Here is a 55,687-nt window from a genome sequence, read left to right on the forward strand (position 1 = left end):
GCCGGGGCCTGGGCGGCGGGGGCTGCCGGAGCGGCGGCAGGTGCCGCAGCGGCCGGAGCCGGAGCTTCAGCCTTGGGTACTGCAGCCGCCGGCGCTGTGGGCGCAGCGGGGCCAGGCGCAGGCGCCGGACGGGTCGCTGCCGGGCTGGCAGATGCCTGGGGGGCGGACGCCGGAGCTTCTGACTTCGAAGCTGCGGGGGCGTCGGGGTAAGCGTTGCGCAGTTTCCGCACAACGGGAGCCTCGATTGTTGACGAGGCGGAGCGAACGAATTCGCCCAGTTCCTGCAGTTTGGTTACTGCATCTTTGGAAGTAATACCGAGCTCTTTAGCAAGCTCATGTACGCGGACCTTGGCCACATTTCTCCTGTCTCGGTCCGCACCGAGCCAGGCACGAACCGTCTACTTCTTACTGCGGGCCTCCGCCGCGAATGCAGCTGAAAGGCCCATTGCAGAGCGCAACAAAGTTGTCATCGTTGCGCACTCATCGCTGGGAACTCATCGGGTTTCCATCAGTTTTCTGACCCGCTTTCAGGTTGGACGGTTGTTGCTGCGGCCACCGGGGTGCCCACGGCTTCCGTGCCGGCAGTGATCCGGCGTTCAACATCGGCTGTACCGGCTGCGCCGTTGAGGGCGCGGCCGAACGCTCGACGTTTGACCGCCAGTGCCAGGCACTTTTCGCTGGGGTGCAGCCATGCTCCCCGGCCAGCCATCCGGCGTCGTTCATCCACCACGACGGCGGACGAACCACCGGCGCCGGCGACGAGCCGGAGTAACTCCGACCGCGATCCTTTTTGTCGGCATCCGATACAGGTGCGCTGCGGCTGATTCCCGAGGTGTTGCACATGTGCCACGTACGAGTATCTTCCTGCCAGTACAACTGCTTGGTGAATCACCGCGTCCCGGGAATCCGGGAAAAACCCAGACGCGCCAAAGACACACGGATACCGGCCGTTAGGCGCGGTCATGTCTATTCTAGCCCCTCCGGCGCCCGGGTCCCGAACCCAGGCCTGCCGGTCAGCTTGGAAATCACGGCTAACCCGTGAGAGCGCACACAGGCTGCGGGCCGCGATCCGGAACGACCACCCGGGCCGAACGCGTGGCTTCGTCGGTGATTGTGACCGAATTCACGCGCGAGGGCGAGAGGGCGCTGGCGATGAAGGTCGCCGGATCGTCGTTGTAGTCAACGATGTCGATCTTCTCGTCGTTCAGTTCAGTCATGACCGCCCGGACACGCGACCCCATTTCACCGATGCAGGCACCCTTGGCGTTCACGCCGGGGGTGTTTGCCTTGACGGCGATCTTGGTGCGGTGACCGGCTTCGCGGGCAAGCGCCACGATTTCGACCGAACGGTCCGCGATCTCGGGAACTTCGAGTTCGAAGAGCTTCCGGACGAGCCCGGGGTGGGAGCGGGACAGCGTGATGGACGGGCCCTTGGTGCCGCGGTGGACGTCGATCACGAAAGCGCGCAGCCGGTTGCCGTGGATGTACTTCTCGCCGGGAACCTGCTCGGGCGGCGGCAGCAGTGCCTCCACCGTGCCCAGGTTCACCTGGATCATGTGCGGGTTGTTGCCCTGCTGGATGGTGCCGGCGACAAGCTCACCTTCACGGCCCTTGAACTGGCCCAGCACGTTGTCGTCCTCAGCGTCCCGGAGGCGCTGCAGGATGATCTGCCGTGCGGTGCTCGCCGCGATGCGTCCGAAGCCCGCGGGGGTGTCCTCGAACTCGCCGATCGGGGCGCCGTCGTCGTCGATCTCGGTGGCCCAGATGGTCACGTGGCCGCTCTTGCGGTCGAGCTCGGCCCGGGCCTTTTCGAAGGCGCCGGGGGTCTTGTGATAGGCCACGAGCAGTGCCTGCTCGATTGTTGGAATCAGGAGATCCAGCGGGATTTCACGCTCACGCTCCAGGAGTCTCAGTGCGCTCATGTCAATATCCATCAGGCCTCCTCAGAAGGTCCATTGTTTGCTTTTTCCAAGCCGGCCTCTTCGAGGTGGCTGAACTCTATCTCGACTTTTCCGCTGCGGATCCTGTCGAAAGGAAGCTTGACGGGTTCACCTTGTTTGGGCTTCATGCCCTTCTTGACGGCGATTTCCGGAACGAGGGTGACTCCCCCATCGTCCACGGACTGGACCCTGCCGGTGACGTTGTCGCCTTGGATCACGTTCACGTTGACCATCCGCCCGCGGGCACGGTGCCAGTGCCGCTCCTCTGTCAGTGGACGGCCGACGCCGGGTGAAGAGACTTCGAGCTCATAGGGGCGCGCGTCCATGCTGGGGTCGTTGTCCAGGGTGTCCGAAAGGGTCTTGGAGATCTCGGCGATGACGTCGAGCCCGACGCCCCCGGTCTCCTCCTGCGGCAGGTCCACCACTACGTGGACCACCCGGTTGGCGCCGGCGACATGGATGGATACGTCCTCCAGGTACAGCCGGTTCGCCAGCACTGCGGGTTCCAGGAGTGCGTGAAGGCGCTCGGCCTCGACATTTTGAACGGTTGCGGCTTCAGCCTTTCCCGTCCCGGTCCGGTCTGTTGAAGTCGTGGCTTCTGCGTTGGTCATGATGCCGGCCGCCTCCCGCTAGATGATGTTGTGTGTACTAGCCTAGCGATTTTCCGGGCGGCGTGGTGCACGCAGTTCCGGGCCGGCATGACAACATGGTCTGTTGTGAAAGACGACACCAGGGAAAAGCGATGGCAGGATCACTTTCCCCGGTCACTCCCCCGCTATGTGCTTTTGGTGTGCCTCGCCCTGGTGGTGGTGAGCCTGGGCGTGGTCCTGACGCCGGCCAGGCCGCCGGAGCCTGCGATCGCACCCTTTTCTGAGCAGGCGCGCGCCGCCGCACTGGCCGAAACCCGGCAACTGCTGGACGCCGGCAGCCAGCTTGGCACCGCGGCCAGGGCGGATTCAAAAGACGGCCCGGCCGAGGGCGCGGATGGCCGTCCGGCCGATGCCGGCAATCCCGCCATCGACCGGACTGTGACCTTGCTGACACTCCAGGCGCAAGCTCTGCTGGCGCCGGGAGAAAGTCCTGCGGACCCGGCCGGCGCGGCTTCCGCCTCCGGCCGGGCAACGCCCCCGGCAGCGTCCTCCGCCGCATCGACTCCGTCCGCTTCCGGAGGACCCGGCGCCCGGGCGTCCGCCGCACCTCTTCCGGCGACCGCCGCCGGGCTGGTGGCGGCCTTGGCAGGCAGCGGCCGCCGGCGCCTCGCGGACGCTGCCAAGGCCGACGGCGGCATGGCACGGCTGTTGGCCGCCGTCGGCACCGCTCAGCTGCTGCAGGCATCCGCGCTCGCCACCGGCACCGGAACGGCGGCGCCGGCAGCCGACGTAACCTCCGCACAGGTGTCCGGCACCTGCCCGTCGCAGTCAGCGACGGCGCCAACCACAGAGGATCAGGCCGCAGCAGAACCGTCGACAGCAGCGCAGCCCGAAGGAGAGCCATCCGCGGCCGCGTCCAACCTCGGCGGCGCCCTGGCGTCGGCTGCGCGGGCCGAGGCGCAGACCATCTACGGCTACCAGGTGGCGCTGACCCGGCTCGGCGGCGACGCGGCGAAATCCGCGACCGAGGAACTGGCCCATCATGACGCGCTCCTTGGCGCCGTGGAATCCCTGAGCCGGCTGCACTGTTCCGCGGTGCCACCACGCGAGGCGGGCTACGCGCTGGCGCCGTCCTTCCTGGCCTCCCCCGCCGCCGGCCTCGGCGACCTGGAAGCCGCCGCCCTGCCGGTCTATGGCGACCTCGTGGCGCTGAGTGAGGGCGGGACCCGGCAGTGGGCCATCGCTGCACTGTTCGGGTCTGCGAAGCGGGCGGTGCAGTGGGGTGCGGATTCCGGCGCCCTGCCGGGCCTGGACAGAGCGTCGATGCCGACGCGGCCGGCGGGCGAAACGCCGTCGCAGCCCGCAGGCTGAACGCCGGAGCAAGCCTCGGCTTATTTTGGTAAGCCTTGGAATACTGGCATGCCCCGGCCCCGGGTGATTTGCTGTAGGCATGGAAACGACCGGCGCCGCAACCCAGCACGAGAACGAGCCGCACCACAATGACATCGCACACCGCCTCAATTGGCTCCGCGCGGGCGTCCTGGGGGCCAATGACGGCATCGTCTCCGTCGCAGCGATCGTCGTCGGCGTCGCCGGCGCCACCACCGATACCGGAGCAATCCTGCTCGCGGGCGCCGCGGGCGTGGTGGGTGGCGCTATCTCGATGGCGCTCGGGGAATATGTCTCCGTCAGCAGCCAGAAGGACAGCCAGCACGCCTTGATCGAAAAGGAGCGCCGGGAGCTGGAGGAACAGCCGGAGGAAGAGCTTGAGGAGCTCGCGGCGATCTACCAGGGCAAGGGCCTCAGCCCCGCGACCGCACGGACGGTGGCCAAGGAACTGACGGCGCACGATGCGCTCGGCGCGCACCTCTCAGCCGAACTCCATATTGACGAGACCGACATCGTGAGCCCGTGGCACGCGGCGTTCGCTTCTGCCATCGCGTTCCTCGCCGGTGCAATCCTGCCCATGATGGCCATCCTGCTGCCGCCGGAAAGCATCAGGATTCCGCTGACCTTCGTGGCCGTGCTCGTGGCGTTGGCCGCCACCGGCGCCGTGGGCGCGTGGATTGGCGGTGGCTCAAAGCTCAAAGCAGCGATCCGCGTGGTGATTGGCGGCGCCGTTGCGCTGGTGGCAACGTTCGCGATCGGCAACGCGCTCGGCGCGAGCGGCATCGTCTAAAGGCCCCCGGTCCCAGAGGAACCATCCGAGGTCCGCCTGGGGCAGGCCGACGCGGCGGCGACCCCTCCGGCCCTACGATAGGTCCCGTGAACGCGATCCCAGATGTCCCCATCCCGCCTGATCTTTCCCGCCGGTACGCCCGTACCCCTGCGGGACGCACCTGGCTGGCGACACTTCCTGACCTGATCGGGCGATTCCTCGACCAGTGGGACCTGGAGCCGGATCTGGAACCGGGGGCCCTTCCCTGGAACGGGCACGGCGGCGTCGTCATTCCTGTGCGGCGCCGGGACGGGCAGGGGTCCCAAGGCAAGGGCGAGGCAGCCGTGCTGAAGCTGGCTTTTCCGCACGAGGAGGCCACTCGCGAACACCACGCCCTCGCCCTGTGGGGAGGCCACGGCGCCGTCAGGCTGCTGGCCGCCGACGCCGGTTCCTGCGCCCTGCTCCTGGAGCGCCTGGATGCCTGCCGGTCCCTCCTGGATGTCCCGTTGGACACAGCGGTGACGGTGTGGGGCGGCGTGGTCCGCCAGCTCAGCGTGGTCCCGGACAGCCGGCCGGAGTGGCTGGAAATCGACCACGTGGCGGCACGGGCCGAGCAGTGGAGCGATGAATTCCCGGAGGCGTGGGGACACCTCGGGCGGCCATTCCCACGCTGGCTGCTCGAGGCGGCGCTGGAGGTCTGCCAGACCCGCGGCGCCGTCGGCCGGCGGTCCGGCAAGGACGTCCTGGTCCACGCGGACCTTCACTACCTGAACATCCTGGCGCGGCCCGGCGTCCCGGAGCCGGCAACCCGGAACCAACCGGCGGGGCCGGAACAGTACGCTGCGATTGATCCCCAGCCCATGATCGGGGAGGCGGAGTTCGCGGTGGCCCCGGTGCTGTGGAACAGGATCCGGGAGTTGCCCCAGCAGGATCCCGGGCGGGCGCTGCTCGCGCGGTGCGCGGATTTCAGTGCGGCCGCCGGTCTGGACGCCGAGGCCGCCCGGCAGTGGAGCCTGGCGCGCGAGGTGGAGAACGCCCTCTGGTATGCCTCGCAGCGCCATCACGAAGGCGATCTGGCCCGATCGCTGTGGGTGGCGAGCACGCTGGCCGGCCGGACGCTTCCCGGCCTGCCCGCCCCGCAGTCACTCCCGACGCCCGGGGAAGCCGGCGGGATAGCTGGCGGCTAGCCCCGCACGGCCGCCAGCGCGTCGCGGACGGCGTCGACGGCGACTCTGACATCGGCGTCGTCCGTGCTCCAGTTGCTCACCGAAATCCGCAGGATATCGCGGTCCTGCCAGCGTGACCCGGACATCCAGACCCGGCCATCAGCCATGACCCCTTCCGTCACTGCCCGGGTCACGGCGTCGTCGCCAAACGCCAGGGACACCTGGGTGTAGTCGACGTCGTTGAGCACCTCCACGCCGTCCAACGCCCCGAGCTGTTCGGCCAGCTGCGCGGCCCGGTGCACGAGCGTGCGGACCTGGCTGGCGACACCGTCACGGCCCAGGGATTTGAGCGCTGCCCACACCGGCACGCCGCGCGCCCGGCGGGAGAGCTCGGGCACTCTTTGGGACGGGTCTCCGGCCCCGTCGGCGGCCTGGATCAGGTAGCTGGCGTGCAGACCCATCGCAGACCGCAGCGCCTGGGCGTCGCGCACGATCACGATCCCGCAGTCGTAGGGGACATTGAGGGTCTTGTGCGCATCTGTGCCCCACGAATCGGCCAGGTCGAGTCCCGCGGTCAGGGCGGACAGTTCGGGCACGGCGGCCGCCCAGAGCCCGAACGCCCCGTCCACGTGGACCCAGGCGCCGTGCGCCTTCGCGACGGCGATGGCCTCGACGAAGGGGTCGAAGGCACCCGAATGCAGGTTGCCGGCCTGCAGGCACACGAGGGCCGGGCCGGGGCGGCCGCCCTCCCCGGTGCTGAGCGCAAGGTCCAGGGCGCAGTCCAGCTCGGCCGGGATGATGCGCCCCTGATGGTCGGAGGGCACCACGGTGGGGTGCCCGAGGCCCAGATAGCGCAGGCCGAGGTCGATCGTTTCGTGGCGCTCCTGGCCCGCGAAGCAGCGGATCCGGGGCGCACCGGCGAGGCCGTCGCCGTCAAGGTCCCAGCCGGCATCGGCCATGAGCCGCCAGCGGGCGGCGGCGAGCCCGGTGAAGTTGGCCATGGTGGCACCGGTGGCAAAGCCGACGTCGGACTCCTCGGGAAGACCCAGCAGCTCAAGGATCCATTTGCCGGCGGCTTCCTCGATCGCGGCGGTGGCGGGCGTGGCGAAACGCAGCCCCGTATTTTGGTCCCAGGCGCTGAGCAGCCAGTCCGCGGCCAGGGCGGCCGGCAGTGTGCCGCCGATGACCCAGCCGAAGAACCGCCCGGACGGCATGGCCATCAGCCCGGGTTCGGCCTTGGCCGCGAGATAGTCCACCACCTCCGCGGCCGGCATCCCCTGTGGGGGCAGCGGGCCGCCGAAGTCGGCCGCGAGCTCCGCCGCCGTCGCCTGCGGTCCGATCCGGCGTGTCTCCTGGCTCTCAAGCCACCGGCGTGCGTGCCCGGCCGCGGCGTCGAGGGCATCCCGGTAGCGTTCCTCACTTGCCGACATAGCTGCATGCTACGCCCGGCGCCAACGGACCGGGAGTCCCATGCGGGTGCCGCGGACCTAGCGGGTGTGTACACCGGTGCGGCCCTGGGCTTCTTGAAGGGATGCTGGAACGAGTGATGAAAGAGAATGCAGCCCGGGCGCCACCCGCGATGGAGGCCGCCATTTCCTCAATGTACCTTGACGGGTACGTAACCGGACGGGTACCTTCAAGGCGTGGAAGCCGTTATGCACGCCCTGTCAGACGAGAATCGCCGCATAATTCTCGAGCACCTGCGCCGACAGCCAGCGTCGGTCTCCGAACTCGCGGCCGCACTGCCGATCGCTCGCCCGGGGGTCTCACGCCACCTCCGCGTGTTGCGCGAGGCCGGGCTCGTTGAAGTGCACTCACAGGCACAGCAGCGCATCTACAGCCTTCGGCCGGAGCCACTCGCAGAGTTGGATACTTGGCTCGGCCCGTACCGCACATTGTGGGAAGGCCGCTTAAACGCTTTGCATACCGAGATCTCGCGGGGTCACCGCGAGGAGAGGAGCACGACACAATGGCACAGCCAAACAGCGTGATAGGAAGCATTCGCTCGCTCGGTGACGGGAAGGGCGCTGTACGGATGGACTCGCTTTTCGGGACGCCGGCCACAGATCTGTGGACGGCGCTGACCGACCCGACGCGCCTCGCCCGGTGGGTCGCCCGGGTCGATGGCGACCTGCATCCCGGTGGGGCGTTCACGGCAGTCTTTACGAGCGGATGGGAAGGCGCCGGACGGGTCGAGTTGTGCGAGGCACCGCGCCGGCTGACCGTGACGATGTCGCCCGGCAGCGAGGAGGAAACGGTCATTGAGGCGGTACTGACTCCCGAGGGACCTGGCACGCGGCTGATTGTTGAGGAACGCGGTCTCCCGCTCGGCGAAATCGCGGGCTTTGGAGCGGGCTGGCAGGTGCACATCGAGGATCTGATCAGCTACGAGGCGGGCCTGGAATCCAGCGAGTGGCGCAGCCGATGGATCGAGCTGAACCCGGTGTACGAAGCGCGCTACCGCCTCGATGCCTAATAGGGTCGCGGTTTACCAGAGGCCGCTTCGGTTGTCCGTGAAGGGCCATGTTTGGGCCGCGCCATTCTAGGACAGGTTGTCCTGCCAGACGTCGGAACCGAGCTTGATGATCAGCGCGCCCACCACCACCAGGAACACGATCCGGATGAACTTGCTCCCCTGCCGGACCGCAGTCCGGGCACCGAGGTAGCCGCCGGCCATGTTCGCCATGCCCAGCAGCAGCCCGAGCCCCCACAGCACGGCGCCGTGCGGAACAAAGAACAGCAGGGCGCCGGCGTTGGTGGCCACGTTCACGATCTTGGCCTTGGCGCTGGCCTCCAGGAAGGCATAGCCCATGGCCGAGACGAGGGCGATGATCAGGAACGATCCGGTGCCGGGACCGATCAGGCCGTCGTAGAAGCCGATCACGCCGCCGATCAGGCAGGCCACCACGTAGTGCCGGTGCCCCTCGTGGCGCAGCTTGGTCAGCTCACCGATGCCGGGCTGGAAGGCAGTGAAGAGCGCGACGGCGATCAGCGCCAGCACGATGATCGGCTTGAACACGCTGGCCGGCAGGTTGGCAGCAAGCGCCGCACCGCCGTAACTGCCTGCCAGCGCGATCGCTGCCATGGGCAGGGCGGTGCGCAGGTCGGGCCGGACGCGGCGGTAGTACGTGGCCGCGCTGGTGCTGGTGCCGAAGATGGAGCCCATCTTGTTGGTCGCCAGCGCCTGGACCGGGCTGATGCCCGGCACCAGGAGCATCGCCGGGAGCTGGATCAGCCCGCCGCCGCCGACGACGGCGTCGACCCATCCGGCCGCCAGGCCGGCCACGACGATCAGGATGACAGTTCCGAGCTGGATCGATTCGAGTCCGGAGACCATTGCCTAGTGCGGCCCGGGACGGCGCGGCATCAGCTGTTGCGCACGGCGTTGACCACGTAGTCAACAGCCTTGTCAACGGCTACATTCTCGGCATTGCCGCTGCGGCGGTCCTTGATCTCCACGACGCCGTCCACGAGTCCGCGCCCGACGGCGAGGATGGTGGGGACGCCGACGAGTTCGGCGTCGCCGAACTTCACGCCGGGGGAAACCTTGGGGCGGTCGTCATAGATGACGTCCAGGCCGGCAGCCTCGAGCTCCAGGGACAGTTTTTCGGCGGCGGCGAATATTTCCTCGCCGCGGCCCACGGCCACAACGTGGACGTCGGCGGGGGCGACGGCACGCGGCCAGACCAGGCCCCGGTCGTCGTGGTTGGACTCTGCCAGGGCCGCCACGGCGCGGGTGACTCCGACGCCGTAGGAGCCCATGGTCACCACCACCTGCTTGCCGTTCTGGTCCAGGACTTTCAGGTCCAGGGCGGCGGCGTACTTCCGGCCGAGTTGGAAGATGTGGCCCATTTCGATGCCGCGGGCGGTTTCGAGGGGACCGGAACCGTCGGGAGCCTCGTCGCCGGCGCGCACCTCGGTGCATTCGATGACTCCGTCCCAGCCGAAGTCGCGTCCGGCGACGAGGCCAAAGACGTGCTTGCCGGCCTCGTTGGCGCCGGTGACCCAGGCAGAGCCGCTGACGACGCGGGGATCCACGAGGTAGAGCAGCTTTGCGGCGCCCTCGCTGCCCAGCAGCGGCGCATCCAGGGACATGCCGGGGCCGAGGTAGCCCTTGACGATCAGGGGCTGCTTCTTGAGGTCGTCTTCATTGGCGGCTTCGAGCGTGATCTCGCCGGCAATCGGCAGGAAGGACCCGATGTTCGCCTCGACGCGCTTGAGGTCCACGCCGCGGTCTCCGGGGAGGCCGATGACGACGATCTGGCGTTCGCTGGTGGGCAGCGTCACGGCGAGGACGACGTTCTTGAGCGTGTCGGCGGCGGTCCAGGGACCGCCGTCGGCCTCTGTGCGCGGAACCAGGACGTTGGCGGCGTCGACGAGGGTGTCGATGGTGGGGGTGTCCGGGGTGTCGCGGACTTCGGCGGCCGGGGCGTTGCTGAAGTCGATGTCCGCGGGGACCACGGTGGTGACGGCCTCGACGTTGGCCGCGTAGCCGCCGGCCGACCGCACGAAGGTGTCCTCACCGATCTCGGTGGGGTGCAGGAATTCCTCGCTCTTGGACCCGCCCATGGCACCGGCAGTGGCAGCAACCGGAATCACTTCGAGGCCGAGGCGCTCGAAGATCTTCAGGTACGCGCCGCGGTGGGCGGCGTAGCTGTCGTCCAGGCCGGCGTCGTCGACGTCGAAGGAGTAGGAGTCCTTCATGATGAATTCGCGGCCGCGCAGCAGGCCTGCGCGGGGACGCGCCTCGTCGCGGTACTTGTTCTGGATCTGGTAGATGCTCAGCGGCAGGTCCTTGTACGAGGAGTACAGGTCCTTGACCAGCAGGGTGAACATTTCCTCGTGCGTGGGGGCCAGAAGGTAGTCGTTGCCCTTGCGGTCCTTGAGCCGGAAGATGCCCTCGCCGTATTCGGTCCAGCGGTTCGTGGCCTCGTAGGGTTCCTTGGGCAGCAGCGCCGGGAAGTGGACTTCCTGGGCTCCGATGGCGGTCATTTCCTCGCGGATGACCTGCTCCACCTTGCGCAGCACACTCAGCCCCAGCGGGAGCCAGGTGTAAATGCCGGGCGCGGCCCGCCGGATGTAGCCGGCGCGGACCAGGAGCCGGTGGCTGGCCACCTCGGCGTCGGCGGGATCTTCGCGCAGGGTGCGCAGGAACAGCTTGGAGAGTCGAAGGACCACAGGTGGGGTATCCGTTTCTGGGGAAGTGCGGGCAAAGCCTAAGAAAAGCATCTAGGTACTAATCTACCGTCCAGAGCGCACCGCTTTGCCGCGCCGGCCCCGCTGCGTCCCCGCTACTGCCCCGCTTCTCGCCCGCTTCTGCGGAGCGCGGCGCATGGAAGAGCCACGCCATAACTGGTGGAAGCCCCTGGCCGTTTCCGGCTGGTCATCCCGTCATGGCGTGGCTCCGTGGCCCCAGCACCCCCAGATCTCAGGCGGCGAGCTACTTGGTGTCGTCTCCAGGCGTTGTCTTCCCCGGAAAATGCGTTGGGGAGTGTGGGCGCCTACGCGACACGGCTAGGTAGAACCTATGTGACATGCGGCCGGGAAGCAATAGTCTGCAACCGGATATTTTCGGCAGGTCGTTGCGGGTCCATGCGGGGCGCCCGCGGCTGGCCTCCCGGCAGCCCGGCCGGCCAGAAAAGCGGACAGCTAGAAGAGAACTGTAGCGAACGTACCCACCTGGCGAAAGCCCACCCGATCGTAAGTGGCGCGCGCCTTGGCGTTGAACCCGTTGACGTACAGGCTGGTCACCGGCGCGAGGGTCTGGGCGAGGACGACGACGGCGGCCATGTAGCCCGCGCTCAGTCCCAGTCCGCGGAAGTCGGGGTTCATCCAGACACCCTGGACCTGGGTCACTTCCGGCGTGACGGCGCCGAGTTCGGCCTTGAAGACCACATCGCCGGCGGCGTTCACGTGCACGAGGGAATGGCCCTGGCGGATGAGGCTCTTGACGCGCCGGCTGTAATACTCCCTGCCGCCGAGGTAGGGCGAATAGCCCACTTCTTCCTCAAACATTGCGGCGCATGCGGGCAGGATCTTGTCGAAGTCAGCCAGCTGGCCAAAGCCGAGTGCGGGCTCGGGCCGGACGGCGGGCGGCCCCGCGATCGTCAGCAGGGGCTGGTGGTCCCGGACTTCGTGGGCGGTCTGGCCGAGCGGCTCCAGCGCCGCGTAGAGAGCCAGCACAGTTTCGGCGGGGCCAAAGATCGAGGCGTAGCGGCGCCCGGAGCGGTGCGCGGCCATCGCAATGAGGCCGGCGAGCTCGGGCGCCAGTTCGATCGGCACCAGGTTGGCGCCGGCCCAGCAGGCGCCGAGGAGGGTGCCGCCGTCGAACACGCCAAGAATGCTGGCGCCCCCGGCCGTGGGAGACGCCGTACCGGCGGTCTCCAGGTGCGAGAGGATGAAGACATTGGCGACGGCGTCCCGGTGCGCCAGCGCCAGCAGTTGTCCGGTGTCCGCGCCGCCAAGGACCCGGACGACGACGCCGGGAGCGGCGTCGTCCTTACGAGACGCTAACCACGGGGCTACCCTTGACAGCATCTTCGCCATCGGCGTCCCCCATCTCTTCTGCGATACGCATGGCTTCTTCGATCAGTGTCTCAACAATCTGATCCTCCGGGACAGTCTTGATGACCTCGCCCCTGACAAAGATCTGGCCCTTGCCGTTGCCGGAGGCAACGCCGAGATCAGCCTCGCGGGCCTCGCCGGGACCATTGACCACGCAGCCCATGACTGCCACGCGCAGCGGGACTTCCATGCCTTCCAGGCCAGCGGTGACCTGCTCGGCGAGCGTGTAGACGTCCACCTGGGCGCGGCCGCAGGACGGGCAGGAGACGATTTCCAGCTTGCGGGGGCGCAGGTTGAGCGACTGCAGGATCTGGTTGCCCACCTTGATTTCCTCGACCGGCGGGGCCGAGAGGGAGACGCGGATGGTGTCGCCGATCCCGCGGGAGAGCAGGGCGCCAAACGCCGTGGCGGACTTGATGGTGCCCTGGAAGGCCGGTCCTGCCTCGGTGACGCCGAGGTGCAGGGGCCAGTCGCCCTTCTCGGCCAGCATCTCGTAGGCGGCAACCATGATGACCGGGTCGTTGTGCTTCACGGAGATCTTGAAGTCGTGGAAACCGTGCTCCTCGAAGAGCGAGGCCTCCCAGACGGCGGATTCCACGAGGGCTTCCGGGGTGGCCTTGCCGTATTTCTTCATGATGCCCGGTTCCAGGGATCCGGCGTTGACGCCGATCCGGATGGAGGTGCCGTGGTCCTTGGCGGCGCGGGCGATCTCCTTGACCTGGTCATCGAACTTGCGGATGTTGCCCGGGTTCACGCGCACGGCGGCACAGCCGGCCTCGATCGCGGCGAAGACGTACTTCGGCTGGAAGTGGATGTCCGCGATCACCGGGATCTGGGACTTCTTGGCGATGATCGGCAGCGCCTCGGCGTCATCGGCGGACGGGCAGGCGACGCGCACGATGTCGCAGCCGGAGGCCGTGAGTTCCGCGATCTGCTGCAAGGTGGCGTTGATGTCGGTCGTCGGCGTCGTGGTCATGGACTGGACGCTGATGGGCGAATCGGAGCCGACGCCGACTGATCCCACCTTGATCTGGCGCGTCTTGCGGCGGGGGGCAAGAACGGGGGGCGGTGCTGACGGCATTCCCAGGCTGACCGAGGTCACATGGACTCCCTTTTAGAATTCGAAGTTGCGAAGGTGCGGGCGGGACGGGCTAGGCGTGCTCGGCCAGAAGACCGGTCAGCGGCGCCCACACGGTGGTGCGGGTGCCCGAGATGGCACCGGCGGCTGCGAAGGGGTCCTGCCGCAGAAGGTCATTCAAGGCCGCCTCATCGGCGGCCTTGAAGATGAGCAGCGCGCCTGCACCGTCGCCGTAGGGGCCGCTGGCCAGCAGGGCGCCTTCACGGGCAAGATCCGCGGTCCATTCGCGGTGCGCCGGGCGGCTGGCATCGCGGACCTCGGATGATTCGGCGTCGTACACGTACTCCACAGCAAAAACAGTCATATGGATACACTATCGCCCTGTTTGCCCGGTTCCCATCCGGAGCCTCCGGGGCACGCGGTCAGCCGAGGAAGAGGACCTTGGCCAAGGCGGCGACACCGGCTGCCCAGAGCATGGAGGTGAGGGTTCCGATGATGAACCGCTCGGCGGCCACCGGGGTGGCTTTCAACTCGGCAAACCGGCCGAGGCCCTTGATGGCCACGACGTAGGCGATGGCGACGGGCTGGCCGGCCAGGATCGCCAGGCAGACGGCGAACCTTTCCAGGATGCCGATAATGGCACCGCCGCGCAGGATGCGCACGCTGCTGACGGTCTCGGCGGGCGGCGCGGCGGACGCCGCTGCCGGGGTAGGCGCTGCGGCGTCCGGCCCGGCCGGCTCCGGAGCCGACTGGAGGTCGGGGTCCGTGGTGGAGTCGGCGGCGGGGTCCTCGGCCGCGTCCCCGCCGGCGCCGGCGCCGCTTCCGGCGTCGGCCCGGTCATCAATGGTGCGGGCGAGGCGGAACACCCAGGCAGTAACCGGCCAGCCGACGAATCCTGCGGTGAGCAAGGCCAGCGTGATCCAGAGGGCGTTCACTTCTCTCCTTCGGTGCTGTCGTGGGCGAGGGTCAGCAGCAGTTCTGCGGCCGGCCTCGCGGCCCATTCTTCCTGCCAGCCCGAGCGGAGGACTGCGCGGCTCACCGACTGCTCCGTGATTCCGAGTTTCTGTGCCGCTATTTTTTGGCTGCCGTGGGTTCCGTGGGTATCTTGCCGCACGGAGCGCAGCACGTCCACGACCTTCCATTGCGCCGCGGTCCGGTCCTGGACCAGGCGGCCAATCAGTCGGAGCACCGCCTCCGCATTGGCGCAGGCCTTGGCCCCCTGGGACCCGCTGGCGCCGTCCGCGGCCGTGGTTGCTGCATTTGCATTTGCCCGACGGCGGTCGCGGCCGGCAACCACGGCGAGGGGAACATGGGCGGCCGCCCCCTTGGCCCGGTCGACGGCGGACCGGGCCGCCACGAAGGCGGGACCGGAGCCTTCGCGCGGGCTGGCGGGCAGCGGCAGGTCCACCTCCCCCACCCCGATCCCGACATACCAGCGGCCGCTGCGGAGGGCGTGCAAGGCGATCTCCACCACCTCGTCGGCCCGTTCCACGACGCCCTGGACCTCGTCGCCCACCGAACGCTCAAAGCGCCCGGCGGTGGAGAGTGCGCTGAGCCCCTTCAGGAGGCCGGGGACCCGGTCGATGTCGCCCGTGCTGCCGCGCTGGTCGATTGTCATGACGTACATGACACAAGCCTAGGGAGGTGATCGGAAATAATCAACCCATTTCAGCTGATTACTTAAAATCAGTCTAAATAGGCTTATGAACAGTAGTCAGCGGAATTTGGCTGAAAGGCCGGGCCTATCCGAAGAGGTTGACCGGCTTGACGATGTCGGCGTAGATCAGCAGCGCGCCCATGCCCATCAGCAGCACCGCCACCACATACGTCACCGGGAGCAGCTTGGCGATATCGAAGGCGCCGGGATCCGGGCGGCCGAACAGCTTGGCGATCTGGCGCCGGGCCCCCTCGTACAGCGCGCCCGCAATGTGGCCGCCGTCGAGCGGCAGCAGCGGAATGAGGTTGAAGACGGCCAATGCGAAGTTGAGTCCGGCCAGCAAACCCACCAGGGCGGCGAAGCGGGACTGCAGCGGGACCTCCTCCATCGCGGCGACCTCGCCGGCCACGCGGCCCACGCCCACCACGCTGATGGGGCCGTTGGGGTCCCGGGGTTCCTCGCTGAAGGCTGCCTTGGCCACGCCGGCCACGCGCTCCGGCAGGTTCACCACCACACCGGCGACCTGCTTGATGTTTTCCCCCGCCATGGGCAGCACTGCCGACGCCGGCTGCTGCACGAGTGCCGTCTGGGCGCCGATGCCCAGGAAGCCGACGTCCTGGTATTGGAGGCTTCCGTCAGCGGCCTTGGCCTGACGGCCGTCGGGACCGAGAACCGGGCGGGCGGAGAGCACGGGCGTGACGGTTGTCGAGACGGTGGCGCCGCCGCGCTCCACGGTGATGTTCACCTGCCGGCCCGCCGAGGCGCGGATCCAGCCGGTGAGTTCGTCCCACTTGGTGACGGCCTTGCCGTCGAAGGAGGTGATCGTGTCGTTCGGCAACAGGCCCGCGGCCGCGGCCGGGGTGGGCTTGCAGTCGGCGGAGTCCGGGTCCACGCTCTCGCCGGCCTTGACCTGGCATTTGGAGACGTCCGCGATCGTGGTGGTCTGGCTGGCGGTGCCGAAGCCCATCAGCAGCACCGCGGTCAGCACGACGCCGATCAGCAGGTTCATCGCGGGCCCGCCGAGCATGATGATGATCTTTTTCCAGACCGGCAGCCGGTAGAAGACCCGGGTTTCGTCGCCTGCGCCGATTTCCTCGTGGGCCAGGGAGCGGGCATCGGATGCCAGTGACTGGAACATTCCGGTGCTGGAGGTGCGGACGGTGCCGTCTTCCTTGTTCGGCGGGTACATCCCGATCATGGACACGTAGCCGCCCAGCGGGATGGCTTTGAGGCCGTACTCGGTTTCGCCCCTCCTCTTCGACCAGACAGTGGGTCCGAAACCGATCATGTACTTGGTCACGCGGACCTTGAAGAGCTTGGCCGGGAGCAGGTGCCCGACTTCATGCAGGGCAATGGACACGGCGATGCCGATCGCCACGAAGACGACACCGAGGACAAAGAGGAGGACGGGGCTCATGCTGTGATCTGCTGCTTCCTGAAAACTGGCAATCTAGACGCTTCTTACGGCTAAACGTTCGTGGGTGCGGGCGCGTGCCCATCTTTCAGCATCCAGTACGGACTCCACCGTCAGCCCGGAGGAGCCTGAGTGTTCGCTGAGGACGGCATCGATGGTGTCCACAATGTCGGTGAACCGGATCTGCCCGGCGTGGAAGGCCATCACCGCTTCCTCGTTCGCGGCATTGAACACGGCCGGGAAGGTGCTGCCCTGCGTGGCGGCCGCCTTCGCGAGGTCGACGGCGGGGAACGCCACGGTGTCCAGCGGCTCGAACGTCCAGCTGGTGGCTTTGCTCCAGTCGCAGGCTCTGGCGGATCCGGGCACCCGGTCCGGCCAGCCGAGGCCGAGGGCAATGGGCAGGCGCATGTCCGGCGGCGAGGCTTGCGCGATCGTGGAGCCGTCGACGAACTGGACCATGGAATGCACCACGGACTGCGGGTGGACGACGACGTCGATCTTCTCCAGGGGGATGTCGAAGAGCAGGTGCGCCTCGATCACCTCCAGGCCCTTGTTGACCAGGCTGGCGGAGTTGGTGGTGACCATCAGGCCCATGTCCCACGTGGGGTGGGCGAGGGCGTCCTGCGGTGAGACGTCGTGCAGCTCGTCCCGGGTCTTGCCGCGGAACGGGCCGCCCGATGCCGTCAGGATCAGCCGGTCCACTTCCGCGGCGGAGCCGGAGCGCAGGCACTGGGCAATGGCCGAGTGCTCCGAATCCACAGGCACGATCTGCCCTTCGCGGGCCGCGGCCTTGACCAGGGCGCCGCCGACAATCAGGGACTCCTTGTTGGCCAGTGCCAGCGTGGCCCCGGAGGCGAGGGCGGCCAGGGTGGGGGCAAGTCCGATGGAGCCGGTGATGCCGTTGAGGACGACGTCGGCAGTGATTTCCGCGACCCGGGTGGAGGCGTCGGGGCCGGTGATGAGTTCGGGGCTGTACCCGATGAGTCCTGCCGCGCGGGCGGCGTCGTCGATCATCCCCCGGAGGGCGGAGGCATCCCCGGAGGCGACACCGACAGCCTGGGCGCGGGTGTGGACGGCCTGCCGGGCCAGGAGTTCGAGGTTGCCGCCGCCGGCGCTAAGCGCGACAACCTCAAAGAGGTGCGGGGCGCCGTCGACGACGTCAATCGCCTGTGTGCCGATGGAACCGGTGGACCCGAGGAGGACGATTTTGCGCGGCTGCATGATTCAAGTATCCCGCACCGCGCCGGTGCGCCGCGTTCCCCTCGAGGTGGCACTTCACGGCAGTCGCGGCGTGCAGCAGTGCCGTGAAGCGCCACCTCGACGCCGCCGGGTTGAGTCTTCCGCCGCTCGTTGACGCAGCAGGGCGGAGGCGTAACGTGGAAAACGTGGAGTGGACCGCGTGGTTCGACGCGCCGGAGTACGAGTTCGCCCGGCAGGTGCTGCAGCGCAGCACCGCCACCCTCTACTTCGTGGCCTTTCTCTCCTCGCTGAACCAGTTCCCGGCCCTCCTCGGCGAGCGCGGCCTGTTGCCGGTGCCGGCGTATCTCGAGGGCTTCAACCGTTTGGGCCGGCCCAGCCTGTTCCGCTGGCGCTACTCGGACCGGCTGCTGCGGACGGTGTGCTGGAGCGGTATGGCCATTGCCGCCACGCTCATCGCCGGGCTGCCGCAGCTCGGGCCGCCGTGGGTTCCGCTCATCGCGTTCCTGGCCCTGTGGCTGTTGTACATGTCGATCGTGAACGTGGGGCAGACGTTCTACGGCTTCGGCTGGGAGATGCTGCTGCTGGAGGCCGGGTTCACGGTGGCCTTCCTCGGCTCCGACCAGACTCCCCCGCCCCGGACCATCCTGATCCTGCTGGTCTGGCTGGTGTTCCGGCTGGAGTTCGGGGCGGGCCTGATCAAGATCCGGGGCGGCCGGGAATGGCGGGACCTGACGGCCCTGTACTACCACCACGAGACCCAGCCGATGCCGGGGCCGCTGAGCCGGCAGGCCCACCTGCTCCCCAAGGCCTGGCACCGGGTGGAGGTCCTGGGCAACCACTTCGCCCAGCTGGTGGTGCCCTTCTTCCTCTTTGCCCCGCAGCCCCTGGCCAGCGCCGCCGCCGGAATCATCATCTTCACCCAGCTGTGGCTGGTGGCGAGCGGAAATTTCGCCTGGCTGAACTGGATGGCGATCATCCTGGCCTTCGCCGCGGTCAGCGATCCCGTGGCGCACGCCGTGATTCCGGCGATCCCGCTGGACTGGCATGCCGCGTCCGCGCCCGCAGAAACAGGAGCAGGAGCGGCGGTGGGCGCAGCCGGGTTGGGCAGCCAGGCGCCGGTTCCTTGGCTGGTGGTGGTCCTGGTGGCCACCGTGCTGCTGGTGGTGCTCAGCTACCGGCCCATCGAGAACCTCTTCTCCCACCACCAGTTGATGAACGCATCCTTCAACCGCTGGCAGCTGGTCAACACCTACGGCGCGTTCGGCACCGTCACCAAGCGGCGGATCGAGATCGTGGTGGAGGGGACCCTCGACGAGGACCCCGGGGACGACGCGGACTGGCGGGAGTACGGGTTCAAGGGCAAGCCCGGCGACGTCCGGCGCATCCCGCGCCAGTACGCCCCGTACCACCTGCGGCTGGACTGGCTGATGTGGTTCCTGCCGCTGCGTACCGTGCACGAGGAGTGGTTCTACGCGTTCCTGGCCAAACTGCTGGCGGCGGACCGGCCCACGCTGCGGCTGCTGCGCCACGACCCGTTCGACGGCGGACGGCCGCACTGGATACGTGCCACCAGCTACCTCTACCATTTCTCCACCCGGGCCGAGTTCCGCGCGACGGGCCAGCGCTGGATCCGGACCCAGCTGTATGTCGTGATCCCGCCGTCGCGGCTCCCCGCGCCGCGCCCGACGTCGGAGGCGTGAGGCCCGGCGCGATGCGGCCCTGGGCGGTGAGGCCGGCGCGGTGCGTTCCGGGGCGGTTTACCGCAAATGGCCGGAATGAGTGTCGTCATTCCGGCCATTTGCGGCAAATTCAGTTCAACGCCCGCGCTTTGACGGAGACCTCTTCCTTCGCCGGCGCAGCCTCCAACGTTGCCTGGCGGCGGCGCAGCCACCACGAGGCGGCGAAGATCAGTGCCATGGAGACGTACACCACCAGGGCGAACGGCGAGGAGAACAGGGCCGTGGGGTCGTTTTGCGAGAGCTGCAGCGAACGCCGCAACTGCACCTCGAACATCGGCCCCAGGATCATCGCCACCACCATGGGCGCCACGGGATAGCCGTAGCGGCGCATGAAGTAGCCCAGGATGCCCACCACCAGCAGGATGCCGACGTCGCTCGGCGAGAAGTTCACCGAGAAGGCGCCGAGGGCGGCGAAGACCAGGATGCCGGCGTAGAGGTAGGGCCGCGGGATCTGCAGGATCTTCACCCACAGGCCCACCAGGGGCAGGTTCAGCACCAGCAGCATGAGGTTGCCGACGTACAGCGACGCGATCAGGGTCCAGACAAGCGCGCCCTGGTTTTCGAACAGGAGCGGACCGGGCTGGATCTGGTAGCGCTGGAACGCCGTGAGCATCATGGCCGCCGTCGCCGTCGTCGGGATTCCGAGGGTCAGCAACGGCACCAGGACACCGGCGGCCGCGGCGTTGTTGGCCGCTTCCGGTCCGGCGACGCCTTCGATCGCGCCTTTGCCGAACTGGGCCTTGTTGGCGCCCTTGGCCAGCTTCCGCTCGGCAGCGTAGGACAGGAACGTGGAGACGTCCGCGCCGCCGGCCGGGACGGTGCCGATCGGGAACCCGATGAAGGTTCCGCGCAGCCACGGCTTCCAGGACCGCTTCCAGTCCTCCTTGGACAGCCAGGCGTTCTTGCCCTTGCTGACCGGGATCAGCTCCACCGGGCCGTGCCGCAGCTTCGAAGCGACATAAAGCGCCTCGCCGAGGGCAAAGAGGCCCACGGCCACGAGGACCATGTCGACGCCGTCCACCAGGGTGGGGTTGTCGAACGTGAAGCGCTGCTGGGCCGTGCTGTCATCGATGCCGATCAGGCCGATGAACAGCCCGAGCGCCAGGGATGCCAGCCCGCGCAGGACGGAGGCGCCCAGCAGCGCACCGACGGTCAGGAAGGCCACCACCATGAGGGCCACGTAATCCACGGGGCCGAGGCCGACGGCGAAATCGGCCACGACGGGTGCCAGGAAGGTCAGCAGGACCGTGGCGATGGTGCCCGCGATGAAGGATCCGATCGCCGCCGTCGCCAGGGCTGCCGCTCCCCTGCCGGCCTTGGCCATCTTGTTTCCTTCAAGCGCCGTGACGATCGAGGAGGACTCGCCCGGCGTGTTCAGCAGGATGGAGGTGGTGGAGCCGCCGTACATGCCGCCGTAGTAGATCCCGGCGAACACGATCAACGCGGCCGCGGGGTCCAGGGCATAGGTGATGGGCATGAGCAGGGCCACGGTCATGGCGGGGCCAATGCCGGGCAGCACTCCGACGGCGGTGCCGACGAAGACTCCGCCCAGCGCGTAGAGCAGGTAGACGGGCTGCAGCGCGGTGCTGAATCCCTCGAGCAGGAGCATGAAGCTATCCATGGAAGAACGGCACCCCCTCGAGCAGCGGCCCTGGCGGCAGGGACACGCCGAGCAGGCCGCCGAAGACGTACTGCAGCACCAGCGCCAGGATCACGGAGACGCCGATCGCCTTCCAGAGTGGTTTGGCGTCCAGGGACCAGGCGGCACCGCTGAACAGCACGGCGGCGGCCACCGGCCAGCCGGCCGGCTCGATCAGGAAGATGTGCAGCACCACGAAACCCACGAGTTTGGCCAGGGCCACCCAGTCGGTCTTGGCGGTCACGTCCAGGTCTTCGCTGTCTTCGGCCTGCCCGACTTTGCCGCGGAGGACCTGCAGGACCACCCCGGCGCCGCACAGCACCAGCAAGCCGCACACGATGTAGGGGAAGGCCCGCGGGCCGATGCCGGTCTCCGACGGCGGGATCGGAATGGATCCCGCCGTCGCCAGGCCCGCGACGCCCACGCTGACGAATACGAGGGCGAACAGGATCTCCCCGGTCGGCCGTTTGGCGGGCGCCGCGGCGGATGCCGACGTTGATGCGAGGTCAGACACTGTTACTTGACCAGGCCGATCTGGGTCAGGGTGGTCTTGACCTTGGCGATGTCCTCGGTCAGGAAGGTCTTGAAGCCGTCACCGGCCAGGAACGCGTCGTCCCAGTTGTTCTTGCTCAGGGTGGACTTCCAGGCCTCGGACGCGTGCAGCTTGGTGACGACGTCGGTCAGCTTCGCGCGCTGGGCGTCGTCGATGGACCCGGGGGCCACCACTCCGCGCCAGTTGGTCAGCACGACGTCGATCCCCTGGTCCTTGAGCGGCTTGATCCCGGGAAGCGCCGGGGCCTCGGCCTTTCCGGAGACGGCGAGTGCCCGGACCTTGCCGGCCTTGACCTGTTCGGCATACTCGCCCACGCCGGAGATGCCGGCCTGGACCTTGTTGCCCAGCAGCGCCGCGATGGACTCGCCGCCGCCGGAGTAGCCGATGTAGTTCAGCTTGTCCGCCTCCACGCCCTGGGATTTCAGGATCTGCCCGGCCAGGATGTGGTCCGCGCCCCCGGCGGAGCCACCCGTGATGGCCACGCCCTTGCCGTTGGCCTTGATGTCCGCGACGAGGTCGGCGACCGACTGGTACTTCGACGACGCCGGCACCACGAGAACCAGCGGCTCTTCGGTGAGCCGCGCGATCGGGGTGGTGTCTTCGAGCCGGGTCTTGGCGCCATTGGTCTCGACCGCCCCCACCATGACGTAGCCCATCACCATGAGGGTGTTGACGTCCTTCTCGGTGGCGAGCTTGGCGAGGCCGTTGGTCCCGCCGCCGCCGCCAATGTTGGTGACCTGGGCGGAGGAGACGAGCTTGTTGGTCTGCAGGTCCTGCTGCATGGCACGTCCGGTCTGGTCCCAGCCGCCGCCGGGGTTGGCCGGGACGATGATGCTGAGCTTCTTGATCGGATCGGCGCCCGCGGAGCCGCCGGCAGCCGTGCCGGTTCCGCTTCCCGCGCAGGCGGACATGGCCAGGACGACTCCGGCGGCGCCGGCAATGAGGGCGGCGCGACGTGTGTGGGTGGGACGCGTGAAAGCGGGCCGCGTGAAAAAGTTCTGGGCAGTCATGGTTTCTCCTTGGGCGAATGTGATGCACATCATTGGAATCACGTCACTGACCCTAGGAGCGCCCGCCGAACCGCAACAGCATTTGGCCGTAGAGGTAGTAGTGGTCATATTGGTCACGGCCCCGGCCGTCTTTTTGGCGGGCGGACTGCGCCCCCAATGGGAAACTTGTGACATGTTCCACAGGATTCCCCTTCGGTTCCAGCTGGTCGCATTGCAACTGGGCATCGTGCTGGCTGTCCTCACGGTGGTGGGGGCCGTGACCATCCGGATGCAGGAACAACAGCTCCGTGACGCCTACAAGGGCCGGCTGATCGGCGTCGCCGAGAGTGTTGCCCAGCTGCCCTCGGTCATCAACGCGTTCGGCACATGGTCGCCGGCGCAGACCATCCAGCCGATCGCGGAAGTCATCCGGCAGGCATCCAACGTCACCTATGTGGTGGTGACGGACCGGCACGGGGTCCGGCAGTCGCACCCCAATCCGGCGGAAATCGGCCGGCCGGTCTCCACCGATCCGTCCGTGCCGCTGTCCGGGGAGATCTATGTGGGTACCCAGACGGGCACGCTCGGTGAGTCCTGGCGGGTGAAGGTTCCCATCTTCGATGCGGCCGGCGCCGTGATCGGCTCCGCATCCGTGGGAGTGCTGGAGAGCACCCTGGCCGCCGACCTCCATGAGGACATGCCGCAGCTGTTCGGCTGGCTGCTCGGGGCGGCGCTGCTGAGTTCGCTGGGCGCGATGTATGTCTCGAAACTGGTGTGGCGGCGGATCTACAAACTCGAGCCCGAGGACATCGCTGCCCTGCTGGAAACGCGCGACGCCATGCTCCACGGCCTGGGTGAAGGACTGGTGGCGGTGGACGCCGACGGCAGGGTCGCGCTGGTCAACGATGAGGCACGCCGCCTGCTCGCCCTGGCAGGGGACATCACCGGGACCCCTGCAGCGGCAAGCCTGGAACCGGCGGTCCTCCGATTGCTCTCGGCCGGGTCCGCCACGGAGGAACTGGTGCTCTCGGGTGAACGGATCCTGCTGGGCAAGGTCAATGCGGCCACCGTCGACGGCCGCGAAGTCGGCAAGGTGCTGATCCTGCGCGACCGAACCGAGCTCCACACCGTCCTGCGTGACCGCGACGGCGCCGTGGACGTGACGCAGGCACTCCGCGCCCAGGCGCACGAATTTGCCAACAAACTGCACGTCATCTCCGGGCTGCTGGAGCTCGGAAAGCAGGACAAAGCCATCGAATACCTGGGCCGCAGCCACAACGACGCCGTCTTCGCGAACCGGCCGCTGGCGGCCGGAATCACCGACCACGGGGTCCAGGCTCTGCTGATCGCCAAGTCCACGGTCTGCGCCGAGCGCGGCATCGAGATCATCGTCAGCCCGGATTCGCTGTGCTCGGTTGATGACTCGGGCGACGTCATCACGGTGCTGGGCAACCTGATCGACAACGCTGTGGACGCTGCGGGTTACGACAGCACTGTTGCCATCCGGCTGGGCGAGAGCGCCGACGGCGGGCGGACCATCGTGGTGGAGGACGACGGACCCGGCGTCCCGGTTCCTGAACGCGCTAAAGTGTTCGAGCCCGGCGTGACCAGCAAGGAGTCCGAGGGAATCAACAGCCGCGGGTTTGGGCTGGCCCTGGTCCAGCGGGTTGCCCTCCGGCGCGGAGGCCGGGCGGCAGTATCCTCATCGGCGTTGGGCGGAGCCTGCTTCTCGGTAGTGCTCAGGACAAAAGAGGCGGAACTACAAAACCAATGAGCGCCATACGCACCCTCATCATTGACGATGACGTAGCAGTGGCCGGGATCCATCACGGGTTCCTGCTGGCACGCGGCGGATTCGACGTCGTGGCCATGGCCCACACCGGGCAGCAGGGCATCGATCTGGCCGCGGAGCTGGGCCCGGAGCTGGTGTTGCTGGACATCCATCTGCCGGACATGTCCGGCCTGGACGTCCTGCAGCGGCTGCGCGCGCGCCGGCGGCCCGTGGATGTCCTCGTGATCACCGCGTCCAGGGAGCTTGACACGGTCCGCGGCGCGATGGCCGGCGGGGTGCTGCACTACCTGGTCAAGCCCTTCTCCTCACAGGCATTGAACGAACGGCTCGACGAGTACGTCATGCTGCGGGACGATCTGGCCTCCGGCGCTTCCGGACCGCTTGACCAGGCGAGCATCGACCGTCTGGTGGCTCCCTCCCGCCGGTCCGCGGTGGCGGAAACCCCGGCGGGTCAGTCCGCCCAGCCAGACCAGGCCGCCGTACGGCTGCCCAAGGGACTGTCGCGCCCCACCCTGGACGCGGTCATCGAGGCACTGAAGGCCAGTCCGGAGGACGTCTCCGCGGCCGGCCTGGCGCTGCAACTGGGCCTGTCCCGGGTCAGCGCCCGCCGCTACCTCGAGTACCTCGTAGTTCACGGCCATGCCCGGCTGACGCCCCGCTACGGAGCCGCGGGCCGGCCGGAGAACCGCTACCTCTGGCGCCGCTGAGCATGTCTCGTTCTTGGGGCAGCATTGAGCATGTCCAGTTCATGAAGGCCACACTGAGCATGTCCAGTTCTTGGGGCAGCCCGGGACACGTGGCACAAATGCGGGGCACGGTCGGCGGCGACTGGCCGAGGATTCAGAGCCACACCCATTCGACGCAGATGGCCGCAATAGGCCCAGTCAATCCGGCCATCTGAGGCTAGTCGGCGAGTTTCACCCAGGCGCACGTTGGTGGGCACGTGTCGGTGGGTAGCCGGCCCTCGGTCAGGACCCGACGCGGCCAGCGCGGCGCAGTGTGGACGCGGCGTGCTTGAGGATGGGCCCGTCGACCATCTTGCCCTTGAACTGGAAGACGCCCGAGCCGGCTGCGGAGGCGGCATCGAGCAGCTCCGCGGCTGCCGAGACGTCTGCCTCGGAGGGTGCGTAGGCTTCGCGGACGACGGCCACCTGGTCCGGATGGATGCAGGCCTTGGACGAGAATCCGGACGCCACCGCGTCACGGGATTCGAGGGCCAGACCGGCCAGATCCGGGATGTTGACGTAGACGGCGTCGATCGCGTCCTTGCCGAAGGCGCCGGCGGCCAGCAGCACGCTGGAACGGGCGTGCAGCGCGACGGCCCGGTAGCTGCCGTCCTCCGCCCGGCTCGAGGTTCCGCCAAGCGATGCCAGCAGGTCCTCCGCACCCCACATCAGGGCCACCACATTGGGCTCGGCGGCGATGGCGGCGGCGTTGAGGACGCCGGCGGCCGTCTCGCAGAGGGCAATTACGCTGTAGCCCTCGAGTTCCCTCAGCTGGGCAGCGCTCTCCGCCTTGGCCAGCATGATGTGCCGGTAAGGCGTGTGCTTGAGGCAGTGCAGGTCCTTCTCGAACTCGTCCGTGCCGGCCGGGTTGACCCGGACGATCGTGCGGGACGGATCCAGTTCCGGGACGTCGCCGGTGGCGCCGAGCTGGGCAAGGATGGCACCGCGGGCCCGCTGCTTGTCGGCAGGGGCGACGGCGTCCTCAAGGTCCACGATCACGGTATCGGCGCGTTCCGAGGCTTTCTGGTACCGCTCGGGGCGGTCGGCGGGGCAGAACAGCAGGGCAGGGCCCATCAGGAAACTCATGTCTCTATTCTCCCCTTTCGCGCCGCTTCCAGCTCGGCAGCGGCGTGGGCCTCGCGTGTCCACATCAGGCAACTGCGGGCGGCGAGCGCCACCACGTCCCCGTGCTGGTTCCGTCCGGTGTGCTGCATGGTCACGATGCCCTGCCCCGGCCGGGACGCGGACAGCCTCTTCCCGGTCACCACCGTCTCCGTGTACAGGGTGTCCCCGTGGTACAGCGGGTGCGGAAAAGACACATCCGTCAGGCCGAGCTGGGCGATGATGGTGCCCTGGGTCAGCTGCGGCACGGACTGGCCCACCACGGTGGCCAGGGTGAACATCGAATTCATCAGCCGCTGGCCGAAGGGCTGCCCGGCGCTCCAGGCCGCGTCGAGGTGCAGGGCCTGGGTGTTCATGGTCATGGTAGTGAACAGGACGTTATCCGTCTCCGTGACCGTCCGGCCCGGCCGGTGGGCGTAGACCACGCCCTCCTCCAGCTCATCGAAATAGAGGCCGCGCTGCTCAATCACCCGGGGGGTGCCGGTACCCGGGTGCGCGCCTGTGCCCGGTGAAGTCGTGCCTGCATCACTCATACGGTCAGTTCCTGGTCTTCCTCAAAGAGTTCGGCTCCGGTGGCCGCCACGACGTCCTCCACGGACACGTTCGGCGCCAGTTCGCGCAGCACCAGCCGGGACTTCCCGCCCTCGGTCACGACGTCGATCACGGCGAGGTCGGTGATGATCCGGTCCACGCAGCCTTTGCCGGTCAACGGCAGCGTGCAGGTTTCCACGATTTTCGGCTTGCCGTTGCGGTCCACGTGATCCATCATCACGATCACCTTCTTGGCCCCGAATACCAGGTCCATCGCGCCGCCCATGCCCTTGACCATCTTGCCCGGGATCATCCAGTTGGCGAGGTCGCCGTTGACGGCGACCTCCATGGCGCCGAGCACGGCCACGTCGACGTGGCCGCCCCGGATCATGCCGAAGGAGGCGGCGGAATCGAAGAACGCCGCGCCCTTGTTGACCGTGACGGTTTCCTTGCCGGCATTGATCAGGTCCGGGTCGACTTCATCCTCGGCCGGGTACGGCCCAACGCCAAGGATGCCGTTCTCCGAATGCAGCACCACCTCGACGCCGGCCGGAATGTAGTTGGGTATCAGCGTCGGCATGCCGATGCCGAGGTTGACGTACTGGCCGTTGTGCAGTTCCTGCGCAACGCGGGCCGCGAGTTCATTGCGGGTCCAGCCCTTGCCCTCAGCACCGGCGGCGTGTTCGACGGCGGAGCGCCGGTATTCGTGGCGCACGGCCTCGGGACGGGGCGGGGCCTCTGCGGCTTTGTTCGTTTCCACGGCTAGGCTCCTGCCTGCTCCGGCGACAGTTTTGGTGTGCCGGAGGCGCCGGTGGCCACCGCAACCGTCCGCTTCTCAATGCGTTTCTCGCCCTGCGGGGCGAGAACCACGCGCTGGACGAAGATCCCCGGGACGTGGACGTGCTCCGGGTCCAGCTCCCCCGGCTGCACGAGCTCCTCGACCTCGGCGATGGTGATCTTCCCTGCCATGGCGCACAGCGGGTTGAAGTTCATGGCCGTGGCGTGGAAGACGAGGTTGCCGTGGCGGTCACCCTTCCAGGCGTGCACGAGGCCGAAGTCGGGCGTCAGCGATTCCTCCAGCACGTACTCGGCGCCGTGGAAGCTGCGGACTTCCTTCGGGGCGGAGGCAATCGCGACGTTGCCCTCGGCGTCGTACCTCTGCGGCAGCCCACCGTCGGACACCTGGGTGCCGACGCCGGCCGGGGTGTAGAACGCGGGGATGCCCGCGCCGCCGGCGCGCAGCTTTTCGGCCAGCGTGCCCTGCGGGGTGAGGACCACCTCCAGCTCGCCGGAAAGGTATTGCCGGGCGAACTCCTTGTTCTCCCCCACGTAGGAGCTGATGGTGCGCCGGATCCGGCCGTCCTTGAGCAGGATCCCGAGGCCCCAGTCGTCGACGCCGCAGTTGTTGCTGACGGTTTCCAGGTCCGTGGCACCGCGCTCATGCAGGGCCTCGATCAGCGTCACGGGAATGCCGCACAGCCCGAACCCGCCGACGGCGAGCGAGGCGCCGTCGTGGATGTCCGCGACAGCCTCGGCGGCGCTGGCAACAACTTTGTTGATCATCGGTGATCCTTCCGGCCGGCTACAGTCCCAGTTCGCGGGCGATCAGCATCAGCTGGACCTCCGTGGTGCCCTCGCCGACTTCAAGGATCTTGGAGTCGCGGTAGTGGCGCGCCACGGTGAATTCGTTGATGAAGCCATAGCCGCCGAACACCTGGGTGGCGTCCCGCGCGTTGTCCATGGCTGCCTCGCCTGCGACCATCTTAGCGATGGCCGCCTGCGTCTTGAACGGCTTGCCGGCAAGCATCCGGGCGGCCGCGTCGTAGTAGGCCAGGCGGGCCGTGTGGGCGCGGGCTTCCATCCGGGCGATCTTGAATGCGATGGCCTGGTATTTGCCGATGTTCTGCCCGAACGCGCTGCGTTCCTTGGCGTATTTCACGGACTGGTCCACGCAGCCCTGGGCCGCACCGACGGCCAGGGCCGCGATCGCGATCCGGCCTTCGTCCAGGATGGAGAGGAAGTTGGCGTAGCCGCGGCCCTGGGTGCCGAGGAGGTTCTCCTCGGGGACGTGGACGTTGTTGAATGTCAGCGGGTGGGTGTCCGAGGCGTTCCAGCCGACCTTGTTGTAGGCCTTTTCCGCGGTGAAGCCCGGAGTGTTGGTGGGCACCAGGATGGTGGAGATTTCCTTCTTGATGCTGCCGTCCGCGCGTTCCTCCTGGCCGGTGACCGCGGTGACGGTGACGAGCCTGGTGATGTCGGTGCCGGAGTTGGTGATGAACTCCTTGTTGCCGTTGATGACCCACTCTCCGCCGCCCAGTTTGGCTGTGGTCTTCGTCCCGCCGGCGTCCGAGCCTGCCTCGGGCTCGGTCAGGCCGAAGCCGGCGAGCGCCTTGCCGGAGGCCAGCAGCGGCAGCCATTCCTGCTTCTGCGCCTCGTTGCCGAAGCGGTGGATCGGCATCGCACCGAGCGAGACGCCGGCCTCGAGGGTGATCGCGACAGACTGGTCCACCCGGCCGAGCTGTTCCAGGGCCAGGGCCAGGGCGAAGTAGTCCCCGCCCATGCCGCCGAACTCTTCCGGGAACGGCAGGCCGAACAGGCCCATGTCCGCCATCTGGGAGACGACCTCGTAGGGGAAGCTGTGCTCTTCGTCGTGCTTGGCGGAGACAGGGGCCACCACTTCGTCGGCGAATTCGCGGACGGTGTCGCTAAGGATCTGGTAGTCCTCGCTGAGTTCAAAATCTGCCATGGGGTGACTCCTGTTTCTGAGGTACATCTGTGGTCTGGTGAAAAGGGGTGTTGGCTGCGCTGTGGTTGGTCAGCCGGGGTGAGGGCGGTGGTGTCAGTAGGGTGCGGTCATTCGGCGGCGCCCATCGCGATGACGGCTTCCTCGATCGTGTCCTCGGCTTTCGAGGGCTCCGTCGGGACGGCGGGGTGGATCGTCGCCAGCACCTGGTCGGCCTTGACGAGGTCGCCGGAGCCGACGCTGATGTGGACGGTTCCGTCCAGGGGCGCCACGAGCTGGTGCTCCATCTTCATGGCTTCCACCGAGAGCAGGACCTGGCCGGCCTCCACGGTGTCGCCGTTGCCGACGGACACGGACACCACGGTGCCGGGCATCGGCGAGCGCACCGCCGGGTCGGCGGCGCCTTCCTCGCGTTCGATCGCCGCCAGCACCCGGGCGAGCCGGGTCTCCCGGGTGAGCACCTCAAGGCGGCAGGACCAGCCCTTGCTGCCGAGGAAGATTTCCGACAGGACGCGGGGATCGGGAACCATCCAGCTCTGGGCGGGACGCCCGGTGCGAACGGGTGCAAGTGCATAACTGCTGGTCTCGCCCTCGAGGGTGAGCACCGGGCGATCCCGCGCGGTGAACTCCATGAAGGCTGTGAGCTGCGGACCTCCGTTAACGCTTACAGTGACTTGCTCCCCCGCGACCGGGCCCCTCACCTCCACTGTGGCGACGCCCCCGTCGGGGGTTCCCAGGCTGATCCGGAGCGGCGCCGGCGCACCGATCCGCCAGCCGTCGCGGCGCTGCCACGGGCTGCCTTCACGCTCCTCCTGCTTGGCTTCCTCCGCCATGGCCGAGGCGTACAGTGCGGCGACCACAAGTTCGCTGTCGCCCACCCGCCGGAAGCTGAATTCCGGCATCTTGCGTTCGATCAGGCCGGTGTCGAGCCGGCCGGCGCGGACGTCGGCGTCGTTGACCAGCAGCCGGAGATATTCAACATTGGTATCGATGCCCAGCACTGTGTACCCGGCGAGCGCCTCGTCCAAGGTATCGAGGGCAGTCGTTCGGTCTTGGCCCCAGGCAATGACCTTGGAAATCATCGGATCGTAGCTGGAGGAGATCTCGAGTCCGTGGAGGAGGGCGGAGTCCACCCGGACGCGGCCGTGGGCCGTTTCGACTTCGTTGCGGGCCGGAGCACTCGGGCGCTGGGCCGGGCCGGGCAATTCGTCCAGCAGCAGCACTTCACCGCCGGACGGCAGGAAGTTCTTCTCCGGCACCTCGGCGTAGACGCGTGCCTCCACCGAGTGGCCGGTCAGGACGACGTCGGCCTGGGTCACCGTGAGTTCCTCGCCGGCGGCGATGCGCACCTGCCATTCGACGAGGTCAATGCCGGTGACCATCTCGGTGACCGGGTGTTCGACCTGCAGGCGGGTGTTCATCTCCATGAAGAAGAACTCGTCCGGGGCGGCGTCCGAGACCAGGAATTCCACGGTCCCGGCGCCGGAGTAGTGGACGCTGCGCGCGGCCTGGCAGGCGGCCTCGCCGATCCGGGCGCGGATCTCCGCTCCGTCGGGCAGGGATTCCAGCAGCGGGGACGGTGCTTCCTCGATGACCTTCTGGTGGCGGCGCTGCAGCGAGCACTCGCGCTCCCCCAGGTGGATGACGTTGCCGTGGTTGTCCGCCAGGATCTGGACCTCGATGTGCCGCGGCGTGAGCACGAGCCGTTCCAGGAACAAGGTGTCGTCGCCGAACGCACTCGCGGCGACCCGCCGTGCGGTGGCCAGGGTGGCTTCCAGGTCCTCGGCGCGCTCGACGATGTGCATGCCCTTCCCGCCGCCGCCGGCGGAAGGCTTGATCAGCAGCGGGAACCCGACGCCGGCCGCGGCCTCGATCAGCTGCGCGTCACTCATGCCGGGTTCAGCGATGCCCGGCACCACGGGGACGCCGTAGCCGGTGACGTGGTTCTTGGAGCGGATCTTGTCGCCCATGACGTTGAGGGACTCGACGCCGGGGCCGATGAACGTGATCCCGGCGGCTTCGAGGGCACGGGCGAAGTCGACGTTCTCGCTCAGGAAGCCGTAACCCGGGTGCACGGCCTCGGCGCCGGTGTCGCGGCAGGCCTGGATGATGGCCTCGATCTTGAGGTAGCTCTCGGTGGCCGCTGCGGGGCCGATCCGGACCGCCACGTCGGCTTCCCGCACGTGCCGCGCGCCGGCGTCGGCGTCGGAATAGACGGCGACCGAACGGATGCCGAGGGCGCGCAGGGTCCGGATGACGCGGCAGGCGATCTCGCCACGGTTGGCGACGAGCACGGTGCCGAACAACGGGGTGCCGGTTGTGGAGGTGGCTGGAGGGGCGGCCACGGAAGGCGTGGCGGGCGAAGAGATGGTCGGCGAAGAAAGATTCATGGCTGGCTCACATCCGGAAGAGGCCGAAGGAGGTCTCCGGCAGCGGGGTGCGGGAGACGACGTCGAGCGCCAGTCCCAGGACGGTGCGGGTGTCCGCGGGGTCGATCACGCCGTCGTCCCAGAGGCGGGCGGTGGAATAGTAGGGGCTGCCCTGGTCCTCGTACTGGGCTTTGATGGGGGCTTTGAAGGCTTCCTCGTCCGCGGCGGACCATTCCTCGCCGCGGGCCTCGTACTGGTCCCGCTTCACGGTGGCGAGCACGCTGGAGGCCTGGTTGCCGCCCATCACGGAGATCCGCGACGCCGGCCACATCCACAGGAAGCGCGGGGAGTAGGCGCGCCCGCACATCGAGTAGTTCCCGGCGCCAAAGGATCCGCCGATCACGACGGTCAGCTTGGGCACGCGGGCGGTGGCGACGGCGGTGACCATCTTGGCGCCGTTCTTGGCGATGCCGCCCTGCTCGTAGTCCTTGCCGACCATGAAGCCGGAGAGGTTCTGCAGGAAGATCAGCGGGATCCCGCGCTGGTCGCACAGTTCGATGAAGTGCGCTCCCTTGAGGGAGGACTCGCTGAACAGCACGCCGTTGTTCGCCACGATGCCCACGGGGTGGCCGTGCAGCTTGGCGAAGCCCGTGACCAGGGTGGTGCCGTAGTTCTTCTTGAACTCGTGGAACCGGCTGCCGTCGACCAGCCGGGCGATGACCTCACGCACGTCGTACTGGGCGTTGACGTCCGTGGGCACGGCACCGTAGAGCTCGTCCGGGTCGGCAACGGGCTYGACGGCGGTGTCCACGTCCCAGACGGGCGCGGCAGGCTTCGGCAGGGTGGAGACGATGTCCCGGACGATCTGGAGGGCATGCTCATCGTTCTCGGCCAGGTGGTCCGTGACCCCGGAAATCTTCGAGTGCACGTCGCCGCCGCCGAGTTCCTCCGCCGTGACGATTTCGCCGATCGCGGCCTTCACCAGCGGCGGGCCGCCCAGGAAGATGGTGCCCTGGTTGCGGACAATCACGGTCTCGTCGCTCATCGCCGGAACGTACGCGCCGCCCGCGGTGCAGGAGCCCATCACGGACGCGATCTGTGGGATCTTCGCCGCGGACATCCTCGCCTGGTTGAAGAAGATCCGGCCGAAGTGTTCCTTGTCCGGGAAGACCTCGTCCTGCTTGGGCAGGAACGCCCCGCCGGAGTCCACGAGGTAGATGCAGGGCAGCCGGTTCTCCAGCGCGATTTCCTGCGCGCGGAGGTGCTTCTTCACCGTCATCGGATAATAGGTGCCGCCCTTGACTGTGGCGTCGTTGGAAATAACCAGCACCTGGCGGCCGTGCACCAGCCCGATGCCGGCAATGACGCCTGCACCGGGCGAGTCGCCGTCGTACATGCCGTCCGCGGCCAGCGGGGCGATCTCCAGGAAGGGGCTGCCGTCGTCGAGCAGCTGGTCAATGCGCTCGCGCGGCAGGAGCTTGCCGCGCGCCACGTGGCGTTCCCGGGACTTCGCGGGCCCGCCCAGCGCGGCGGTGGCGAGCCGTTCCCTCAGCTCGCCGGCCAGCCCCAGTTGGGCCTCCCGGTTCGCGGCGTAGGCGGTGCTCGTCGCATCCACCCGGCTGGCGATTGTCTCCATTGACTGCTTCCGTTCCCTGACCTGCGCGGACTTGCGCGCCGGAGCGGCAACTCAGGCCGCCCGACTATTTCGGTTAGTACCGCATAACTGAGTTTTAGGTTAGTCTCTATTAACTGTGATGTCCAACACAGGGATCATTTTGCAACGAGGGGATGCGCCGGTGACCGAGCCCAGCCAGACTGCCCAGCTTCCGTCAGCCCAGGCAGCCTCAACCCAGCCAGCCTCGACACAGCGCAGCCAGGCGAAGGCGAACAGGCGGCAGGCCCTCTTGTCCGCCGCCGCTGCGCTCTTTGCCCTGGAGGGCTTCAACCGCGTTTCCCTGGAGGATCTCGGGGCCGCGGCCGGCGTCAGCGGACCGGCGGTCTACCGTCACTTCGCCGGCAAGCAGGCCGTCCTCGGCGCCCTGCTGCTCAGTGTCAGCCAGGACCTGCTAGACGGCGGCCGCAAGGTGGTGGCCGATTCCGACGGCGATCTGGCGGCGTTGGGCGGGCTGGTGGCCTTCCACGTCGACTTTGCCCTGAGCAACCCGGACGTCATCCGGGTCCAGGACCAGGATTTCAGCAACCTGGCCGGCGAGGACCAGGCCGAGGTCCGCACGCTTCAGCGCAACTATGTTGAACTCTGGGTGGATGTGCTGGCCGGACTGCACGAGGGCACGGAGGCCGCCGAACTGCGGATGCGCGCGCACGCCACGTTCGGGCTGATCAATTCGACCCCGCACTCGGTGCGCAGCCATGGACGCCGCATCGGCGTCCGCCGCGCCAGGCCGCTGCTGGAAAGCATGGCGCTGGCCGCGCTCCTGGCACCGGCCCCCGCCGAGCCGCTCGGCTAAGCAACTCCCCGGTCCCGGGCGCCCTCCCGGGTCCGCGGGTCGGCCCCGCACACCACGAAGCTGCCGGCCGCCCCCTCCTTTCGGTCGGGGCAGCCGGCAGCTGTGTCGCAGGGACCTAGACCATCGCGAGGACCATGCCCGGATCGGCCAGCATGGCCCCGAGGTCCTGGAGGAACCGCGAGCCCTGCTCGCCGTCGACCAGCCGGTGGTCGAAGGACAGGCTGAGCGTCATGACCTGGCGCAGCGCGACTTCGTCCTTGTACTCCCACGGCATCTTCCGGACCGCGCCGAGGGCCAGGATGGCTGCCTCGCCCGGATTCAGGATGGGCGTGCCGGCGTCAATGCCGAAGACGCCGATGTTCGTGATGGAGATCGTGCCGCCGGAGAGCGCCTCAGGGCTTGTCTTCCCGGCCCGGGCCGTGTCCGTCAGTTCCGTCAGGGCGGAGGAGAGATCCATGAGGGACATCCGGTCCGCGTCCTTGATGTTCGGAACGGTCAGCCCCCGCGGTGTCGCGGCCGCGATGCCCAGGTTCACGTAGTTGAACTGGATGATCTCCTGGTTGGCCTCGTCCCACCGGGCGTTGAGGGTCGGGTGGTTGCGCAACGCAATCAGCACGGCCTTGGACACGAGGGTCAGCGGGGTGAGCTTGTACCCGGCGAACGCGCGGCTGGCCTTGAGCCGTGCCAGCAGCTCCATCGTGGGCGTAACGTCGACGGTCAGGAACTCGGTGACGTGCGGCGCGGTGAAGGCACTGGCCACCATGGCGGCGGCCGTGAACTTCCGCACGCCCTTGATCGGCGTGCGGGTCTCGCGCTCGCCCGGGGCCTGGACAAGCCCTGCGGCCTGCGCCGTCGCACCGGCGGGTTCCTGGGCGGCCGCGGGCAGCTCCCCGCCGCCGACGAAGTTCAGCACATCGTCGCGGGTGATGAGCCCGCGCTCCCCGGTACCGGTCACGGCCTCGAGGTCGACGCCGAGATCCTTGGCCAGCTTGCGCACCGGAGGCGTGGACCGCGGGCGCTCCCCCGGCGACATGTCGCCAGCTGTGGTTGCGGCCGGCGAGGTTTCGACCGGCTGGGTTTCGGCCGGCCCAGCAGCACGGACCGGTGCCACTAGCTCGGCTGCACGGACTGGTGCCACCGGTTCGGCCGCGACGGCCCGAGGGGCCGCCGGGGCCGCGAAGGTGCGGGCGCGGCGGGCCGGCCGGCCGGAGGCTTCCAGGACGGCGCCATAGCCCACGAGGTTCGGCTCACGCTTGCCGGCGGCGGCCCCGTCCGCACCGGCACCGGCGGAACCGGCGGCGCCGTCGTCGCCCTCGATCTCGAAGGAGACGATCGGCTTCCCGACCTCAACAACGGTGCCGGGCTGTTCATGCAGGGCCGCGACAACGCCGGCAAACGGCGAGGGCAGCTCCACGACGGCCTTGGCCGTCTCTACCTCGGCGATGATCTGGTTGAGGGTGACGGTATCCCCTACCGCGACCTTCCAGGCGACGATTTCCGATTCCGTCAGTCCCTCGCCGAGGTCCGGGAGCCTGAATTCCTTGATCATAGTGGCGCTCATCCTTCCAGCCCGCTGAGGGAGTTGGGGCGGCCGAGGGCACGGTCGACGCCGTCGAGAATCCTGTCAAGGCCCGGCAGGTGGTGCATTTCCAGCTTGGAGTAAGGGTAGGGAACATCGAAGCCGGTCACGCGAACGGGAGCGGCCTCGAGGTGGTAGAAGCAGCGCTCGGTGATGCTCGCGGCGACTTCGGCGCCGAGGCCGCCGGACTGGCTGGCCTCGTGCGTGATGACCAGACGGCCGGTCTTGCGGACCGAGGCCTCAAGGGTGGCGAAGTCCAGTGGTGCCAGCGAGCGCAGGTCGATGACCTCAACCGAGATGCCTTCGTCGGCGGCCGCCATGGCGGCGTCGCGGGCGGTCTTGACCAGCGGGCCGTAGGCCACAAGGGTGACGTCCTTGCCCTCGGTGACAACGCGGGCCTTTTCCATGGACAAGGCAGAACTCAGGTCGACGCTCTCGTCCACCTCGCCCTTGTCGTGGTAGCGCCGCTTGGGCTCGAAGTACAGGACGGGATCGTCGGAGGCGATGGCCTGCTGGATCATGGTGTAGGCGTCCTGGGGGTTGGACACGCTGATCACGCGCAGCCCCGAGGTGTGGGTGAAGTAGGCCTCGGGCGATTCCGAGTGGTGCTCCGGCGAGCCGATGCCGCCGCCGAACGGCACGCGGATGGTGATGGGCATCTTGACGGCGCCCTGGGTGCGGTAGTGCATCTTGGCGACCTGGCTGACGATCTGGTCGAACGCCGGGTAGATGAAACCGTCGAACTGGATCTCCACCACCGGACGGTAGCCGCGGTATGCCAGGCCGACGGCGGTGCCCATGATGCCGGACTCGGCAAGCGGGGTATCCACGACGCGGTGCTTCCCAAAGTCTTTCTGCAGCCCGTCCGTGACACGGAAGACACCGCCAAGGGCGCCGATGTCCTCGCCCATCAGGACCACCTTGGGATCGTTTTCGAGGGACTTGCGCAGGCCCGAATTGATGGCTCGGGCAAAGGTCATCTGCGTCATCAGCGTGCACCTTCTTCAGAAGCGGCTTCTGCGGGATCGCCGAAGGAAGCCAGGTAACGGGAGTAGTGCTCCTGCTGGCGGTCCAGCCAGGAGTTGGGCGTGCTGTACACGTGTTTGAAGATATCCAGCGGCTGCGGCTCGGGCATGTTGATGGTCCCGGCCCGGAGTTCCTTGGCCACTGCGTCAGCTTGCGCGGCGACGTCGGCCTCGAGGTCCGCGGTCAGCAGTCCCTTGCGCTCGAGCAGCGACTTCATCCGGCTGATCGGGTCCTTGGCGGCCCAGTCCTCGAGTTCGTTGGCATCCCGGTAGCGGGTGGGGTCGTCCGCCGTCGTGTGCGGGCCCATCCGGTAGGTCACGGCCTCGATGAAGGTGGGGCCGCCGCCGCGCCGGGCACGGTCCAGGGCAATGCGGGTGGCTGCCATGACGGCGAGGACATCGTTGCCGTCTACCCGCATGCTGGGGATGCCGAAGCCTGAGGCGCGGTCCGCGAGCTGGATGTGGGACTGCAGCCGGACGGGTTCGGAAATGGCCCAGTGGTTGTTCTGGCAGATGAAGACGACAGGCGCCTGGAAGCTCGCGGCGAAGACCATGGCTTCGTTGACGTCGCCTTCGCTCGTGGCGCCGTCGCCGAAGTAGGCCACGGCGACGCAGTCGGCACCGTCGTTCTGGATGCCCATGGCGTAGCCCGTGGCGTGCAGGCTCTGCGCGCCGATGATGATCTGCTGGGTAGCAACGTTGACGGTGAACGGGTCCCAGCCGGCGGAGGCGTTGCCCCGCCAGGCACGGACGAGGTCCTCCGGCTTCACTCCCCGGCAGTAGGCGACGCCGTTGTCGCGGTAGCTGGGGAAGACAAAGTCGTCCTCGCGGAGGGCGCGGGCCGAGCCGATCTGGGATGCTTCCTGGCCGAGCAGTGGCGGCCACAGTGCCAGTTCGCCCTGCCGCTGGAGGGCCGTGGCTTCGGCATCGATCCGGCGGATGACCACCATGTCCTCATAGAGCGCGCAGAGCTGCTCATCGCTGACGTCCTGGAGCCAGGGATCGAACTCGGGATGGCTGATGCGCTCGCCCGCCGGGGTGATGAGCTGGACGAGGTCGCCGCCCGTCCGCCTCATAGAATTTTCACTGTTTCCGGGGCCCCCGGCGGCAATGCCGCCCTTGCCCGCGTCGTCGGTAAACACTGTTGTCCGCACCTTCTGACGTCGTCTGACCGGAACTCGCAGGACTCGTGATCCCGCGGCGCGCCAGCCGCCCGGGCGCCGTTGCCCCGGATAATTGTGACCCTACTCACAATGCTCATCGGGTACAACCACCCTCAAAAATATTGAGCATTATGCCCTGTTTGGCGTCCGTCAACCGTGCTAATCTTGCGCATTATGCAAACCTTGGATGGCACTGACACCCGCCTGCTTTCGGCCATGGCGCGGGACCCCCGGCGGACCGTGGTTGCCCTCGCCCAGAAGCTCGGACTCTCGCGCAATACGGTGCAGGCCAGGATGGCCCAGCTGGAGAAGAAGCACGTGTTCCTCTCCTTCGAGCGGCGGATCAACCCGGTGTCCCTGGGATACCCGCTGATGGCTTTCATCTCCGTCCACGTCCAGCAGCAGAAGCTCGGACCCCTCGCCGTCGAGCTCGCCGGGATTCCGGAAATCCTGGAGGGCTACGGCCTGACGGGCTCGGCCGATCTGCTCCTGCGGGTGGTGGCGCTCGACGCCGAGGACCTGTTCCGGATCAACGGCAAGATACTGGCGTGCGACGGCGTGGACCGGACCGATACCGCACTGGCGATGGGCGAGCTGATCCCGTTCCGGATTCAGCCCCTGCTGGAGCGCGGATCCGCCGATAACTGATCCGCTTTTCATCTGTGCCGTGGGCGGCCGCGGCGCTAGGCTGTGTCCGTTGGGTCCCCCTGAGTCCTTGGGTCCGCGCACGCGGCCCAGAGCAACAGGCAGTGGCTTGTCTGGACTGCCGGAAAGGCTTGAACCGTGAGCAGTCCCGAGGAACCACACCGCCCGGTACCGCCGCAGCCCGGGCATGAGCCTGCACCCGGCCACCCGGCGCCCGGCCAGCCGCCCGTTCCGTACTACGCCCCGCCGCCCGGGCCCCCCGCGGACGCCGCGGTGCCCAACTACGCGGCACCCAGCTACCCACCACCCGCGACCGTCGCGGCACCCAGCTACCCGCCACCCGGCGGCGGCGCACCTCCTTACTACGGCGGGCCGGGGCAGCCGCCGCCCTACTACGGCGGCGCCGCCCAGCCGCCCCCGAAAAAGAGCCGCAAGGCCCTGTGGATTGTCCTCGGGATCGTCGGCGGTGTGCTCCTGCTGGTGAGTGCCGGCGTCGTCGTCCTGCTCAACGTGGTGGGCGGAGCCACCAACCAGGCACGGGGCATCGCGGACGATTTCACGAAGCTGATCATCGCCGGCGAGGTCAGCACCGCCTACGAGAAGTACCTGGATCCGGCCCTCATGCGGAAGATTTCCCCGGAGGAGTTCGCCGCCGGCGTGCAGAGCCTGGAGCTTGACGGCAGCTGTAAACCGAACTTTTCAACCCTCAACGTCAGCTCCAACAACGGCTCCAACGCCGCCGACGTCGCTGGAACGATCGACTGCGACACGAAAAGCGTGGAGCTGGCCTACCGCTTCGAGGGCCACGACGAGCTGAAAATGGTGAACATTCGGCTGAGACCTCAGCGCTGACCTCGGAAAGCTCAGTCCAAGCTGGCGCCCATCCATGGGAGAAGCTCCCGTGCTGCTGCACGGGAGCTTCTCTGTTGGTGCGGCCTTCCTAGTGGTTGGTAGCCTTTTCGGCGCCCACCCCGGTCAGGGAACGGACCTCCATTTCGGCCTGCTTTGTGGCGTCTTCCTTCCGCTTGTCCAAGACGGTGCCCAGCCAGCCCAGGAAGAACGCGAGCGGGATGGAGACGATGCCCGGGTTGCTCAGCGGGAAGATGGCGAAGTTGGCGCCGGGGATCATCGACGTTTTGGCCCCGGAAACCACCGGGGAGAGCGCAATCAGGATGATGGCCGCGGACAATCCGCCGTACATGCTCCACAGGGCTCCCTGGGTGGTGAACCGGCGCCAGAACAGCGAGTAGAGGATGGTCGGAAGGTTGGCGGAGGCAGCCACGGCGAAGGCGAGCGCCACGAGGAACGCGACATTTTGTCCGTTGGCGAAGATGCCGCCGGCGATGGCCAGCAGCCCGATCACCACCACGGTGCGGCGGGCAACCTTGACCTCGGTGGCGGCGTCGGCCTTCCCCTTGGCGATGACGCTGGCGTAGATGTCGTGTGCGAAGGATGCCGCCGCGGTGATCGTCAGGCCGGCGACGACGGCCAGGATGGTCGCGAAGGCCACCGCCGAGATGAAGCCCAGGAGCAGCGGACCGCCGAGGTGGAAGGCGAGCAGCGGCGCGGCCGAGTTGACGCCGCCCGGGGCGGCCTTGATGGTGTCGGCTCCCACGAGCGCAGCTGCGCCGTAGCCGAGGACCAGGGTGAACAGGTAGAAGATGCCGATGAGCCAGATGGACCACACCACGGACTTTCGGGCTTCCTTTGCGGTCGGAACCGTGTAGAAGCGCATCAGCACGTGCGGCAGGGCTGCGGTGCCGAGTACCAGGGCCAGGCCGAGGGACAGGAAGTCGATCTTGGAGGTCTCAGTCTTGCCGTACTGCAGTCCCGGGTTGAGCAGGTTCGGGTTGCCCGAGGTTTCCACCGCGCCGCCCAGCAGGTCCGAGAGGTTGAAGCCGTAGATCGCGAGGACCCAGAAGGTCATGACGGCGGCTCCGGCGATCAGGAGCATGGCCTTGATGATCTGCACCCAGGTGGTGCCCTTCATGCCGCCGATCAGGACGTACATGATCATCAAGGCGCCGACGACGATGATCACCAGGGCTTGTCCGCCCCAGTCGCTGATGCCCAGGAGCAGCGAGATGAGGCTGCCGGCACCGGCCATCTGGGCCAGCAGGTAGAAGAAGCAGACGGCCAGCGTGGAGATGGCCGCCGCGATGCGCACGGGGCGCTGCTTGAGCCGGAAGGACAGGACATCGGCCATGGTGAACTTGCCGGTGTTGCGGAGCAGTTCGGCGACGAGCAGCAAGGCGACGAGCCAGGCGACGAGGAAGCCGATGGAGTACATGAAGCCGTCGTAGCCGTTGATGGCGATGGCTCCGGTGATGCCGAGGAAGGACGCTGCGGAGAGGTAGTCGCCGGCGATGGCGGTGCCGTTCTGCGGGCCTGTGAAGGAACGTCCGGCGGCGTAGTAGTCGGCTGCCGTCTTGTTGTTGCGGCTGGCCCTGATCACGATGACCATGGTGATCGCGACGAAGAGGGCGAAGATGCCCATGTTCAGCAGGGTGGTGTCCTTGAGATCCGCAACGTTTACTGCGGGAACCATGAGTGTCATTTTGCTGTCCCCCCAACCGGGTTGCCGTGCTTGTCGAATTCGTGCCCCTCGATTTCCTGGCGGATCTCGGAGGCAATAGGGTCCAGCTTGCGGTTCGAATAGCTGACGTACCAGCCGGTGATCGCGAACGTGGAGACGAACTGCAGCAGGCCCAGGATCAGGCCGACGTTGATGTTGCCCCAAACCTTGATCGACATGAATCCCACCGCGTAGTCGGCCAGCAGGACATAGGCGAAGTACCAGAGCAGAAAGGCAATGGAGAGCGGGAAGACAAAGCTGCGGTGACGTTTGCGCAGTTCCTGGAACTGCTCCGTCGACTGGACTTCCTTGAAGTCCACGGCCGCCGCAGCGTCCGTTTCTTGGGCGTCGTGACCCATCGGTTCCTCCTCATTGAGACTGGTGAGTCCACACCGGCTGCCGTGGTGTGCGTGGGACGCACCCTGCAACCCATCCTGCCGATGTGACTGCAATCACTGTGCACCGTGACGCGGGTTACCTGCCACAGCCGCGGCGGCCTGCGTCGCTCAGCGGTCCCGACGCTGCGCCAAACGGCGCCCCCGGCCGCCGAAAGGAACCCCGGCGGTAGGCTGGCACCATGCCGGATTCTCCCCTGCTCACCGCCGCCGCAGTCGCGGTGATTGCCCTGGCGATCGCCGCCGTCGTCGCCGTGGGACTCAAGGTCCTCCGGTCCTTCCGCGATCTCGGCACCGATGCGGAGCGGGCCACCTACCAGACGCTGCATGCCGCATCCCGTGCCGGCCAGCACCTGAGGACCGGCCTGAACCCGGCCGGCGCGGCCAAGGCCAGCAAACAGCTGCGCAGCCTCCTGGGCTGTGACGCCCTGGCCATCACGGATACAACCGGCGTGCTCGCGTGGGACGGCGCCGGCGAGGAACTCAAACCTGCCCTGATGGGGCTCGCGTCAAAAGTGTTCGACGGCGGCCACCTCGCCGTCATTCCGGCGGGCGAACTCCAGCTCCTGGCCGCCGGCGACGGCGGCGTGACGCTGGCGCCGGAGGTGGAGCGCGCCGTCGTGATCGCCCCGATCAAAACCGGCGCGCGTGTGGTGGGTGTGGTGGCCGCCTTCGCGCCGGCCGCCGGCGCCGGACTGGTCCGCGCCACCGGCGAGGTGGCTGACTGGGTGGCCACCCAGGTGGAACTCGCCGAGCTCGACGCCTCCCGCACCCTCTTGATGGAGGCGGAAGTCCGGGCCCTCCGCGCCCAGATCAGCCCGCACTTCATTTACAACTCGCTGAACGCGATCGCCTCCTTCATCAACACGGATCCGGTCCGGGCGCGCGAGCTCGTGGTGGAGTTCGCCGATTTCACCCGCTACTCCTTCCGCCGCCACGGCGACTTCACTACCCTGGCCGAGGAACTGCGCTGCATCGACCGCTACCTGCTCCTGGAACGGGCCCGCTTTGGCGACCGCGTGCAGGTCAGCCTGCGGATCGCGCCGGAGGTCCTGAGCACGGTGATTCCCTTCCTGAGCCTGCAGCCGCTGGTGGAAAACGCGGTCCGGCACGGCCTTGAGGCCAAGGAGGGCCCGGGGCACATCTCCATCACGGCGAACGACTCGGGGGCGTTCGCGGAGGTGACGATCGAGGACGACGGCGTGGGCATGGACCCGGACCAGCTCCGCTCCGTCCTTGCCGGGCACAGCGACGGCGACCACGTCGGATTGCGCAACGTCGACGCCCGCCTGCGGCAGGTGTACGGGGACGATAACGGCCTCGTGATCGAGACGGCACCGGGCGAAGGCACCCTGATCACGATGCGCGTCCCCAAGTCCCAGCCCCGGCACGACGCCTGATTTCCGGTCGGTTCCCGGCGGTGTCGTGCCCGGCGGCAGTTGGCTGACGGGCTGAGCCGGCCACAATGGCCGCGGCAGTAGGCTAGTGGCATGATTAACGTCCTCGTCGCCGACGACGAGCTCCCCGCCGTTGAGGAACTGGCTTTCCTGCTCGGCAGGGATGACCGGATCGGCACCATCCATCGCGCTTCCTCGGGCGCCGAGGCCCTGCGGGCACTGGAGGCCGAAGAAGTCGATGTCATCTTCCTCGACATCCACATGCCGGCGCTGTCCGGGCTGGACATTGCCCGGGTCATCTCCCGCAGCGCCCACCCGCCCGCCGTGGTCTTCGTCACCGCGGACGAGGACTGCGCGCTGGAGGCCTTCGAGCTCGCGGCTGTGGACTACCTCCTCAAACCCGTGCGTGCCGAACGGCTGGCGAAGTCGATCGGCCGGATCAGCGAGCTGCTCAAGGACGGCGCGCCGGCCCCGGAAATGATCACCGTGGACCTGGGCGGGACCACCAAGATGATCCGGCGGGAGGACGTGACGTACGTTCAGGCGCAGGGCGATTATGCACGGCTGCACACGGCGGAGGCCAGCTACCTCATCAGGGTTCCGCTGGCCGACCTCGAGCAGCAGTGGGCCGACGCCGGGTTCCTGCGCATCCACCGCTCGTACCTGACCGCCCTAGGCCACATCAGCCACATGAAGCTCGCCGCGGCGCGGCCCAGCGTCACCGTGGCCGGGGCCGAACTGCCCATTAGCCGCAGGCACCTCCCGGCGGTCCGGGAAAAGCTCGAAGCAAGCCGTATCCGGCCGCAGGCATGACGCGGGTCCGGGTCACGGCGCCGCGCAGCGTCACTTCGGGAAGTGTCACACCGGGAAGTGCCGCATCGGGTAGCGCCGCCCTGACCGGCGGGCGCTCTGCGGCGGCCTCACAGGAGGCGGCAGAGGAATCCGACGCCGGGCAGCTGTTCGTCCGCTCCCTCATCCGGTCCCAGCTCCGGCTGGGCCTCGTGGTGGCCCTGGGATTCCTGCTGATCATGCTCGCTTTCCCGCTTGTGCTGGGGCTGGTCCCGGGCCTGGCGCACTCCACCATTGCAGGCCTGCCATTCGACTGGGTCCTGCTGGGTGCCGGCATCTATCCGGTGATCGGTCTCAGTGCCTGGCTGTATGTGCGGACCGCGGCAAGGAACGAGGCCCGCTACCGGGACCTCGCCGGCGACAAGTGAGTGACAGGTGAGGGCCCACGTGAACGGCCTGGCGGGCGGCCACGCACGGGGCCGGGTGAGCGGAACGTGAACCCCGTCGTCGGGGTGGCGGCGTTCGCCGCCGTCTCGCTCGCCACGGCAGTCATCGGTTTCTACGGGCTGCGGATCTCGCGCACCACCGGAGACTTCTACGTGGCGTCCCGGACGGTCAAGCCGTGGTGGAACGCCTCGGCGATCGGCGGTGAGTACCTCTCGGCCGCCAGCTTCCTGGGGGTCGCCGGGCTGATCCTGCTCTCCGGCACCGACGCCCTGTGGTATCCGGTGGGGTACACGGCCGGCTACCTGATGCTGCTCCTGTTCGTCGCCGCTCCCCTGCGCCGGTCCGGGGCCTACACGATTCCGGACTTCACCGAGGCGCGCCTCGATTCGCGTGCCGTCCGCCGCGTCACAAGCCTGGTGGTGGTCCTGGTCGGCTGGCTCTACATCGTCCCGCAGCTGCACGGCGCTGCCCTGGCCATCCGGATCACCACCGGGCTGCCGGCGTGGGTGGGCCCGGTGGCGGTGGTCGGAGTCGTCTGCTTCACCGTTGTGGCCGGCGGGATGCGCTCCATCACGTTCGTCCAGGCGTTCCAGTACTGGCTCAAGCTCACCGCGCTGGCGGTGCCAATCGTGTTCCTGCTGTTCGTGGTGGGCGGCGGGGACTCCGCCGCGGCGGAGTTACCGCCGCCCAGTACGGCCAACCCCACGGCGCTGGCGCCCGCGGGCCCCTACCAGATCATTTCGCTGCTGGTGGCCCTGCTCTTTGGCACGCTCGGGCTGCCGCACGTGCTGGTCCGTTTCTACACCAACCCGGACGGGCGTTCCGCCCGCCGGACCACCCTGATTGTCCTGGGCCTGCTGTCCGTCTTCTACTTGTTTCCGACGGCGTACGGCATGCTCGGCCGAGCGTTCGCCCCCGACCTTGCCCGGAGCGGCCAGGCTGATGCCCTGGTTCTGCTGCTGCCCGGCCGGATGATTGGCGGGGTGGCCGGCGACTTGCTGACGGCGCTTGTGGTGGCCGGAGCGTTCGGGGCGTTCCTGTCGACGACGTCCGGCCTGGTGGTCTCGCTGGCCGGCGTGATCAGCCAGGACGTGTTCGGCGGCAGTGTCCGGGGCTTCCGGCTGGCAGCACTGGTCTCGGCCCTGGTCCCGCTGGGTATCGCCTCGATGACCGAATCGCAGGCATTGGCCGGCAGCGTGGGGCTTGTGTTTGCCTTTACCGCGTCCACGATCTGCCCGGTCCTGCTGCTGGGCATCTGGTGGCGGGGGCTGACGGACGCCGGGGCTATCGCGGGCATGGTGACCGGCGGCGTGCTCTGCGGCAGTGCGATGGTGGCCGGCTCGGTGCTGGGTGCTGCGCAGACGCCGTCGTGGCTGGCACAGCCCGCCGCTTGGACGGTGCCGGCCGCGTTCGCCGTGACGGTCCTGGTTTCCCGGGCCACCAGGAACCGGGTGCCCCGGACCATCACCCGGCTCATGACGCGGCTGCACACTCCGGAACGGCCGCTCGCGACGGAACGGTGACCCTGCCGTGCTGACCCGGGCGGGGCTCCGGCAACGCTGACCCGGCGGTCGCGATCCGGCGTCGGTGACCCGGGCGGGTGGTTGGCCGGTGGGGCTCCAGGCGTGGGTCCGCGCGGGGCGTGACTAGTCGATGGCCGCCATGAGCTCGACGGCGCGCTCCAGGAATGCGTCGACCTGGCTTTCCTCGTAGCCCTCCCGGCCCACGGCGGGACGGAACACGGCGCGCCGGACGTTGTCCACGCTCAGCGGCTGGTCCTCCTCGAGGTAGCCGATCAGCTCGTGGCAGAGGTCGTCGACGTCGGTGGTGTTGTAACTGCGGGCCTTGGGCTTGGACGGGCGCCGGAAGCGCTGGCCGTCCGGGCGGTGCAGGCGCCCGCGCAGGACGCCTGCGAGCCGGCCGATTTCGCGCAGCCAGGCATCCTCGCCGCGTTCGGCAACGAGCTCATCGCGCTCGCGCCGGGCGAGGGCGTCTTCGAGCCGGTCCAGCGCGGCGTCCACGCCGGCGGCGGCGTAGCCGCCCTTCACGGGATCGAAGGACACGGCGCGGACGTCCGAGCTCTTGATGGCGCGGGAGGCCGCGGACGGAGCTTCGAATGACACCCGTGCGCGCTGCAGGAAATCGTCGACCTGCCTGGCGTTGTAGCCATACTGGTTCCGCTGCACGCGGTCAAAAGACGCAGGAATCTGCCGTTGAATGTCCACTGTTACTTTGTTCCTTTGATGCCGTTCGGCTGGTTTGCTCGGCACCATTCTAGGCGCCGGAAGTGCTGGTCCGGTGCTTCTAGGCGGCTGTGAGGGCCGAGAACAGGATGAACGCCACCGGCGAGGCGAAGACAATCGAGTCCAGCCGGTCCATGACGCCTCCGTGTCCGGGGAGGATGCTGCTCATGTCCTTGATGCCGAGCTCGCGCTTGACCATGGATTCGGCGAGGTCGCCGGCGGTGGCGGCTGCCACCATGCCCACGGCGAGCACGACGCCGAACCACCACGGTTCGCCCAGCACGAAGATCATGGCGAGCACGCCCACGACGACGGCCCCGGCGATCGAGCCGGCGAAGCCTTCCCAGGTCTTCTTGGGGCTGATCTTGGGGGCCATCGGATGCTTGCCCAGGGAGGCGCCCACGAGGTAGCCGAAGGTGTCGTTGGCTACCACCAGGAGCAGCAGGGTCGCGATTTCCCACGCACCCGCCGGAATCACCCCGTCAGGCCACAGGCCTACCGGCGTCTCGCCGTCGGCGGTGTGCAGCAGCAGCGCCGCAAAGCTGATCAGGAACGGCACCCAGGACAGGGTGAAGACCCCTGCGAAAATGCTCCGCGCCGAACCGGCGGCGCCCTCCAGGGTCCGCCACAACAGCACCGCCACGCTGCTGACGAGCATGGCGAAGAGCAGGCTTTCGAGGCCGCCGAAGTAGGCGGCGATCGGCATGGCGACCGTGCCGACCATCACCGGCACGATCGGCAGGCGGGTGCCTGCGGCCTCCAGCGCACGGAAGATCTCCCAGACGCCGAAGATCGCAAAGGTGGCGGTCACCAGGACGAAGCCCAGCGGGAGGAACAGCAGGCCGCCGAGGACGCATACCAGCATGCCAACGCCCACCACGGTGGCGGCGGGCAGGTTCCGGCCCGCTTTCGGCGTTGGGTTCTCGCGCTGCTTCCCCCGCCTCCGGGCGCGCGGCCCGGAGGCCTCCTGTGCCTGATTCATCAGACCTCGAGCAGCTCAGCTTCCTTGCGCTTGAGCAGCTCGTCGATCCCGTCCACGTGTGCCTTGGTCATGGCGTCGAGTTCCTTCTCACCGCGCGCGCCTTCGTCTTCGCCGGCGTCGCCGTCCTTGACGAGCTTGTCCAGCGTTTCCTTGGCTTTGCGGCGGATGTTGCGGATGGACACCTTCGCGTCCTCACCCTTGGACTTGACGATCTTGACGTATTCCTTGCGCCGTTCGGACGTCAGCTCGGGAATGGTGATCCGGATGACGTTGCCGTCGTTGGACGGGTTGGCGCCGACCTCCGAGTCGCTGAGGGCACGTTCGATGTCGCGCAGGGCCGTCTTGTCGTACGGGGTGACGAGGATGGTGCGGGCATCCGGGACCGCGAAGGAGGCCAGCTGCTGCAGCGGTGTCGGCGTGCCGTAGTACTCGACGATGACCTTGTTGTACAGGCCAGGCGTCGCGCGGCCGGTCCGGATCGAGGCGAAGTCTTCCTTGGCTACCTCAACTGCCTTGTCCATCTTGTCCCCGGCTTCGAGCAAGGTTTCTTCGATCACGGTCTCTCCTCAGAAATTGGTGCGTCCCGGGGGCCGGGGCGCGGCACGTCTTCTTTGTGCGCCTGCCGTATTCCGCCGGGCGCTTTTGTCTTCCGCCTGGCGGCGGAAAGGTCCTGAAAACATCCTAGCTGTTGCTAGGGGGTGACGACGGTGCCCAGGTCTTCGCCCCGGATGGCGCGGGTGACGTTGCCCTCGCCTTCCATGCCGAAGACCACCATTGTGAGGTTGTTGTCCTTGCACATGGTCATCGCGGTCTGGTCCATCACGCGGATGTCGCGGCGGAGGGCGTCGTCGTAGCTGAGGCGGTGCAGTTTCTCCGCCGTCGGGTCCTTCTTCGGGTCGGCGGTGTAGACGCCGTCGACGCCGCTCTTGGCCATCAGGACGACGTCGGCGTGGACCTCCATGGCACGCTGGGCGGCCACGGTGTCAGTGGAGAAGTACGGCAGGCCGGCGCCGGCGCCGAAGATGACAACCCGGCCCTTTTCCATGTGGCGGATGGCGCGGCGGGGGATGTAGGCCTCGGCAACCTGGCCCATGGTGATGGCGCTCTGCACGCGCGTTTCCACCCCGGCCTGCTCAAGGAAGTCCTGGAGCGCGAGGCAGTTCATGACGGTTCCGAGCATGCCCATATAGTCGGCGCGGGAGCGGTCCATGCCGCTCTGGGACAGTTCGGCGCCGCGGAAGAAGTTGCCTCCGCCGACGACGATTGCCACCTCCACATCGGGAACTGCGGCGGCGATCTGCTTGGCCACGCCGCGGACGGTATCCGGGTCGACGCCCAGTTTCCCACCGCCGAAGACCTCGCCGGAGAGCTTCAAGAGGACGCGGCGCCTGTTCTTCTTTGGCTGGGCTGAAGTGGTGACGGTTTCCATGGTGCCTTCCCGTTGGTGAACTCTGAGTTAGGTTATCGTGCTGGGCGCCCAAGGCGGCATTCCGGCCGTGACCGGAAACGGTGCCTCACGGGTGCATGCAAAAGGGGTGGCCACCGTGGTGACCACCCCCTTAGCGTGTCTGGCTAGTGCCTGACTGGTGTCTGGCCAGTCTGACTAGGAACCGACGCGGAAGCGCGTGAAGGCAGTTGCCTTGACGCCGGCTTCTTCGAGGACCTGTGCGACAGACTTCTTGGCATCCTTGGCGAATGCCTGGTCAACGAGGACCTCGCCCTTGTAGAAGCCGGTAACGCGGCCTTCGACAATCTTGGTCATCGCAGCTTCGGGCTTGCCCTCGGCCTTGGCCGTTTCCTCGGCGATGCGGCGCTCGGACTCGACGAGATCGGCCGGAACGTCCTCACGGGTGAGGTAGTTCGGAGCCATGGCGGCGACGTGAACGGCGACGTCGTGGGCTGCGGTGGCAGCCGCTTCGCCTTCGCCGTCAACAGCGAACAACACGCCGACCTGGGCCGGGAGGTCCTTGGAGGTCTTGTGCAGGTAAGCGTCGACCGTGGCGCCCTCGATGCGGGAGATGCGGCGGACAACAACCTTCTCGCCCAGAACGGCGCCCTCTTCGATGACGACCTCGGACAGCGGCTTGCCGTCGACCTCGGTGGCAAGCAGGGTCTCGAGGTCGGCAGCGCCGGACTCGACGGCCACAGCCAGGACCTTGTCGGCCAGCTGGATGAACTTGTCAGCCTTCGCGACGAAGTCGGTCTCGCAGTTGACTTCGATCATCACGCCGACGCCGTTGGCGACCTTGGCGGCAACCAGGCCTTCGGCGGTTGAGCGGCCCTCGCGCTTGGTGGCGCCCTTCAGGCCCTTGATGCGGATGATTTCGATGGCCTTCTCGGCGTCACCGTTGGCTTCGTCAAGAGCCTTCTTGACATCCATCATGCCGGCGCCAGTGCGCTCGCGCAGAGCCTTGATATCAGCGGCAGTGTAGTTCGCCATGTGAACCCCTCTGTCTAGAAATTTATGTGGTGTACGGACCGACAGGACGGCTGCTCACCGAGTGAGCGGCCATCCTGTCGGTACCCCCTATGCAGCTGAGCGCATGTGGGGAGATCCAGATTTACTTGTCTGACTACTTGGCTTCGTCGGCGGCCGGTGCTTCTTCAGCAGCCGGTGCGTCCTCAGCAGCCGGAGCAGCTTCGGCGGCCGGTGCTTCGTCAGCAGCCGGTGCAGCCTCAGCGGCGGGCGCAGCCTCAGCGGCGGGCGCTGCAGCAGCTTCAGCCTTGTTGCCTTCGAGGAGCTCGCGCTCCCACTCGGCCAGCGGCTCTTCCGGAGCTTCCGTGGTGCCGGTGGCGCGCTGGTTACGGGCGATGAGGCCCTCAGCAACGGCGTCGGCGACAACGCGGGTCAGCAGGTTGACGGAGCGGATGGCGTCGTCGTTACCCGGGATCGGGAAGTCGACTTCGTCGGGATCGCAGTTGGTGTCCAGGATGGCCACAACCGGGATGTTCAGCTTCTTGGCCTCGTCGACAGCAAGGTGTTCCTTCTTGGTGTCAACAATCCACAGCGCGGACGGCGCCTTGGTCAGGTTGCGGATACCACCGAGGTTGGTTTCCAGCTTGGTGAGTTCGCGGCGAAGGAGCAGCAGTTCCTTCTTGGTGTAAGCCGAACCGGCGACGTCGTCGAAGTCGATCTCTTCGAGTTCCTTCATGCGCTGGATGCGCTTGGAGACCGTCTGGAAGTTGGTCAGCATACCGCCGAGCCAACGCTGGTTGACGTACGGCTGGCCAACGCGGGTGGCCTGCTCGGCGATGGATTCCTGCGCCTGCTTCTTGGTGCCGACGAAGAGAACGGTGCCGCCGTGTGCAACGGTGGCCTTCACGAACTCGTAGGCCCGGTCGATATAGGACAGCGACTGCTGCAGGTCAATGATGTAGATACCGTTGCGCTCCGTGAAGATGAAGCGCTTCATCTTCGGGTTCCAACGGCGGGTCTGGTGTCCAAAGTGGACGCCGCTGTCAAGCAGCTGGCGCATAGTTACGACGGGCATGCCGACGCTCCTTCCGGCAGGTCATTCATGAGAGAGCCCATGGCCCTCTTACCCTGCCAATAGTTGACGGTTGTTTAGCATTCGCCCGGGGCGGGCGTTGCTCCTGGCATCCACCGCACTTCCCATCCGCGCCATATGGACATGCCATGTGGAACGGACCGCAGGAGGCGCAGTCCTCCGCATCGGAAGTTTCAGGCTTCTTTTGAGGAGGGCTGGATACGCGTAGTCAGCTGCTGCTCCCCCGCACCCCTGAATGAGGCGTGCCGGCTTCGGCAATCACGAAGTATCGCGACTTACAAGCGTGAGGGCACAGCAAACTGCTCCACCAAGTGTACTACAGCGGCCCCGCCCAGGAGGACGGTTTTGCCGCGGCAGCGGTGCGGGGTTCCGGGGCTTTGGCGGGGGCCGGCGGGCACCTTATCCACATAGCCATGGCGGGAGATTCCGCCCGGGGCGCTGCCTTGGCAGGCTGGGGCCATGAAGCTCCCACTTGGCCTGCGGGCCTTGCTGCTGGCGGCATTGTTCCTGGCAACGTTCCTGGCGCCGCCCCCCATCACCGCCGACGCCGATATCGCCGCCGCTGCCCATGCCTCCGCCGCCGACGCCGCCGCCCGCTCCGGCCCCACAGACGCCGACGCCGACGCCGCCGCCCGCTCCGGCCCCACAGACGCCGGCTACCCTGCCATTGCCGCCCGGGCTGCAATTTCCTCCGGCCGGGGCTCCCCGAGGGCGGGGCCGGTCCCTGCGTCTGCCTGGAGCTGGCCGCTGAGCCCAAGGCCGGCGGTGCTCCGCGCCTTCGACCCCCCGGCCAAGCCGTGGCTCAGCGGTCACCGCGGCGTCGACCTTGAGGCGCCCTTCGATGGCGCCCCGCTCAAGTCGCCCGCCGCCGGGACGGTGAGCTTTGTCGGGACGGTGGTGGACCGGCCGGTCATCACGATCGATCACGGCAACGGGCTGCGCAGCAGTTTCGAGCCGGTGGCGAGTTCACTGAGGGCGGGGTCCGCCGTGGCGGTGGGCGATGTCCTGGGGCAGGTGCAGACCGGCCACTGCGGCCCGGCGCCGCCCTGCCTCCACTGGGGCGTCCGCCGCGGCGAATACTACGTCAATCCGCTGGCGTTCGTGATGGACCTTCGGCCTTCCGTTCTGCTGCCGCCCCTGAATCCGGGTCCGTGATGCAGCATTTGGCGCCGCCTTTGATGCGCGGCTCGTCCGTTGACGCACGCGGGCAACCGCGGCGGGCGTTTGGCGCCCCTCAGACGATCGCGGAAATGCCCGTGATAGCCCGGCCGGTGACGAGGGTGTTGATTTCATGGGTGCCCTCGTAGGAGTAGATGGCTTCGGCGTCCGCAAAGACTTTGGCCATCTCGAAGTCCGTCACGATCCCGTTCCCGCCGAGGATGCTCCGGCCCAGGGCCACGCTTTCGCGCATCCGCGCGGTGGTGAACGCCTTGGCCAGGGCGGACTGCTCGTCCTTCGCCTCCCCCGCGTCCTCCAGCTGGGAAAGCCTCACCATCATGCCCATGGAGCTCACCGCATTGCCGAGGATCTGCACGAGCTGGTGCTGGATCAGCTGGAAGGAGGCAATCGGACGGCCGAACTGGCTGCGTTCCACGGCGTAGCGCCGGGCGACGTCGAAGGCCGCCAGCTGCTGGCCCACCGCTTGCCAGGCCACGGCCAGGCGGGTGACTTTCAGGACCTTGTTCGTGTCGCGGAAGCTGTTGGCGTTGGCGAGCTTGAAGAACTCCGGCACCACAACGTTGTCGAGCGTAATGTCAGCGTTCTGGACCGTGCGCAGCGAGATCTTGTTCTCAATTTTCACGGCACTGTATCCCTCGGCCTTGGTGTCCACGAGGAACCCTTTGACCTGGTTGTCGCCAACATCGCGGGCGTAGATGACCACCCAGTCGGAGAAAGTCGCGTTGCCGATCCAACGCTTGGCTCCATTGAGGATCCAGTTATCGCCGTCGCGCCGTGCCGTGGTGCGCGTACCGCCGGCGACGTCGGAGCCGCCCAGGGGCTCGGTGAGGCCGAACGCGCCGATCTTCTTGAGCGAGTAGATCTCGGGAAGCCACGCATCCTGCTGCTCCTGGGAGGCAAGAGCTTCGATGGAGCCGGTGAAGAGCCCGTCATGGACGCCCATGAACGTCGCGATCGACGTGTCGGCGCGGGTGGCCTCCGCGTGCAGGATGCCTGCAAAGAGATTCGAGTAGCCCTGCCTCCGAACAGGGCTGACCAGGTCGATTTCGGCGAGCTTCGGGATCAAGCCCATGGGGAACTCCCCGCGATTCCAGCAATCGACGGCGATCGGCCGGACTTCGCGGGTAAGGAATTCACGGACTTCGGCCAGCCTGTCCTGCTCCTTGGCGCTGAGCAACTGCTCGAACGCAAAGAAATCGCCATCGGCGTAGGACAGGTTGTGGATGTCGATGGCAGCTTTGGACATGATGTTCCTTCACTCGATCAGCGGGGACCAAAAGGGCGCGGGCTTCGCGCCGGCAATATGTTACTGATCAGTAACTTATCGCAGTGTCGGGACGCCTGCAAGTGCCGGCCCAATGAAAACCCGACAAACCCGACAAAAAGGGAGCCGCGGCCGACGTCGGACGTCAGCCACGGCTCCCGTGGTTGCGGACCCCGGATGAGGAGGCTGCCGCAGAAATGAATGTAGGGCTACTCGGACTTGAACCGAGGACCTTAGGATTATGAGTCCCGCGCTCTAACCAGCTGAGCTATAGCCCCCTGCGCCCGGAGCCAGACCTGGCCCGCGGGGGCCGGATTGGTTCCGGGCAAAAATACTCTAGCAATAGTAGACGCATCACACGTGCATGCCGTCACCGGCAGGCGGCCTCCTGCAACTGAGTTGGATCCTGTTGGACCGGGCGCCCTGGAGCTTGAAGCGTTCGGAGTGGACGCCGTTCTGCCAGACGGCGCCCCTAGATGTACTGCCCAGGCAGGTTGGTTAATCGGCTGATAGGCGGGTGGCCTCCGATTGCGGTGTGGGGCCTGTGGTGATTGTAGTGGTGCAGCCAGGCCGGGAGGGCGTTTCTGCGGGCTGATTCTGTGGCGTAGAAGCGTTGGAATGCCCATCCGTCGGCGAGGGTGCGGTGGAACCGTTCGATCTTGCCGTTGGTCTGCGGACGGTAGGGCCGGGTCTTCTTTACCTTGATGTCCAGTTCCTGGCAGGTGTCGCGCCAGAGGTGGGATTTGTAGGCTGAGCCGTTGTCGGAGAGGACCCGCTCGACGGTGACTCCGCGGGCGGCGAACCAGGACACGGCCCGCCTGAGCACTCCGACTGCGGTGGCCGCGGTTTCATCGCCGTGGATCTCGGCGTAGGCGACCCGGGAGTGGTCGTCGATGACGGTGTGGACATAGGCGGTGCCGATCAGCGGTTGGCGGTACCTGTTGCGTGCCGTGTCCGGGGTTCCTGCCCGGTTCCGGTCTCCTTGCTGCCGCCCGACGTAGCGCCAGCCGCCGCCGTCGGGGATGTTCCCGAGCTTCTTCAGGTCGACATGGATCATCGCCCCCGGCGTCTCGTGCTCGTAGCGGCGGATGACTTCCCCGGTGCGCTTGTCCACGTGGTGCAGGCGGTTCAGCCGGCACCGGACCAGGACCGCGTGCACGGTCGAGGCCGGCATGGCCAGCTTCGCCCCGATCGCCACCGGCCCCAGCCGTTGCTTCCAGCGCAGGTGCACGACCCGGCGAACCAGTTGCTGCGGGGTCCGGTTCGCCACCCGGTGCGGGCGCGAGGACCTGTCGATCATGCCCGCCTCGCCCATCGCGGCGTAGCGTTCGGCCCAGCGCTTGGCGGTGGGCCAGGAGCAGTTGAACTGTTCGGCGGCCCGGGACACCGGCCAGCCGTGATCAACGACCAGACGCGCGAGGCGTAAACGTTGGCGTGGAGTCAAAGCGGCATTAGCGTGAGACATTGAGGACCTCCTGGTCGCTACAGCGTTTGTCTAAGCAACTCCACTGTGCAACCGGAGGTCCTCACCTCTGCGTCAACGACTCCAGCGAGTCATCACATTCACCGAACCAACGTCCCTGGGCAGTACACCTAGAGGACCAGGTCGTCGTAGCTCGCGCCCCGGTAGATGTCCTCAAACGTCTGCAGCGTGCGCGCGATACCGTGGCTTTCCACCATTTCGCGGCTGGTCTTGCCCATCGCATCACGCTCGTGGTCGGGCAGCGAGAACACGCGCGTCAGCTTGGCGGCGAGGTCATCGCTGTCGTTGGGGATAAAGAGATAGCCATTTTCCCCGTCGCGGACCAGGTGCGGCAGCGCCATGGCGTCGGCCAGCAGGACTGGCGTGGACGCCGACATAGCCTCCAGGGTCACGAGGGACTGAAGTTCAGCCGTGCCGGGCATGCAGAACACATCGGCCGTGATGTAGGCCTTGCGAAGTTCGGCGTCACTGGCCAGGCCGAGGAACCTGACCCGGTCCTTCAGCCCGAGCCGGGCGACCTGCGCCTCCAGGGCAGGGCGGACTTCTCCGCCGCCGACGATTTCGAGGTGGATGTC

At 67.6% G+C, this 55,687-nt stretch carries 54 protein-coding genes and 1 tRNA gene (1 of these 55 cut by a window edge); 16 read left to right on the forward strand and 39 right to left on the reverse strand.

Annotation, left to right across the window (positions count from 1 at the left end; all coding sequences use genetic code 11):
- From AC1DZV_RS02985 to AC1DZV_RS03000, 4 genes are all read right to left on the reverse strand, one after another.
- On the reverse strand, positions 1 to 356 hold a 356-nt coding region (locus tag AC1DZV_RS02985), incomplete at its 3' end, for a translation initiation factor IF-2 N-terminal domain-containing protein (protein WP_476952932.1).
- A 152-nt stretch (positions 357 to 508) separates the two neighbouring features.
- The gene (locus AC1DZV_RS02990; protein ID WP_476950542.1) at positions 509 to 964 is read right to left on the reverse strand and encodes a YlxR family protein; all 456 of its coding nucleotides are present in this window, start codon (positions 962 to 964) and stop codon (positions 509 to 511) included.
- Positions 965 to 1,031: 67 nt separating this feature from the next.
- The gene (nusA, locus tag AC1DZV_RS02995) at positions 1,032 to 1,934 is read right to left on the reverse strand and encodes a transcription termination factor NusA (RefSeq protein WP_476952933.1); all 903 of its coding nucleotides are present in this window, start codon (positions 1,932 to 1,934) and stop codon (positions 1,032 to 1,034) included.
- Positions 1,934 to 2,551 (reverse strand): ribosome maturation factor RimP, encoded by a 618-nt coding sequence (locus AC1DZV_RS03000; protein WP_028277119.1) that lies wholly within the window; start codon positions 2,549 to 2,551, stop codon positions 1,934 to 1,936. Before AC1DZV_RS03000 ends, nusA begins: the two co-directional genes overlap by 1 nt.
- Before the next feature lie 105 nt (positions 2,552 to 2,656).
- Between AC1DZV_RS03000 and AC1DZV_RS03005 the strand changes: the two genes are divergently transcribed.
- The 3 genes from AC1DZV_RS03005 (at position 2,657) to AC1DZV_RS03015 (ending at position 5,875) form a co-directional block, all read left to right on the forward strand.
- A complete protein-coding gene (locus AC1DZV_RS03005; protein WP_476952934.1) occupies positions 2,657 to 3,901 on the forward strand; it encodes a DUF4439 domain-containing protein in 1,245 nt (414 codons plus the stop codon).
- A 79-nt stretch (positions 3,902 to 3,980) separates the two neighbouring features.
- A complete protein-coding gene (locus AC1DZV_RS03010; RefSeq protein WP_028277118.1) occupies positions 3,981 to 4,709 on the forward strand; it encodes a VIT1/CCC1 transporter family protein in 729 nt (242 codons plus the stop codon).
- 86 nt (positions 4,710 to 4,795) lie between these two features.
- Positions 4,796 to 5,875, forward strand: a complete 1,080-nt coding sequence (locus tag AC1DZV_RS03015) for an aminoglycoside phosphotransferase family protein (RefSeq protein WP_476952935.1) — start codon at positions 4,796 to 4,798, stop codon at positions 5,873 to 5,875.
- Here AC1DZV_RS03015 and AC1DZV_RS03020 read toward each other — a convergent pair.
- Positions 5,872 to 7,284 carry a pyridoxal phosphate-dependent decarboxylase family protein gene (locus AC1DZV_RS03020; RefSeq protein WP_476952936.1) on the reverse strand — a complete coding sequence of 471 codons (1,413 nt, stop codon included), beginning with the start codon at positions 7,282 to 7,284 and terminating at the stop codon, positions 5,872 to 5,874. The two genes, AC1DZV_RS03015 and AC1DZV_RS03020, sit on opposite strands and share 4 nt — an antisense overlap.
- Positions 7,285 to 7,509: 225 nt before the next feature.
- Here AC1DZV_RS03020 and AC1DZV_RS03025 point away from each other — a divergent pair, with 225 nt between their 5' ends.
- Positions 7,510 to 7,845, forward strand: coding sequence for an ArsR/SmtB family transcription factor (locus AC1DZV_RS03025; RefSeq protein WP_343213070.1), 336 nt, complete (start codon positions 7,510 to 7,512; stop codon positions 7,843 to 7,845).
- On the forward strand, positions 7,842 to 8,330 hold the full coding sequence (locus AC1DZV_RS03030) for an SRPBCC domain-containing protein (RefSeq protein WP_476952937.1): 489 nt from the start codon (positions 7,842 to 7,844) through the stop codon (positions 8,328 to 8,330). The genes AC1DZV_RS03025 and AC1DZV_RS03030 overlap by 4 nt, the downstream gene beginning before the upstream one ends.
- Before the next feature lie 66 nt (positions 8,331 to 8,396).
- Here the strand turns inward: AC1DZV_RS03030 and AC1DZV_RS03035 are convergent, their stop codons facing one another.
- From AC1DZV_RS03035 to dxr, 9 genes are all read right to left on the reverse strand, one after another.
- Positions 8,397 to 9,191, reverse strand: coding sequence for a sulfite exporter TauE/SafE family protein (locus AC1DZV_RS03035; protein WP_028277113.1), 795 nt, complete (start codon positions 9,189 to 9,191; stop codon positions 8,397 to 8,399).
- Between the two features lie 29 nt (positions 9,192 to 9,220).
- The gene (locus AC1DZV_RS03040; RefSeq protein ID WP_476952938.1) at positions 9,221 to 11,032 is read right to left on the reverse strand and encodes a proline--tRNA ligase; all 1,812 of its coding nucleotides are present in this window, start codon (positions 11,030 to 11,032) and stop codon (positions 9,221 to 9,223) included.
- Between the two features lie 471 nt (positions 11,033 to 11,503).
- Complete coding sequence (locus AC1DZV_RS03045) at positions 11,504 to 12,391, reverse strand: GNAT family N-acetyltransferase (protein ID WP_476950611.1); 888 nt, start codon at positions 12,389 to 12,391, stop codon at positions 11,504 to 11,506.
- Positions 12,354 to 13,520 (reverse strand): flavodoxin-dependent (E)-4-hydroxy-3-methylbut-2-enyl-diphosphate synthase, encoded by a 1,167-nt coding sequence (gene ispG / locus AC1DZV_RS03050; protein WP_028277109.1) that lies wholly within the window; start codon positions 13,518 to 13,520, stop codon positions 12,354 to 12,356. The genes AC1DZV_RS03045 and ispG overlap by 38 nt, the downstream gene beginning before the upstream one ends.
- Positions 13,521 to 13,569: 49 nt before the next feature.
- The gene (locus AC1DZV_RS03055; RefSeq protein ID WP_079551403.1) at positions 13,570 to 13,860 is read right to left on the reverse strand and encodes a YciI family protein; all 291 of its coding nucleotides are present in this window, start codon (positions 13,858 to 13,860) and stop codon (positions 13,570 to 13,572) included.
- Between the two features lie 58 nt (positions 13,861 to 13,918).
- Entirely contained in the window at positions 13,919 to 14,431 is a 513-nt protein-coding gene (locus AC1DZV_RS03060) for a hypothetical protein (protein ID WP_476950547.1), read from the reverse strand.
- Positions 14,428 to 15,123: a MarR family transcriptional regulator gene (locus AC1DZV_RS03065; protein WP_476952939.1), complete on the reverse strand. Its 696-nt coding sequence runs from the start codon at positions 15,121 to 15,123 to the stop codon at positions 14,428 to 14,430. Before AC1DZV_RS03065 ends, AC1DZV_RS03060 begins: the two co-directional genes overlap by 4 nt.
- A gap of 115 nt (positions 15,124 to 15,238) precedes the next feature.
- Complete coding sequence (locus AC1DZV_RS03070; RefSeq protein ID WP_476952940.1) at positions 15,239 to 16,570, reverse strand: M50 family metallopeptidase; 1,332 nt, start codon at positions 16,568 to 16,570, stop codon at positions 15,239 to 15,241.
- A gap of 33 nt (positions 16,571 to 16,603) precedes the next feature.
- Positions 16,604 to 17,788: a 1-deoxy-D-xylulose-5-phosphate reductoisomerase gene (gene dxr, locus AC1DZV_RS03075; RefSeq protein WP_476952941.1), complete on the reverse strand. Its 1,185-nt coding sequence runs from the start codon at positions 17,786 to 17,788 to the stop codon at positions 16,604 to 16,606.
- 164 nt (positions 17,789 to 17,952) lie between these two features.
- Between dxr and AC1DZV_RS03080 the strand changes: the two genes are divergently transcribed.
- Entirely contained in the window at positions 17,953 to 19,467 is a 1,515-nt protein-coding gene (locus AC1DZV_RS03080) for a lipase maturation factor family protein (RefSeq protein WP_476952942.1), read from the forward strand.
- Between the two features lie 109 nt (positions 19,468 to 19,576).
- Here the strand turns inward: AC1DZV_RS03080 and AC1DZV_RS03085 are convergent, their stop codons facing one another.
- From AC1DZV_RS03085 to AC1DZV_RS03095, 3 genes are read right to left on the reverse strand one after another with little or no spacing between them, the layout of a single operon-like run.
- Positions 19,577 to 21,127, reverse strand: a complete 1,551-nt coding sequence (locus AC1DZV_RS03085) for a tripartite tricarboxylate transporter permease (RefSeq protein WP_476952943.1) — start codon at positions 21,125 to 21,127, stop codon at positions 19,577 to 19,579.
- Positions 21,120 to 21,659 carry a tripartite tricarboxylate transporter TctB family protein gene (locus AC1DZV_RS03090; protein WP_476952944.1) on the reverse strand — a complete coding sequence of 180 codons (540 nt, stop codon included), beginning with the start codon at positions 21,657 to 21,659 and terminating at the stop codon, positions 21,120 to 21,122. The genes AC1DZV_RS03085 and AC1DZV_RS03090 overlap by 8 nt, the downstream gene beginning before the upstream one ends.
- A 2-nt stretch (positions 21,660 to 21,661) precedes the next feature.
- Positions 21,662 to 22,708: a Bug family tripartite tricarboxylate transporter substrate binding protein gene (locus AC1DZV_RS03095; RefSeq protein ID WP_476952945.1), complete on the reverse strand. Its 1,047-nt coding sequence runs from the start codon at positions 22,706 to 22,708 to the stop codon at positions 21,662 to 21,664.
- A gap of 172 nt (positions 22,709 to 22,880) precedes the next feature.
- Between AC1DZV_RS03095 and AC1DZV_RS03100 the strand changes: the two genes are divergently transcribed.
- On the forward strand, positions 22,881 to 24,461 hold the full coding sequence (locus AC1DZV_RS03100; RefSeq protein ID WP_476952946.1) for an ATP-binding protein: 1,581 nt from the start codon (positions 22,881 to 22,883) through the stop codon (positions 24,459 to 24,461).
- Positions 24,458 to 25,186 (forward strand): response regulator, encoded by a 729-nt coding sequence (locus AC1DZV_RS03105; RefSeq protein WP_459384279.1) that lies wholly within the window; start codon positions 24,458 to 24,460, stop codon positions 25,184 to 25,186. The genes AC1DZV_RS03100 and AC1DZV_RS03105 overlap by 4 nt, the downstream gene beginning before the upstream one ends.
- Before the next feature lie 261 nt (positions 25,187 to 25,447).
- Here AC1DZV_RS03105 and AC1DZV_RS03110 read toward each other — a convergent pair whose 3' ends face one another.
- The 7 genes from AC1DZV_RS03110 to AC1DZV_RS03140 all read right to left on the reverse strand — a co-directional run bounded on the left by AC1DZV_RS03110 (position 25,448) and on the right by AC1DZV_RS03140 (position 33,605).
- The gene (locus AC1DZV_RS03110) at positions 25,448 to 26,290 is read right to left on the reverse strand and encodes an HpcH/HpaI aldolase/citrate lyase family protein (RefSeq protein WP_476952947.1); all 843 of its coding nucleotides are present in this window, start codon (positions 26,288 to 26,290) and stop codon (positions 25,448 to 25,450) included.
- On the reverse strand, positions 26,287 to 26,859 hold the full coding sequence (locus AC1DZV_RS03115; RefSeq protein ID WP_476952948.1) for a MaoC family dehydratase: 573 nt from the start codon (positions 26,857 to 26,859) through the stop codon (positions 26,287 to 26,289). Before AC1DZV_RS03115 ends, AC1DZV_RS03110 begins: the two co-directional genes overlap by 4 nt.
- Entirely contained in the window at positions 26,856 to 27,617 is a 762-nt protein-coding gene (locus AC1DZV_RS03120; RefSeq protein ID WP_028277096.1) for a CoA transferase subunit B, read from the reverse strand. The genes AC1DZV_RS03115 and AC1DZV_RS03120 overlap by 4 nt, the downstream gene beginning before the upstream one ends.
- Before the next feature lie 2 nt (positions 27,618 to 27,619).
- The gene (locus AC1DZV_RS03125; protein WP_476952949.1) at positions 27,620 to 28,420 is read right to left on the reverse strand and encodes a CoA transferase subunit A; all 801 of its coding nucleotides are present in this window, start codon (positions 28,418 to 28,420) and stop codon (positions 27,620 to 27,622) included.
- A 19-nt stretch (positions 28,421 to 28,439) separates the two neighbouring features.
- On the reverse strand, positions 28,440 to 29,603 hold the full coding sequence (locus AC1DZV_RS03130) for an acyl-CoA dehydrogenase family protein (protein WP_223914042.1): 1,164 nt from the start codon (positions 29,601 to 29,603) through the stop codon (positions 28,440 to 28,442).
- Between the two features lie 107 nt (positions 29,604 to 29,710).
- Positions 29,711 to 31,990, reverse strand: a complete 2,280-nt coding sequence (locus tag AC1DZV_RS03135) for an acetyl/propionyl/methylcrotonyl-CoA carboxylase subunit alpha (protein WP_476952950.1) — start codon at positions 31,988 to 31,990, stop codon at positions 29,711 to 29,713.
- Between the two features lie 7 nt (positions 31,991 to 31,997).
- The gene (locus AC1DZV_RS03140; protein ID WP_476952951.1) at positions 31,998 to 33,605 is read right to left on the reverse strand and encodes a carboxyl transferase domain-containing protein; all 1,608 of its coding nucleotides are present in this window, start codon (positions 33,603 to 33,605) and stop codon (positions 31,998 to 32,000) included.
- 160 nt (positions 33,606 to 33,765) lie between these two features.
- On the opposite strand from AC1DZV_RS03140, the gene AC1DZV_RS03145 reads away from it, so the two are divergent.
- Entirely contained in the window at positions 33,766 to 34,437 is a 672-nt protein-coding gene (locus tag AC1DZV_RS03145) for an SACE_7040 family transcriptional regulator (protein ID WP_476952952.1), read from the forward strand.
- Between the two features lie 115 nt (positions 34,438 to 34,552).
- Here the strand turns inward: AC1DZV_RS03145 and AC1DZV_RS03150 are convergent, their stop codons facing one another.
- The 3 genes from AC1DZV_RS03150 to pdhA are packed head-to-tail and all read right to left on the reverse strand — an operon-like array spanning position 34,553 to position 38,183.
- Complete coding sequence (locus tag AC1DZV_RS03150; RefSeq protein WP_476952953.1) at positions 34,553 to 35,998, reverse strand: dihydrolipoamide acetyltransferase family protein; 1,446 nt, start codon at positions 35,996 to 35,998, stop codon at positions 34,553 to 34,555.
- Complete coding sequence (locus AC1DZV_RS03155) at positions 35,995 to 37,005, reverse strand: alpha-ketoacid dehydrogenase subunit beta (protein WP_476952954.1); 1,011 nt, start codon at positions 37,003 to 37,005, stop codon at positions 35,995 to 35,997. The genes AC1DZV_RS03150 and AC1DZV_RS03155 overlap by 4 nt, the downstream gene beginning before the upstream one ends.
- Entirely contained in the window at positions 37,005 to 38,183 is a 1,179-nt protein-coding gene (gene pdhA, locus AC1DZV_RS03160) for a pyruvate dehydrogenase (acetyl-transferring) E1 component subunit alpha (protein WP_028278128.1), read from the reverse strand. Before pdhA ends, AC1DZV_RS03155 begins: the two co-directional genes overlap by 1 nt.
- A 195-nt stretch (positions 38,184 to 38,378) precedes the next feature.
- On the opposite strand from pdhA, the gene AC1DZV_RS03165 reads away from it, so the two are divergent.
- Positions 38,379 to 38,852 carry an Lrp/AsnC family transcriptional regulator gene (locus tag AC1DZV_RS03165; RefSeq protein ID WP_026266622.1) on the forward strand — a complete coding sequence of 158 codons (474 nt, stop codon included), beginning with the start codon at positions 38,379 to 38,381 and terminating at the stop codon, positions 38,850 to 38,852.
- A 135-nt stretch (positions 38,853 to 38,987) separates the two neighbouring features.
- On the forward strand, positions 38,988 to 39,701 hold the full coding sequence (locus AC1DZV_RS03170; RefSeq protein ID WP_476952955.1) for a hypothetical protein: 714 nt from the start codon (positions 38,988 to 38,990) through the stop codon (positions 39,699 to 39,701).
- A gap of 88 nt (positions 39,702 to 39,789) precedes the next feature.
- Here the strand turns inward: AC1DZV_RS03170 and AC1DZV_RS03175 are convergent, their stop codons facing one another.
- A complete protein-coding gene (locus tag AC1DZV_RS03175; protein ID WP_028278130.1) occupies positions 39,790 to 41,406 on the reverse strand; it encodes a solute symporter family protein in 1,617 nt (538 codons plus the stop codon).
- Complete coding sequence (locus AC1DZV_RS03180; protein ID WP_028278131.1) at positions 41,403 to 41,783, reverse strand: DUF485 domain-containing protein; 381 nt, start codon at positions 41,781 to 41,783, stop codon at positions 41,403 to 41,405. The genes AC1DZV_RS03175 and AC1DZV_RS03180 overlap by 4 nt, the downstream gene beginning before the upstream one ends.
- Before the next feature lie 218 nt (positions 41,784 to 42,001).
- Between AC1DZV_RS03180 and AC1DZV_RS03185 the strand changes: the two genes are divergently transcribed.
- The 4 genes from AC1DZV_RS03185 to AC1DZV_RS03200 all read left to right on the forward strand — a co-directional run bounded on the left by AC1DZV_RS03185 (position 42,002) and on the right by AC1DZV_RS03200 (position 45,975).
- Complete coding sequence (locus AC1DZV_RS03185) at positions 42,002 to 43,219, forward strand: sensor histidine kinase (RefSeq protein WP_476950564.1); 1,218 nt, start codon at positions 42,002 to 42,004, stop codon at positions 43,217 to 43,219.
- Between the two features lie 90 nt (positions 43,220 to 43,309).
- Positions 43,310 to 44,029, forward strand: coding sequence for a LytR/AlgR family response regulator transcription factor (locus AC1DZV_RS03190; protein WP_223914052.1), 720 nt, complete (start codon positions 43,310 to 43,312; stop codon positions 44,027 to 44,029).
- Complete coding sequence (locus tag AC1DZV_RS03195; RefSeq protein WP_243179626.1) at positions 44,026 to 44,433, forward strand: DUF485 domain-containing protein; 408 nt, start codon at positions 44,026 to 44,028, stop codon at positions 44,431 to 44,433. Before AC1DZV_RS03190 ends, AC1DZV_RS03195 begins: the two co-directional genes overlap by 4 nt.
- A 66-nt stretch (positions 44,434 to 44,499) precedes the next feature.
- Entirely contained in the window at positions 44,500 to 45,975 is a 1,476-nt protein-coding gene (locus AC1DZV_RS03200; RefSeq protein WP_476950565.1) for a sodium/solute symporter, read from the forward strand.
- Between the two features lie 123 nt (positions 45,976 to 46,098).
- Here the strand turns inward: AC1DZV_RS03200 and AC1DZV_RS03205 are convergent, their stop codons facing one another.
- From AC1DZV_RS03205 to rpsB, 6 genes are all read right to left on the reverse strand, one after another.
- Positions 46,099 to 46,725 (reverse strand): DivIVA domain-containing protein, encoded by a 627-nt coding sequence (locus tag AC1DZV_RS03205; RefSeq protein WP_243179628.1) that lies wholly within the window; start codon positions 46,723 to 46,725, stop codon positions 46,099 to 46,101.
- 31 nt (positions 46,726 to 46,756) lie between these two features.
- Positions 46,757 to 47,677 carry a phosphatidate cytidylyltransferase gene (locus AC1DZV_RS03210; protein WP_079551459.1) on the reverse strand — a complete coding sequence of 307 codons (921 nt, stop codon included), beginning with the start codon at positions 47,675 to 47,677 and terminating at the stop codon, positions 46,757 to 46,759.
- The gene (gene frr / locus AC1DZV_RS03215) at positions 47,677 to 48,234 is read right to left on the reverse strand and encodes a ribosome recycling factor (protein WP_018774548.1); all 558 of its coding nucleotides are present in this window, start codon (positions 48,232 to 48,234) and stop codon (positions 47,677 to 47,679) included. The genes AC1DZV_RS03210 and frr overlap by 1 nt, the downstream gene beginning before the upstream one ends.
- 134 nt (positions 48,235 to 48,368) lie before the next feature.
- A complete protein-coding gene (pyrH, locus tag AC1DZV_RS03220; protein WP_018774549.1) occupies positions 48,369 to 49,106 on the reverse strand; it encodes a UMP kinase in 738 nt (245 codons plus the stop codon).
- 174 nt (positions 49,107 to 49,280) lie between these two features.
- Complete coding sequence (gene tsf / locus AC1DZV_RS03225) at positions 49,281 to 50,117, reverse strand: translation elongation factor Ts (RefSeq protein WP_028275233.1); 837 nt, start codon at positions 50,115 to 50,117, stop codon at positions 49,281 to 49,283.
- Between the two features lie 133 nt (positions 50,118 to 50,250).
- On the reverse strand, positions 50,251 to 51,168 hold the full coding sequence (gene rpsB, locus AC1DZV_RS03230) for a 30S ribosomal protein S2 (protein ID WP_476950566.1): 918 nt from the start codon (positions 51,166 to 51,168) through the stop codon (positions 50,251 to 50,253).
- Between the two features lie 477 nt (positions 51,169 to 51,645).
- Between rpsB and AC1DZV_RS03235 the strand changes: the two genes are divergently transcribed.
- Positions 51,646 to 52,341: a M23 family metallopeptidase gene (locus tag AC1DZV_RS03235; RefSeq protein WP_476950567.1), complete on the forward strand. Its 696-nt coding sequence runs from the start codon at positions 51,646 to 51,648 to the stop codon at positions 52,339 to 52,341.
- 79 nt (positions 52,342 to 52,420) lie between these two features.
- Here AC1DZV_RS03235 and AC1DZV_RS03240 read toward each other — a convergent pair whose 3' ends face one another.
- From AC1DZV_RS03240 to AC1DZV_RS03255, 4 genes are all read right to left on the reverse strand, one after another.
- On the reverse strand, positions 52,421 to 53,611 hold the full coding sequence (locus AC1DZV_RS03240; protein WP_476950568.1) for an acyl-CoA dehydrogenase family protein: 1,191 nt from the start codon (positions 53,609 to 53,611) through the stop codon (positions 52,421 to 52,423).
- Positions 53,612 to 53,833: 222 nt separating this feature from the next.
- Positions 53,834 to 53,907, reverse strand: a tRNA-Ile gene (locus AC1DZV_RS03245).
- Between the two features lie 194 nt (positions 53,908 to 54,101).
- The gene (locus tag AC1DZV_RS03250) at positions 54,102 to 55,094 is read right to left on the reverse strand and encodes an IS481 family transposase (RefSeq protein ID WP_476952956.1); all 993 of its coding nucleotides are present in this window, start codon (positions 55,092 to 55,094) and stop codon (positions 54,102 to 54,104) included.
- A 128-nt stretch (positions 55,095 to 55,222) separates the two neighbouring features.
- A protein-coding gene (locus AC1DZV_RS03255; RefSeq protein WP_476950569.1) for a glycosyltransferase crosses the window boundary here: on the reverse strand, positions 55,223 to 55,687 show its end. 732 nt of this gene lie beyond the right edge of the window; only the last 465 of its 1,197 coding nucleotides appear in the window; its start codon lies off the right edge, out of view — the gene reads right to left on this strand; the stop codon is at positions 55,223 to 55,225.

This window comes from Arthrobacter sp. P1_D12, assembly GCF_056406175.1.

Excerpts from the sequence above, each read along its gene's own strand:
- AC1DZV_RS02990 (WP_476950542.1), bottom strand. The coding sequence starts at position 964 with ATGACCGCGCCTAACGGCCGGTATCCGTGTGTCTTTGGCGCGTCTGGG.
- nusA (WP_476952933.1), bottom strand. The coding sequence starts at position 1,934 with ATGGATATTGACATGAGCGCACTGAGACTCCTGGAGCGTGAGCGTGAA.
- AC1DZV_RS03000 (WP_028277119.1), bottom strand. The coding sequence starts at position 2,551 with ATGACCAACGCAGAAGCCACGACTTCAACAGACCGGACCGGGACGGGA.
- AC1DZV_RS03010 (WP_028277118.1), top strand. The coding sequence starts at position 3,981 with ATGGAAACGACCGGCGCCGCAACCCAGCACGAGAACGAGCCGCACCAC.
- AC1DZV_RS03020 (WP_476952936.1), bottom strand. The coding sequence starts at position 7,284 with ATGTCGGCAAGTGAGGAACGCTACCGGGATGCCCTCGACGCCGCGGCC.
- AC1DZV_RS03025 (WP_343213070.1), top strand. The coding sequence starts at position 7,510 with ATGCACGCCCTGTCAGACGAGAATCGCCGCATAATTCTCGAGCACCTG.
- AC1DZV_RS03035 (WP_028277113.1), bottom strand. The coding sequence starts at position 9,191 with ATGGTCTCCGGACTCGAATCGATCCAGCTCGGAACTGTCATCCTGATC.
- AC1DZV_RS03045 (WP_476950611.1), bottom strand. The coding sequence starts at position 12,391 with ATGCTGTCAAGGGTAGCCCCGTGGTTAGCGTCTCGTAAGGACGACGCC.
- AC1DZV_RS03055 (WP_079551403.1), bottom strand. The coding sequence starts at position 13,860 with ATGACTGTTTTTGCTGTGGAGTACGTGTACGACGCCGAATCATCCGAG.
- AC1DZV_RS03065 (WP_476952939.1), bottom strand. The coding sequence starts at position 15,123 with ATGTACGTCATGACAATCGACCAGCGCGGCAGCACGGGCGACATCGAC.
- AC1DZV_RS03070 (WP_476952940.1), bottom strand. The coding sequence starts at position 16,570 with ATGAGCCCCGTCCTCCTCTTTGTCCTCGGTGTCGTCTTCGTGGCGATC.
- dxr (WP_476952941.1), bottom strand. The coding sequence starts at position 17,788 with ATGCAGCCGCGCAAAATCGTCCTCCTCGGGTCCACCGGTTCCATCGGC.
- AC1DZV_RS03085 (WP_476952943.1), bottom strand. The coding sequence starts at position 21,127 with ATGGATAGCTTCATGCTCCTGCTCGAGGGATTCAGCACCGCGCTGCAG.
- AC1DZV_RS03095 (WP_476952945.1), bottom strand. The coding sequence starts at position 22,708 with ATGACTGCCCAGAACTTTTTCACGCGGCCCGCTTTCACGCGTCCCACC.
- AC1DZV_RS03100 (WP_476952946.1), top strand. The coding sequence starts at position 22,881 with ATGTTCCACAGGATTCCCCTTCGGTTCCAGCTGGTCGCATTGCAACTG.
- AC1DZV_RS03105 (WP_459384279.1), top strand. The coding sequence starts at position 24,458 with ATGAGCGCCATACGCACCCTCATCATTGACGATGACGTAGCAGTGGCC.
- AC1DZV_RS03110 (WP_476952947.1), bottom strand. The coding sequence starts at position 26,290 with ATGAGTTTCCTGATGGGCCCTGCCCTGCTGTTCTGCCCCGCCGACCGC.
- AC1DZV_RS03115 (WP_476952948.1), bottom strand. The coding sequence starts at position 26,859 with ATGAGTGATGCAGGCACGACTTCACCGGGCACAGGCGCGCACCCGGGT.
- AC1DZV_RS03125 (WP_476952949.1), bottom strand. The coding sequence starts at position 28,420 with ATGATCAACAAAGTTGTTGCCAGCGCCGCCGAGGCTGTCGCGGACATC.
- AC1DZV_RS03130 (WP_223914042.1), bottom strand. The coding sequence starts at position 29,603 with ATGGCAGATTTTGAACTCAGCGAGGACTACCAGATCCTTAGCGACACC.
- AC1DZV_RS03135 (WP_476952950.1), bottom strand. The coding sequence starts at position 31,990 with ATGAATCTTTCTTCGCCGACCATCTCTTCGCCCGCCACGCCTTCCGTG.
- AC1DZV_RS03150 (WP_476952953.1), bottom strand. The coding sequence starts at position 35,998 with ATGAGCGCCACTATGATCAAGGAATTCAGGCTCCCGGACCTCGGCGAG.
- AC1DZV_RS03155 (WP_476952954.1), bottom strand. The coding sequence starts at position 37,005 with ATGACGCAGATGACCTTTGCCCGAGCCATCAATTCGGGCCTGCGCAAG.
- AC1DZV_RS03165 (WP_026266622.1), top strand. The coding sequence starts at position 38,379 with ATGCAAACCTTGGATGGCACTGACACCCGCCTGCTTTCGGCCATGGCG.
- AC1DZV_RS03175 (WP_028278130.1), bottom strand. The coding sequence starts at position 41,406 with ATGACACTCATGGTTCCCGCAGTAAACGTTGCGGATCTCAAGGACACC.
- AC1DZV_RS03180 (WP_028278131.1), bottom strand. The coding sequence starts at position 41,783 with ATGGGTCACGACGCCCAAGAAACGGACGCTGCGGCGGCCGTGGACTTC.
- AC1DZV_RS03185 (WP_476950564.1), top strand. The coding sequence starts at position 42,002 with ATGCCGGATTCTCCCCTGCTCACCGCCGCCGCAGTCGCGGTGATTGCC.
- AC1DZV_RS03190 (WP_223914052.1), top strand. The coding sequence starts at position 43,310 with ATGATTAACGTCCTCGTCGCCGACGACGAGCTCCCCGCCGTTGAGGAA.
- AC1DZV_RS03195 (WP_243179626.1), top strand. The coding sequence starts at position 44,026 with ATGACGCGGGTCCGGGTCACGGCGCCGCGCAGCGTCACTTCGGGAAGT.
- AC1DZV_RS03205 (WP_243179628.1), bottom strand. The coding sequence starts at position 46,725 with ATGGTGCCGAGCAAACCAGCCGAACGGCATCAAAGGAACAAAGTAACA.
- AC1DZV_RS03210 (WP_079551459.1), bottom strand. The coding sequence starts at position 47,677 with ATGAATCAGGCACAGGAGGCCTCCGGGCCGCGCGCCCGGAGGCGGGGG.
- pyrH (WP_018774549.1), bottom strand. The coding sequence starts at position 49,106 with ATGGAAACCGTCACCACTTCAGCCCAGCCAAAGAAGAACAGGCGCCGC.
- tsf (WP_028275233.1), bottom strand. The coding sequence starts at position 50,117 with ATGGCGAACTACACTGCCGCTGATATCAAGGCTCTGCGCGAGCGCACT.
- rpsB (WP_476950566.1), bottom strand. The coding sequence starts at position 51,168 with ATGCCCGTCGTAACTATGCGCCAGCTGCTTGACAGCGGCGTCCACTTT.
- AC1DZV_RS03235 (WP_476950567.1), top strand. The coding sequence starts at position 51,646 with ATGAAGCTCCCACTTGGCCTGCGGGCCTTGCTGCTGGCGGCATTGTTC.
- AC1DZV_RS03240 (WP_476950568.1), bottom strand. The coding sequence starts at position 53,611 with ATGTCCAAAGCTGCCATCGACATCCACAACCTGTCCTACGCCGATGGC.
- AC1DZV_RS03250 (WP_476952956.1), bottom strand. The coding sequence starts at position 55,094 with ATGTCTCACGCTAATGCCGCTTTGACTCCACGCCAACGTTTACGCCTC.